General features: G+C 40.5%; 39 protein-coding genes and 1 tRNA gene. 22 read left to right on the plus strand and 18 right to left on the minus strand.

All coding sequences use genetic code 11. The annotated features are described in order from the left end of the window. Positions 1 to 73 precede the first annotated feature (73 nt). Positions 74 to 589, minus strand: coding sequence for a hypothetical protein (locus JW841_14970; protein ID MBN1962236.1), 516 nt, complete (start codon positions 587 to 589; stop codon positions 74 to 76). A 203-nt stretch (positions 590 to 792) separates the two neighbouring features. On the opposite strand from JW841_14970, the gene JW841_14975 reads away from it, so the two are divergent. Both JW841_14975 and JW841_14980 read left to right on the plus strand, forming a co-directional pair. After that, positions 793 to 1,374, plus strand: a complete 582-nt coding sequence (locus JW841_14975) for a hypothetical protein (GenBank protein MBN1962237.1) — start codon at positions 793 to 795, stop codon at positions 1,372 to 1,374. Positions 1,375 to 1,477: 103 nt separating this feature from the next. Further along, positions 1,478 to 2,227, plus strand: a complete 750-nt coding sequence (locus JW841_14980; protein ID MBN1962238.1) for a DUF3800 domain-containing protein — start codon at positions 1,478 to 1,480, stop codon at positions 2,225 to 2,227. Positions 2,228 to 2,595: 368 nt separating this feature from the next. Here JW841_14980 and JW841_14985 read toward each other — a convergent pair. Beyond that, positions 2,596 to 2,671: transfer RNA gene (locus tag JW841_14985), tRNA-Lys, on the minus strand. A 219-nt stretch (positions 2,672 to 2,890) separates the two neighbouring features. Between JW841_14985 and JW841_14990 the strand changes: the two genes are divergently transcribed. The 6 genes from JW841_14990 (at position 2,891) to JW841_15015 (ending at position 9,022) form a co-directional block, all read left to right on the plus strand. After that, a complete protein-coding gene (locus JW841_14990) occupies positions 2,891 to 3,919 on the plus strand; it encodes a hypothetical protein (GenBank protein ID MBN1962239.1) in 1,029 nt (342 codons plus the stop codon). A gap of 68 nt (positions 3,920 to 3,987) precedes the next feature. Further along, positions 3,988 to 5,007, plus strand: coding sequence for a MoxR family ATPase (locus JW841_14995; GenBank protein ID MBN1962240.1), 1,020 nt, complete (start codon positions 3,988 to 3,990; stop codon positions 5,005 to 5,007). 101 nt (positions 5,008 to 5,108) lie between these two features. After that, positions 5,109 to 6,074, plus strand: a complete 966-nt coding sequence (locus JW841_15000) for a DUF58 domain-containing protein (GenBank protein ID MBN1962241.1) — start codon at positions 5,109 to 5,111, stop codon at positions 6,072 to 6,074. After that, the gene (locus JW841_15005) at positions 6,071 to 8,047 is read left to right on the plus strand and encodes a hypothetical protein (GenBank protein ID MBN1962242.1); all 1,977 of its coding nucleotides are present in this window, start codon (positions 6,071 to 6,073) and stop codon (positions 8,045 to 8,047) included. The genes JW841_15000 and JW841_15005 overlap by 4 nt, the downstream gene beginning before the upstream one ends. Before the next feature lie 149 nt (positions 8,048 to 8,196). Then, complete coding sequence (locus JW841_15010; GenBank protein MBN1962243.1) at positions 8,197 to 8,508, plus strand: hypothetical protein; 312 nt, start codon at positions 8,197 to 8,199, stop codon at positions 8,506 to 8,508. Positions 8,509 to 8,551: 43 nt separating this feature from the next. Continuing rightward, on the plus strand, positions 8,552 to 9,022 hold the full coding sequence (locus JW841_15015) for a hypothetical protein (GenBank protein MBN1962244.1): 471 nt from the start codon (positions 8,552 to 8,554) through the stop codon (positions 9,020 to 9,022). 30 nt (positions 9,023 to 9,052) lie between these two features. On the opposite strand, the gene JW841_15020 is transcribed toward JW841_15015, so the two are convergent. Both JW841_15020 and JW841_15025 read right to left on the minus strand, forming a co-directional pair. Next, a complete protein-coding gene (locus JW841_15020; protein ID MBN1962245.1) occupies positions 9,053 to 10,783 on the minus strand; it encodes a hypothetical protein in 1,731 nt (576 codons plus the stop codon). A gap of 3 nt (positions 10,784 to 10,786) precedes the next feature. Further along, positions 10,787 to 12,001, minus strand: coding sequence for a hypothetical protein (locus tag JW841_15025; protein ID MBN1962246.1), 1,215 nt, complete (start codon positions 11,999 to 12,001; stop codon positions 10,787 to 10,789). Between the two features lie 412 nt (positions 12,002 to 12,413). Between JW841_15025 and JW841_15030 the strand changes: the two genes are divergently transcribed. Beyond that, a complete protein-coding gene (locus JW841_15030) occupies positions 12,414 to 12,851 on the plus strand; it encodes a hypothetical protein (GenBank protein ID MBN1962247.1) in 438 nt (145 codons plus the stop codon). A 46-nt stretch (positions 12,852 to 12,897) separates the two neighbouring features. Then, positions 12,898 to 15,582, plus strand: a complete 2,685-nt coding sequence (locus JW841_15035) for a hypothetical protein (GenBank protein MBN1962248.1) — start codon at positions 12,898 to 12,900, stop codon at positions 15,580 to 15,582. A gap of 125 nt (positions 15,583 to 15,707) precedes the next feature. Here the strand turns inward: JW841_15035 and JW841_15040 are convergent, their stop codons facing one another. The 6 genes from JW841_15040 to fadI all read right to left on the minus strand — a co-directional run bounded on the left by JW841_15040 (position 15,708) and on the right by fadI (position 21,601). Next, a complete protein-coding gene (locus tag JW841_15040) occupies positions 15,708 to 15,896 on the minus strand; it encodes a hypothetical protein (protein ID MBN1962249.1) in 189 nt (62 codons plus the stop codon). 32 nt (positions 15,897 to 15,928) lie between these two features. Continuing rightward, a complete protein-coding gene (locus JW841_15045; GenBank protein ID MBN1962250.1) occupies positions 15,929 to 16,309 on the minus strand; it encodes a nucleotidyltransferase substrate binding protein in 381 nt (126 codons plus the stop codon). Further along, positions 16,266 to 16,613 (minus strand): nucleotidyltransferase domain-containing protein, encoded by a 348-nt coding sequence (locus JW841_15050; GenBank protein MBN1962251.1) that lies wholly within the window; start codon positions 16,611 to 16,613, stop codon positions 16,266 to 16,268. Before JW841_15050 ends, JW841_15045 begins: the two co-directional genes overlap by 44 nt. A gap of 341 nt (positions 16,614 to 16,954) precedes the next feature. Then, entirely contained in the window at positions 16,955 to 17,986 is a 1,032-nt protein-coding gene (locus tag JW841_15055) for an Rpn family recombination-promoting nuclease/putative transposase (GenBank protein ID MBN1962252.1), read from the minus strand. Between the two features lie 128 nt (positions 17,987 to 18,114). Beyond that, positions 18,115 to 20,268: a fatty acid oxidation complex subunit alpha FadJ gene (gene fadJ, locus JW841_15060; protein MBN1962253.1), complete on the minus strand. Its 2,154-nt coding sequence runs from the start codon at positions 20,266 to 20,268 to the stop codon at positions 18,115 to 18,117. 22 nt (positions 20,269 to 20,290) lie between these two features. Continuing rightward, positions 20,291 to 21,601 carry an acetyl-CoA C-acyltransferase FadI gene (gene fadI / locus JW841_15065; GenBank protein MBN1962254.1) on the minus strand — a complete coding sequence of 437 codons (1,311 nt, stop codon included), beginning with the start codon at positions 21,599 to 21,601 and terminating at the stop codon, positions 20,291 to 20,293. Positions 21,602 to 21,684: 83 nt separating this feature from the next. Between fadI and JW841_15070 the strand changes: the two genes are divergently transcribed. The 4 genes from JW841_15070 to JW841_15085 all read left to right on the plus strand — a co-directional run bounded on the left by JW841_15070 (position 21,685) and on the right by JW841_15085 (position 28,202). After that, positions 21,685 to 23,529, plus strand: a complete 1,845-nt coding sequence (locus JW841_15070; protein MBN1962255.1) for a sulfatase — start codon at positions 21,685 to 21,687, stop codon at positions 23,527 to 23,529. Positions 23,530 to 23,534: 5 nt separating this feature from the next. Beyond that, entirely contained in the window at positions 23,535 to 25,226 is a 1,692-nt protein-coding gene (locus JW841_15075) for an alkaline phosphatase family protein (protein ID MBN1962256.1), read from the plus strand. A 95-nt stretch (positions 25,227 to 25,321) separates the two neighbouring features. Continuing rightward, complete coding sequence (locus JW841_15080; GenBank protein ID MBN1962257.1) at positions 25,322 to 26,284, plus strand: TerC family protein; 963 nt, start codon at positions 25,322 to 25,324, stop codon at positions 26,282 to 26,284. Positions 26,285 to 26,537: 253 nt separating this feature from the next. After that, positions 26,538 to 28,202 (plus strand): NAD+ synthase, encoded by a 1,665-nt coding sequence (locus JW841_15085; protein MBN1962258.1) that lies wholly within the window; start codon positions 26,538 to 26,540, stop codon positions 28,200 to 28,202. Positions 28,203 to 28,250: 48 nt separating this feature from the next. Here JW841_15085 and JW841_15090 read toward each other — a convergent pair whose 3' ends face one another. From JW841_15090 to JW841_15120, 7 genes are all read right to left on the minus strand, one after another. After that, positions 28,251 to 28,454 (minus strand): YdcH family protein, encoded by a 204-nt coding sequence (locus JW841_15090; GenBank protein MBN1962259.1) that lies wholly within the window; start codon positions 28,452 to 28,454, stop codon positions 28,251 to 28,253. Between the two features lie 92 nt (positions 28,455 to 28,546). Continuing rightward, a complete protein-coding gene (gene gcvP / locus JW841_15095) occupies positions 28,547 to 31,483 on the minus strand; it encodes an aminomethyl-transferring glycine dehydrogenase (protein ID MBN1962260.1) in 2,937 nt (978 codons plus the stop codon). Then, positions 31,476 to 31,859 (minus strand): glycine cleavage system protein GcvH, encoded by a 384-nt coding sequence (gene gcvH, locus JW841_15100; protein ID MBN1962261.1) that lies wholly within the window; start codon positions 31,857 to 31,859, stop codon positions 31,476 to 31,478. Before gcvH ends, gcvP begins: the two co-directional genes overlap by 8 nt. Continuing rightward, positions 31,846 to 32,964, minus strand: coding sequence for a glycine cleavage system aminomethyltransferase GcvT (gene gcvT, locus JW841_15105; protein MBN1962262.1), 1,119 nt, complete (start codon positions 32,962 to 32,964; stop codon positions 31,846 to 31,848). Before gcvT ends, gcvH begins: the two co-directional genes overlap by 14 nt. A 101-nt stretch (positions 32,965 to 33,065) precedes the next feature. Then, positions 33,066 to 33,926, minus strand: a complete 861-nt coding sequence (folD, locus tag JW841_15110; GenBank protein ID MBN1962263.1) for a bifunctional methylenetetrahydrofolate dehydrogenase/methenyltetrahydrofolate cyclohydrolase FolD — start codon at positions 33,924 to 33,926, stop codon at positions 33,066 to 33,068. A gap of 150 nt (positions 33,927 to 34,076) precedes the next feature. After that, positions 34,077 to 36,119: a HAMP domain-containing protein gene (locus JW841_15115; GenBank protein ID MBN1962264.1), complete on the minus strand. Its 2,043-nt coding sequence runs from the start codon at positions 36,117 to 36,119 to the stop codon at positions 34,077 to 34,079. A gap of 466 nt (positions 36,120 to 36,585) precedes the next feature. Then, positions 36,586 to 38,745, minus strand: a complete 2,160-nt coding sequence (locus JW841_15120; protein MBN1962265.1) for an endo-1,4-beta-xylanase — start codon at positions 38,743 to 38,745, stop codon at positions 36,586 to 36,588. A gap of 363 nt (positions 38,746 to 39,108) precedes the next feature. On the opposite strand from JW841_15120, the gene JW841_15125 reads away from it, so the two are divergent. Genes JW841_15125 through argH form a run of 8 tightly spaced genes read left to right on the plus strand, consistent with a single transcriptional unit; the run spans position 39,109 to position 47,247 of the window. Next, on the plus strand, positions 39,109 to 39,588 hold the full coding sequence (locus JW841_15125; GenBank protein MBN1962266.1) for an arginine repressor: 480 nt from the start codon (positions 39,109 to 39,111) through the stop codon (positions 39,586 to 39,588). Then, complete coding sequence (gene argG, locus JW841_15130; protein MBN1962267.1) at positions 39,589 to 40,806, plus strand: argininosuccinate synthase; 1,218 nt, start codon at positions 39,589 to 39,591, stop codon at positions 40,804 to 40,806. Between the two features lie 2 nt (positions 40,807 to 40,808). Then, entirely contained in the window at positions 40,809 to 41,858 is a 1,050-nt protein-coding gene (locus JW841_15135) for a hypothetical protein (protein ID MBN1962268.1), read from the plus strand. Positions 41,859 to 41,879: 21 nt separating this feature from the next. After that, positions 41,880 to 42,953, plus strand: a complete 1,074-nt coding sequence (argC, locus tag JW841_15140; protein ID MBN1962269.1) for an N-acetyl-gamma-glutamyl-phosphate reductase — start codon at positions 41,880 to 41,882, stop codon at positions 42,951 to 42,953. A gap of 5 nt (positions 42,954 to 42,958) precedes the next feature. Continuing rightward, the gene (locus JW841_15145) at positions 42,959 to 44,086 is read left to right on the plus strand and encodes an aspartate aminotransferase family protein (GenBank protein MBN1962270.1); all 1,128 of its coding nucleotides are present in this window, start codon (positions 42,959 to 42,961) and stop codon (positions 44,084 to 44,086) included. Then, a complete protein-coding gene (locus JW841_15150; protein ID MBN1962271.1) occupies positions 44,087 to 45,100 on the plus strand; it encodes an N-acetylornithine carbamoyltransferase in 1,014 nt (337 codons plus the stop codon). It begins immediately after the preceding gene. Beyond that, positions 45,094 to 46,035, plus strand: a complete 942-nt coding sequence (gene argB / locus JW841_15155) for an acetylglutamate kinase (protein MBN1962272.1) — start codon at positions 45,094 to 45,096, stop codon at positions 46,033 to 46,035. The genes JW841_15150 and argB overlap by 7 nt, the downstream gene beginning before the upstream one ends. A gap of 24 nt (positions 46,036 to 46,059) precedes the next feature. Then, the gene (argH, locus tag JW841_15160) at positions 46,060 to 47,247 is read left to right on the plus strand and encodes an argininosuccinate lyase (protein ID MBN1962273.1); all 1,188 of its coding nucleotides are present in this window, start codon (positions 46,060 to 46,062) and stop codon (positions 47,245 to 47,247) included. Positions 47,248 to 47,325: 78 nt separating this feature from the next. Here argH and JW841_15165 read toward each other — a convergent pair whose 3' ends face one another. Then, on the minus strand, positions 47,326 to 47,994 hold the full coding sequence (locus tag JW841_15165) for a hypothetical protein (protein ID MBN1962274.1): 669 nt from the start codon (positions 47,992 to 47,994) through the stop codon (positions 47,326 to 47,328). Between the last annotated feature and the right edge of the window lie 233 nt (positions 47,995 to 48,227).

The following is a 48,227-nucleotide window of genomic DNA, read 5'->3' on the forward strand; positions in this document are numbered from 1 at the left end:
AGAGAGTTTTACGTAACTCCTCGTCATTCCTACGAAAGTAGGAATCCAATTCCGATAAAAGTGAAAAATGAGACTAAGAGTCAGCTATAGCCTGAGCATACTCTTGACCAAATGCTTCATTATCACCTTGGTCAAACCTAGTTTTCTTACGTAAAAATTCTTGCAGACTAGTCTTTTCTTTTGCTTCAATTTTACGCCATAACGAATTTGACAGTTCAGTATACTCAATGGCCTTTTCTTCTGCCTGATGCAAATACTTATCAAATACTTCTCGCGAATTTTTTAAATACGTTTGTTTTTCTGATTTATTAACATCACTATTTTTTGCTAAGCTATTAGATTTAATCTTTCGTATTCTAACACCAGAAGCATTTGATTTTTGTAGTGTTGGCACCCAAAATGATTGTATTGACTGCCTACCGTCTGCCGCATAACTTTGCCAACCTTTAGGAGACGCACTTTCTGTTTGTGTGACTTTGGTAGTTTTATCAGCTGACTTTACACCAGTGTTGACAGTTTGAAACGGCTGTAGTGGTATAGGTATTAGCGGCCACGCTGATTGCTCAACCGCCGGTGCTTTTGATGCCATTATTAATAAATCCCTCCCACCAGAAATGTCTCTCTATATACCCACTACTTAATATTATTGGTTGTCGTTTTTTTGAATTTTAACTTTTAATTCTGTAGCACCATTAAATAAACAAACCCTTAAATAACATTCTACTCTGGATTGGTTTGTGCCATTAGATATTTGCTTAATATTTATAGGCAGTTAATGTCGTCTGGCACCGTTTGAGCTTGGATATTATTTATCTCAGCATACTTTCATTATTACTAATTATTAATTTTTGCGACAAACACAAAAAAGCGAGCCTTAAACATGCATCTAAAGTGTTGGGGAAAAGCATTTCTTCAGTCAAAGAAAAGACCAAGATAGTCAAAGAACGTCGACATAAATATCTTGTAGATATTATGACTCAGAATGGCTGGCTAAATCCTGACTGCTGTAAAACGATTAGAGACTTAGTTACAACTGCACGCAATGAGTCATCTTCTTTTTCTAAAATGTTTTCAGGATTCGGAATATTTACCGTCAGCTGGGTATCCGCCATGTTTGGTGCCTTCGCCTCAGTTGCTTTACTTCTTGCCGAAACGGAAAAAGCACCTCCTAATTTAGGTGATGCTGTCTTTCAGCTATTTATTAACGGGTTTCAGGTCATCTTGTTGATTGTAGTTATCAGAATCATTGCAACTCAAATATATGAAACACGTTATCCCAAAAAACGCCGATTGATTCTTCTTGACTCATTGCTGCAGGATATCGTTTTACTCGCCGAAGTATCGGAGCATAGAAAAAACAAGAGAGGCAGGTGAAAATATATTATTTTTATATAAACAAGAAAATTGAACAATAAAAATATGCTATTTAATAGTAAAACAGAGATTACACATCACAAAAATTATAATGGATTAATTAATGAATAATATAAATGGCAATTCACGATTCATTGGGTTCATCGATGAATGTGGTGATCATTCAATGCAAACAATTGATCGAGATTTCCCAATTTTTGTTTTATGCCTTATTATTGTTGAACGCCAAGATTATGCTTGTTCAATCATACCAACTATTGCCAAACTAAAGCTCAAATATTGGATACATGAAGGAATAAATCTTCACAGCAGAGACATTAGAAAGGCAAATGGCCCGTTTGCTTTTCTAATGAATAAAGCCCAAAAAGAGCGTTTCATTGAAGACATTAACGCTGTTATGAAGGATGTAAAATGTAATATTTTTATCGTTTGCATTAACAAAAACAAACATATCACTAAGTATGAACATAATGCTGAAGATCCTTATGAATTAGCACTAAAAATGTGCATGGAACGAGTATTTTATTTCTTAAATCAAGAAAAAACTTTTGAGCTTCCCATAATAGCTGAAGCACGAGGTAAAAATGAAGATGGAAATCTTGAAAAGGCCTTTTATAAACTGCTTACATGCGGCACTGACTACATATCAGCGCAACAATTCAAATCACTTAAATGCCCTCTAGTATTTAAAGATAAACGAACTAATATAGTTGGGTTACAATTAGCAGATTTAATAGCTTATCCATGCTCAAGACATATTCTTAGACCAGAGCAACCAAATCGTGCGTTCGATATCATTGAGCCTAAAATTTATAACAATGGTAAAGTACGTGGATGGAAAATATTCCCTTAAAACAAAAATGGTCGGCTCCAGTAATTACCAGAACCGACCACCGACCGAGAATTCCCAGTCCATAATTATAATGATATATCGATAATCAAAAGTCAATGTATGTTCTTTTAATAAGGTTGATAACGACCAACACCAAGAGCGCAATTACTGTTCGCCATGGTGAAGGTTTATTCATTCCGCTATGGGTCATGGTTCAACATCAATGGTTGATAAGGTCTATGGCAAGTTCACTACAGAGGAGCTAGGTGCACTAATGCAACGTGCCATTAGTGGCACACATATGGCACAGACATATGCGGATCAGATGGATTCTTCGGACTTATTGGACGATAGCGATTCAGAAAATGTATTGAAAAATCAAGATCTACTGGTGGGTCGTCAGGGAATCGAACCCTGGGCCAGCGGATTAAAAGTCCGATGCTCTACCGACTGAGCTAACGACCCACCTACTTGTGAGGCGCGCAAATTAGCGATGACAGCAGCATTCGTCAATAACTTAATGATAATATTTAAGAAAAAATTACAAATAATCGTAAAACTTCTCTAGCACCGACCTTCAAAATACCGTTATAAATTTACAGATAGAAAGGCTTATCTGGTTCCTGCTAATGTACCGTATACAAAGATCGCATATTATTTTGGCAGATTTAAAAAGGAATTTATATGAATTCAGCCATAACGCATCGCGGTATTTGCTTGCTATCAATTATGTTTGCAATAGGTATTGGTATAAATGGCTGTAAATCAAAGGGCAAAGCCAAGCCTAAGGCAGCTCCAACTACACCTTTATCCAAACCTCCCGATTGGGTAACTCACCTCAAAATTAATGCTAATGAACTCTGTGGTATCGGCGTTGCTGGCGCTGGTTTTGATGAGTACTCACCTCACCCCAAACGCTTATCTCGCGAACGGGCTATCCGCAATCTTGCTGGGGTGCTTGGCACCAATGTCCTTGAAGCTATCGTTGATAAAACTACTGATTATTCGCAACATATTGAAATCGCTAGGGGTTTGCACATAGATGATTCTACTGTAGACCTTATTGATCAATTATCAAACACTGAATACTGGCTTGACCGTGACGCGGTGGGCCCGTTTGCCCAGCAAAACTTCACCTATGCGTATACTTGCGTTGATACAAACAAAATCGCGCTTAAGTTAAATCTTGACCCCAACAAGTTAAAAAAACGAAATAAAGCTAGACCTCCGGTTAGCCCTGAGAAAACACCTAAATGGATAACAAAAACCGGTAAGCAACCTGGCGGTCGCCTCTGTGCCGTAGGTTTTTCGATGCCTACTTTTTTTGCTGATAATACCTTTGAAGCCGTTGTAGAAGACATTCGTTCTCAATTAGCTGAAGTGGTTGAAACCCTAGTCTCACAATATACTGAAGAGATAACTAGCAACCGCAGTCAAACCATTAAAATGATGACCGTTGCCACCACCCAAGCCATTTCAAAAGGGGTGGTGGTAACAGACTTTTGGTATGATCGTGATGCTATTGGTCCACAAAAACAACAACGCAGCACTTATGGTTGGGGTTGTGTGTATCCGGTTGACATTATGAAACAAAGTATTGCTGCTATTGAAGAAAAAATGCCTGAAAAAACAGTTGCTAAAGTTCGTGAACGTGCGGCTCATGCCTTTGAAGACCTCGACGCTGAAATTGCCAAACGCGAAGGCCAAAAATGAAAAAACTTTTAGTAGTTATTAACGATACTATTGCACTCTGTTGCAACTTGATAGAATACCATTAAACTATGACGTCAATGACTCAACCAAATACTAATGGCGCCTCAGATAGAGAACGTGCCGAACAATTACATCAAGCATATCGCAATATTCAAAACGAAATCGCTCGTCGTGTCATAGGGCAACACAATGTTATTGAGCATTTGTTAATCACCCTTTTTGCTCGTGGGCATGGGTTGTTTGTTGGTGTACCAGGCTTAGCTAAAACTTTACTAATTCAAACTCTTGCCGATGTACTTGACCTAGAGTTTAATCGCATACAATTTACCCCAGATCTCATGCCGTCTGACATAACTGGCACTGATATCATTGACCAAGACGCCAACGGACAACGCGCTTTTCGTTTTGTAAAAGGCCCGGTTTTTTGCAACTTATTACTTGCTGATGAAATAAATCGAACTCCACCAAAAACTCAAGCAGCGCTACTGCAATCAATGCAAGAACTGCGGGTAACGGCTGGTGGTCACACTTATCCATTACCGCCACCATTTCACGTTTTTGCTACGCAAAACCCTATCGAACAAGAAGGCACTTATCCGTTGCCTGAAGCACAGCTTGACCGTTTCATGATGATGCTAAAGGTTGATTATCCAAATTTACACGAAGAAGCTGAGATTGTTCATCGTACAACCTCATCTGAGTTTACTACTGTTCGCAAAGTGCTTAGCCCAGCAGCAATAAACGACTTTCAAAATTTAGTACTGCGTGTACCAGCATCTGAACCTATTGTTATGCTTGCCGTTAGTATTACCCGCATGTCTCGCCCAACAGACGCTAGTGCTCCTGCTGAAGTTCACGAGTTTGTTTCATACGGAGCCGGGCCACGCGCCGCACAGCACCTCATGCTTGCGGCTAAAGCCAGGGCTATTCTTGACGGTCGTCCAGCAGTTGACAGTGCTGATATTAAAACATTAGCACACCCAGTATTACGCCATCGTATTCTCACTAATTTTCATGCTGAAGCACAAAAAGTCACTGCTGATGATATAATTAATCGCATCATCGAAAAAATTGAAACAAAACGATAAATATTCATAGCGCGGTATCTTTTTAAAAAATACGACGATAAAAAACCTCTAACAGGATTATAATAGGGTTTAGAGTCGTCGAGATAAAAAGGGGCATGATAGTGAGTGAAGGTAACCACGTTGACACAAATACAACGAATTTAATTGGCGCTGCCTTACTCGCCGAAATTGAAAATCTACAACTACGTGCCCAACTTGCGGCTCAAGGTGCGCTTGCTGGCATGCATCGTTCAATTCGTCGTGGTACTTCTATTGAATTTAGCGAACACAAACTTTATTCTCCTGGCGATGATATCCGGCATATTGATTGGCGCGCTTACGCAAAAACCGATCGCTACCACATCAAACAGTTTGAAGACGAGACCAATCTTACACTCGAAATATTACTCGACCATTCTGGTTCTATGCGTTTTGCCAGCGATTCATATTCGCAAAAAATTGACTATAGTCGCACCATCGCTGGTGCCTTAAGCTATTTAGCCCTACGTCAAGGTGATGCAGCAGGATTGTTTGCTTTTGCTGATAAAGTATCCGTTGAATTGTTACCACGAGCAGCTAGTACGCATTTACTTGAAATACTCAGCCACTTAGTGCGCTTAAAGGCAGAGGGGCCAACTCAAGTTGGAGCTTGCCTTAATCGCTTTGCGCAATCTCGACGTCGCCGCCGGGTAATTTTTATAATTTCTGATCTTTTTGACGCTGACCCTAGTCTATTTACTGCTCTACGTCACTTAGCCGCCAGAAGACACGACATAACGCTTTTGCATATTATGGACCCAGCAGAAATTAACTTTCATTTTGAAAATCCATCAATATTTGCATCATTAGAAGATGAACGTCGCTTGTTTGTACATCCACGTACCCTGCGTAACGCCTACCTTAATGAAATGAAAAAATTTCTAAATAAAACTGAGCAACTATGTAATGAAGCGCGAATTGATTATCACCATATTATAACTTCAACACCACCGGAACAAACTTTAACGCAGATTTTGCATAAACGCGAAGCTAGAGTTAGCTTGCGTCGTAATGTGTCGACTCCGGTAATAGTGCGTGAACAAACGTGAAGATAGCACTACGTTGGCAAACACTGTGGCCATTAGCAATAACTATTATTATAGTTTTACTGCTATTGGTTTTGGCAGTATCAGACCATCTGTGGTTGACTCAAAAAATAGCTGAAACAAATCAAATTCGCACAAATCTCGAACGCGTAATTGCTCGTCTTGATGACCGTCATCAACGCACCATACGCCGCGCTAATGCCGCAGTATTAGAAAACCAACAAAATACTCGCGAAGCTATGTTGGCTTGGGCATCTGAACATTACCTCAAAGAAATGGAAAGTTACGGCAATAAAGCGAGTCAAGCCATAATCTCGGCACACATTACCGATACCGATTCACGCCTGCGTTCACACCGCAACCGTCTTATCTCTCAAATCAAACTTATTCTTAATCAAGCACGTAAAGTTGCTGATGCGCTTGATTCTCTATTAATTGCGGTCAACGAAAACGATGATGATACTATATTAGCTGCAACGCAAAAATTAGAACGTGCTGACCGTTCGATGGATATTCTATTGCACACTACCGCAGCTTTAACCCGGCAATTAACTGCTTGGCAAATAGCTTATACTCTAAATACCACACGAACTATACCTTGGTTAGTCATAATCATAATTGCATTATGGATCCCAATCTCATTTTATTTAGCCATACGTCCTCTCAATCGTATCTCACAACTCACCCAAAATAAAATCGCAAGTCAACCTTTATCTATAGAAGAAGACAACTTACAAAAACGACTTATTGATATAGACAATCAACAAGAAGCGCAAAGCCGTCAATTAGCCGAACGTATGCATGAAGCGGAACGCAATACTATAGTTACTCGTCGTCTTACCCAAGAATTAGCATTGTTAAAACTTTATAATGAAAATCTGGTTAACAGCCTGCGCGCTGCAATCATAGTTACTGATATAGAATTAAATTTACGTAGCTATAATCGTGCCGCCAAATTATTGCTTAATATTAGTGATGATGCAGTTGACTCAAACCTGCTTGAACAAACCATCTTTCATGCACTAACCAAACAATCACGTGATGCTAAAAACGAATTACTACGTGCCATAAGTGAACGTTGTACACTCCATTACGATGCTCTACCTTATGCTTTAGCAACCGGCGAAATACTGCTTGATTTAGTTATTGCCCCTTACATGAATGAAAGTGGTGCTGCACGTGGTTTGCTCTTCGTTGCCGACGATGTCACCGATACCATTAATACTAAAAACCAATTGCTCGCTGCCGAGCGCTTGGCTGCGGTAGGTCGCTTATCTGCTCAAGTTGCCCATGAAATCCGCAATCCTTTAAGTGCTATTGCTTTAAATGCTGAACTATTGGGTGAAGACTTTGCTGCTGAGCTAGGTGAACCAAAACGCACTGAAGCTTACAAACTAATAACTGCTATAACTAACGAAATTGAACGTCTAACCGAAGTAACCGAAGGTTATTTGCATCTTAGTCGGCTTCCGCGTCCGAATTTACGCGCTACAGACATCAATCAATTAGTAAGCGACTTAGCAAGCATGTTACGTGAAGAAATGAAAGCTTACAAAATTGAGATACAGCTTGAACTTGATACACCACCACCTTTAGCTTATGCTGACTCAGGGCAACTACGGCAAGCACTACTCAATGTAATTCGCAATAGCCGCGAAGCAATGCCTAACGGTGGCGTTATTTACATTAACACTTTCGCTAAAACTTCTACCAACCAGGTCATAATTGACATTTGCGATACTGGCACAGGTTTTTTACCTGATGTTATCCGACGAGTTTTTGAACCATTTTACTCAACCAAACAAGCTGGTACCGGTTTAGGCTTATCGCTTACCCAACAAATAGTTTTAGAACATGGCGGTAAAATCAATATTGCCAATACTGCATCTGGTGGGGCTAAAGTTTCTTTGCTGTTAAAAGCAAGCACAGCTAAAACCACAAACGATACAGATGACTCTAAACTTAACCTTACCTAACAGCATAAATGGATTGTAAAAAAATAAATCAATGTCTTAGGCGACAAAGCTTTTTTGCATATATGCAAGCGATATCCAAGTAATTAGTTGTACAATTACATGTACAATGATATAAAAATAGGTACACATAAATAACTTGGAGGAAAATTATGCGTGCTGCAACCTTGCATGTAAAGATCGATAAACAGTTCGCCCAAAACCTTAAAGACTTGGCAGATAAGCGTGGTCAATCAGTGGGTGAATTAGTCAGACAGGCCCTAGGTGCTACCTATCAGTTAGATTTATTAGAAATTACTAATCGACAGCGTCAAGGTTTAGAAGCCTATCGTGGCGGTTTTATTAGCCTGAGCAAACTTGCCGAAATTATGGGAATGCATATTCTAGAGTTACGCACTTGGTTAAACGAGCACGCGATTTCGCAAAATAATTGTTTTGAAGAAAAAGACCCGCACTATGCCTAAAAAAACCAAGTCGCCAAAATCACACCAATATTTTTTCGATACTATGGTAATATCAAATTTTTTATTAACTAACTCTGAGATAGTATTAATCGATCGCTACCAAGGCCATGCTTTTATTACGCAGCAGGTTTATGATGAGTTAGTGGCTGGAATTGCTCGCGGTTATAACAAACTAACAGCAATTGATAGCTTGTTAAACAAAAATATCTTTATGCTGATTACACTTAGTGAAACAAGCCGAGCACTATATCGAGAATTGCTAACAGTATTAGGCCCGGGTGAGGCTTCCTGTATCGCATCTGCCATTTTAAAAAACGGCGTGGTAATAAGCGACGACCGCGCTGCCCGAAACATATGCAATGCCAAAGGCGTACATTATACTGGCACCATCGGTATTTTAAAAGCGACTATTGTCGATAAACAACTGTCATTAGAAAAAGCCGAGGATATTTTATATCGCATGAAATTGGCAGGCTATTACTCTCCCATTTTACAACTTAAAGATATCTTGTGAATTAGGATATCCCTTAAGTATATTCTTGCGCTATCTCGCCAGCTTTCCCACCCGGGTGCCTAAAACAATAACCACATATACTGTATTAGGACCAAGTTTTATATGCTTGCCTTGCGCCATCGCAATACCAATAGCATTTGCCGCAGAAATAATTTGCTTATCATCTGCATAACTAAGAGGTTTGCTGCGAGCGCCCCACAATACTGCTACATCGCGCAATCCATACGCTAGGGGGGCTAAAATTGCATCAATCTCTGTTTTGGGAACTTGACCTTGTCTCCTAGCTAATTCTTGGGCGTACTGTTGGGCAACTTCCGTTAACACCACGTCTACGTTTAGTTTGCCTACTTTTGCTTGCTCACGTTTTTGTTCTATTGCTGCTAGTAACTTTAAACTTAATGCCTCAAGGTCTATTACACCTTTTTGCTTAACCAATAGTTCTACGACAAAAATCTCTAGTGGTTTTTTATCTGCAGGTTCAGAAAATGCAACCGCAATACCTGCATGAGTGATCTCAGAATTTAATATATTTGAACGCTGTATCGGATTTAATAATAAGCTTTCTTTAACAGCGGCTATAGTATTAGCTTGAGTTGAATTTTGAAATACCAAATTTGAAATTATGCCAACGCTCCGAAGCTTGGTAATAACATCAACTTTATTATTGGTTTGCCCGTTTGTTTGCTTAATAAATTTTTGTTCAAGTACTTTTTGCGCGATGGCTGATATGTTGTTATCATTTTTTAGTTTTGGCAAGCCAACTAAAGTGCGTTCTTGTTGCAACGACTTCCATAACTCTATTTCAACTTCGTTTATAGACAACTTATTTTTTAAAGGTTCTGGCAGTAAAAATGAAGTTGGTAAATTTTTGCCACATGCTATTGGCATTGTGGCTATGGTTTTTTCTGTGTCTTTTTGTTCAAGCAGAAATTGAACAATTATATCGCCAGGTTTGTCACTGCAAATAACCTCAGCATCAAATGGTGTATCGACTGGAGCACTTACTCTTGTTAGTTTGCCTTGAACATCTGAAATTAAAACGACTATTTGCTGTTCACCTATAGCCGTCTTATTTGCTGCATTCGTTTTAGTATCAACCAACTTGGTTACCAACACCTGGCGCTCTTTTACATTTGGTGTAAAAGCAATTTGACCTTGAAGTATTGCTTTTGTTTTTAAAGCCAAATCACGCGGGAAGGGCTTTAATAACAAACGACGATTGAGCATGACTAAGACTACTGCAGTTTGTTTTGTGCCAATTGGAATGGTAGCTAAACCAAAATGAGCAAAATCCATTTCACTTGCAATATCATTAATACTATCACTAACACGACGAGCAATTTGTTGCGGCTCTATTAACTCCATAGTATTGGTAAAAACCTGCAAAGAGGTTTCAGGTATACCAAAGTAGCGATTTAAATTATCAGTTATTATAGGTGGTGGCTTACCTTGATTGTTATCCCAACCAGTAAGGGTCATAGCAACTTGGCATAGCTGCTCATCAAGTTTAGCATGTACTTTATTTTGCAAAACTGCCTGTACCACCGCATTTTGTGAGCAAGCAGCATTAATATTAGTCGGTCCGCTATAGTTTGTTGCTAATGGTATGGTCGGGATAAATTTGTCAGCGTTTACGACCCCGGGTGCAGCTATATAGTTATTAGCGTGGTTAGCACTAACACTCGCACCGCAAGCCGCTAATAAAAATAAAAAAGCTAAAGAAAAAATAATAATTAATGCTTTAGCTTTTAGTGGCAACATAAGCTAACGCATGGTGCTTGCAAGAAGCTGTTGTTGCTGCTGCTGTAAAATTTGCGTTACTGCCTGGGTTTTTGTAGCAGCTAGCTCTCTTACAGTTTGATTCGGTGATTTTGCTAATACACCAAGTAGTTGCGAAAGCTCTTCTATACGATGTGCTTGAAATAAAGCATCAATATAAGCATTTGCCAATCTCGCATCGTTAATCATTTTAGCTTCATGAGGTTGTAGCAGTTTTACTATCCTTTCAATATCTCCCTCTTGGCTATAAATTGCTGTCAAACTAAGCAAGCTTAGTACATCTGTAGCGTTGCGTGCATTTGCCTTCTTGGCCCACTGTTTAGCTTTTTCACGTGTTTTAGGGTCATTAGGGTCACGTGAATAATACATTTGCATTGCAAAATATGGAGCAACACTCTTTTGAAACTCTGGTTTTTTTGCCATTGTTTCTATTTCGGTTGTAGCTCGTGATTCACCTTCAACGGCAATAATGCTTTCAAATAATGATCCCCAAGCTTCTACACTTTCAGGATCGGTAGAAATTGCCTTCTCAATTAGACTGCGCTCAGCTGCACTATCACCACGCATTTTACTTAATTGCGCTAAAAGCAATATTGGCATCGGACTTTTGGGCATTAATTGTTGCGCACGTTTAAGCGATTCTTCGCTTTTATCGAGTTTTTGCAATTGCGCTTGTACCATTCCTAAAGCTTGCCAATCTTCACCTGCAGCACTGGGAAGACTGGCTAACTTTTCAATAACTTTTTCTGCTTGTTCAAAACGCCCATAGTTCATAAGTATATTAGCAAACGAACGCCCTAGATTGATATCTTGTGGATTTTGATTCCATCGTTTTTGTTGTTCAGGAATCAAATCATCGAGACCAATAGATACTGGACGTCCATTTTCATCTTGCACTTGTACCGCTGGGCCATTAAAGCCAAGTAAGTCCCACATCTGCTCTGGTGTAATAATTATTGGGCCTTTTTGTAGATTATCTATTAATTCAGTTTTTGGCTTAGTAATTGGTAAAACTACTAATGCGCCTGGTGGTACACCCTGCGAAAAAGCTGCCGCAGGTGCAATTACTGCAGCGCCGCCTGAAAAAACTTGCCTGTTTTGGCCAGAATTAATATTTGATGATGTTGCTGATCCGCTTTGAGCCATTGGTTTTGCTGATTTATTTGTATTTGTATTTGTAAATTTTGGATTAATAGCCACAGTATTACTCCTTAAGTTTTTAAAATAGCGCTATTAAACGCATATACCTGGTTAAGTTGAAGAAAGATAGCAGTAGCTAATTCTCAAAAGCAACTGGAAATAATCATTATATATTTTTGGGCGTGTTCCTGATTTAATTCATCATTTATAGAAATTATTCTAACTCGCTGTTATAACGAATTTTATAATAATTGGTTAAATTTTACGTTAATTCCCCAAAATTACTTAAAAAAGTAAGCAACTAAAACATCATCTATGACGATATTCACTTATGCTCATGATTTATTCTCGTGGTATAATTTTAATAATGGTTTTTATTGCTTGTAGAGTTAATTTATCACTATATGAAAAAGTATCATTTTTATTCATCTGTGCTACTTAAATTAAGTAGATAGAATATAAGGTGCAACTCATGACAATTAAAAGCTTTCATGATGCCAAAAACATTACCAACGATGTTCCTGAGTTATTAATAGATCATTTAAAAAGAGGCCCTAATGGTTTATTTCTCTCCGATGCCTCGCTTTTAGAGTTAAAAGGCCAATTGCAAGTGATTAAAACAGACGAAATATTATTTGCAATTGCCAATGAGCTGCTTGTTTTTTCTGGTGTTTTACTTAAACAGCAAAATTCTGTTTATGCAGCAAATCAGGTGTTTGATTTATTTGTAGCTGTTGCAACAACTCTTGGCAAAATGGCTCAGAGTAATATAGCCGCAAAAGAAAAAGTTGATCGTTTGCATGCCATGGCCACCGCTCAACGTAACATTTTTGATAAAAAACCAGCAACGTTTGATGCCCTGCAGACGATAACTGCAAGTGGATTCGGTATAAGGAATCAAAACAAGTGAAGTAATAAGCTCATTGAGCAGCTTATATATATAAGGAGATACTAAGATGGCTGGCGAGATTATCGAAAAACCAAGAACGGCAACAGATTTAATAAATAATCTAAAAATTTATATCGATGATAAAAATTTTGATAAAGGCGAGCGAAAAACCTTTTTGCGTGATTATAGAAGATTAGCCGATAATCAACGTGACGCAGCGAAAAATGCAGCTAATAGTTTGATCGGTCAATATACTGATCCGGTTAAACTTGCGTATATTAATGCCACCATTACTACATTATCAAGTGAAAAAGCAGATAACAGAAAAGCAAGTAGGGATTTACTAGTTGAAGAAATTCAATATCAGATTAGTCTTATCTCAACCGCTGATAAACAAACTGTAGATAACTCAAATAATCAAAAAGTAAAAGGGGCAGAAGCAGCTAGTTCACTAGATGTCAACTCAGCAAAACATCTTGTTGCATTAATAAATGAACTCAAAACTCATATGAATATTGCAGGGGCTGATGTCTATGGTTTCGCCCCCGTAGAACACTTCGGATTATATAGCCGAGCTCAATTCGGCAGTATAGTTGAACATATGGTCGCGCTAATGCCCGAGCATACTGATATAATGAATGCCGAGCTAGGTATATTAAAAGAACAGGCAAATGCAGCCAAAAAACCATTCGAAGATAAAGCAAATGAACTAAAAAATCTCATAGGTGAAGAGGAGAAAAAGGTTGGCACCGAAGCAGAAATAAAAGAGCTGCAAGATCAGCTTAAAGAAGTAACTGCAAAAATTAGTCTAATAGATAATGATTTGCATGCGCTTAAAGAACTCAACCGATGGCTTAAAAACGATAAACTGGTTCACAATCTAAAATATGAAATCTCTAAGAATAGATTTGATATTAAATTCAATTTGCACGCTTCTTATCTATTATCTTTAGTGGATAATTTTATAAAAGGTGAATTTAAACCAGTTGGTCGCTCTAATGGGCTTTTTGGTATCAATAAAGACGAAGATGGAAAACTTTCGCTAGGTCAAGCGCCTTCTGTGCATCTAAATACTGCTAATGGTACTCAACAAACTACCCTCATTCCCCCAGATTGGTTGCTTGAGCTTCCTGTATATTTTAAATTTGGCAGCAGTTTCAGAGTTGATGATCAGGGTAAGACTGTTGACACTGCTGAGTTAATGATAAAACCCGCAGCTTGGAAATGTCAAAACGATAAAAAAATTGGATTTCAAGTTTCTGACTGGACCGTAAAAATCGACGTTTTGGGTTGGATGTTACAAGCTGGCTCGTGGAATAATTTCCGTGACCCATTTTATCGCTATGACTGGGGTGATGATTTCCTTATGAATCAAATGTGGGAGAACGAGCAATTTGGTGGCAAGGTAACTACACCAAGTGTATCGCTGCCAATTTCTAATGAATATATAGATAAGCTTACTGCGGTAAAAGATAAAGCAAATAAATCTTTTAATACGTCGCTCAGTGATGCCATTAAAGCTGGTGCTACTCCAGAACAACTGATAAATGCTGGCCTTACTGTAAAACAACTAAAGGATAATGGTTTTACTATAAATCAACTTCTTAGCGCTGGCGTTACTAAAAAACAACTGATGAATGCTGGCTTTGATGTAAAACAAATAAAACAAGTTATAGCTAATGGTGTCACACCAGAACCTCCTTTACAATTAACAGGAGACGCAGCAACTCAACTCAAGTATTTATTAATAGCTGTCAAAGATGATAACAAAACAGCAGTTGATGCTGAACACAAGCTAGCGCGTATGAGTTGGTTGAAAGGCTTTACAGCTAAAATTTCTGTTGATATCGGCAATCGTGGTCCAACAGACCAGCCTTTTATTAAAATTGAAAAACCTTTTGGTGCATTGCAGCTATTTATATCTCACGGTAAAAACATGTTTACACTTATGGGCTATTACCAAAAAGGTGCAAAAGATTTAGAGTCTTTAAAAGCTGAATCGTGGGAAAATCCAATAATGAATCAACCGCTTGTGGGTGGAGTACTCGCACTTGAACATGGTCCGAAATGGGATAATCGTTATGCCTATATCCAATTAGAGCATAATAGATCAGCCCAACCACACGAAGGCTATGCGTATGATTATCGCAATTATGCAGCATCAGCTGGGCTTTCTTTTAAAGGCCTTGATTTTTTAAATCCAATATTAAGGACTACAGATAAGGATGGTAAAAATCATTATTCTCTAGACTTCTCTGGCAAAAATAGCTTGGTTAGCTATGCTCGATTTGAACATATAAACTACAATTTACCAGGTACTCATAAACCTGGATATTTGGCAAAGCAAACTACAGTATCTGGTAAGTTAGCTTATGATATGCCGTTAAACGAACAAATACACTTAACACCAATGTTTGGTGCACAAGTGTTGACTGACTCATTTGCTAAAGCAAATTTAGATTCTAAAAACATATGGGAATGGGTCTGTGGTGGCGCATTGATGGCAAGTTTCTATGGAGCGTTTGAAAACTCTCTGCAAGTACAAGCTGCTATCGGCTGGAATGCTTACGATATAAATACCAAAACCTCACATCTAGCTACTTATCAAAATCAAAGTCACCTAACCTGGAGCCCAATATATAACACTTTATTTGAATATGGCGGACCATTTATCGCAATAAATATGCGAGTATACTTTGAAGGTCTATTTAGTCTATTAAAGCAGCCTTGGGATAGACAACCAAGAAAATAATAAATCCAAATTATTAATCTCACTTCTCGCAAGCAGCATGGCTGGCGTGAAAACGCCCGCCGTGCTGCTGCGCAAGTTTTTCAAGTCGTTCTAATATATCTTTTTTTCCGCAAGTATCTATATAGTTAAGCAGCTTCATTAATCATTGCTAGAGCACAGCGCTCAATAATGGCCGCTTTGTTTAATTTATCGCTGTATCTGCGCTTGCTATTTAATAAGGCATAAATAGAAGCGTCAGCCTTGCCCTTTTTACTATTTTTATAGGTATAAAAACCACGGCCATTTTTGCGACCTTGGCGATTACCATGCAACAAAGCTGCTAAGGCATTGGGTGGTTTAAAATTGCTTACTCTTTAAATTGTTTGGTGATAGTTTTTGCCAATTCATTCATTTTATTGAAATAAAGCGGAAGCAGCTCATAGATATCAAGGGCAGATTTTGCATCATAGGTATGTACCATACGATTTCTGGCCTTAAGCATATCCAACCAAATTTGCTCGTCATCAATCCATTGCTGGCGAAAAGCTTCTTTTAAAGCGCTCATTGGCGAAAGAACCGTTAATATTCCATAATACTCGCTCAGTTCTTTAATGGTCTTCCAAGCCAACTCGAAACTAAATTCAAAATATTGTATGCATCCGGCTTTAATCAATTCTTGTTGCGCCGGTTGCTGTAGTGCCTTTTCAAATTCGTCCAAGGCCTGATTGAACGATTTTAGCAGAATCATAACCTTCATATAGCACCTTGTTGTTTTTCAATACTTCTGCGCGCAGTTTCAACGAAGCGCAAGCAAGGTCCACCAAATCGAAACCATATAACGTATCGATATTATCCAACGATTCTAGTATATCATGATATAATCTCGAATCCAGCGCTGTCGGCCCAATGATTGCCAAGTCAAAATCACTGCGCTCTTTCGCGCTATTATTGGCCCGCGAGCCAAAAAGCAATACCTTGAAACCAGCGAGCTTTGGCCCGAATCCAGCCAAGACTTTACGGATTTCGTCTAGTATCTCTTGCTCGCGATTCACTTAAAGCTCCAACTTGCAGAACTACCGATTTATAGTATGTCATCGAAAATTACCCTAGCCAAATCGAATTAAATTTCGGATTAAATTTTTTGCGTTAAAAACTCGACGTCTTAAAGACTCAGCAGTGATTTTAAGTTTTTATAACCTATTGATTTTTAATAGTGAATTCTGGATGGACTGTTTTTGTATTAACTCCTCCAAAAGTATTGGCAAACGTAAGTATCCATGTTTCGCCAATATATATTGAGAAACTTCCCATGTTCTTAACGCATACCTAAAATGATAAAACTGGTGCGAGTTTCTTTCCAATACCACGTGGATTAAAGAGAAAAAAATACCAATCAAATAATATTAACCTCAAATAGCTCTTCAATATTGCTAATAGATACAGCTTTATAAGCCCAGTGATTCAAGCATTCGATATCGCTGCAAGCAAGAATACGTTGACGCTGCAAATCATCTAATTGAATACCTCTTGCTTCTAAAACAGTTAATATAGTTTGTGATTTTCCTTGAACCATGCCTTCGGTTCTGCCTTCGGTTCTACCTTCGGCTCTGCCTTCGGCTCTGCCTTCGGTTCTACCTTCGGCTCTGCCTTCGGCTCTACCTTCGGCTCTGCCTTGAGTAATGGCCTCTTTACGAATAGAACTCATGATATGTGCATGACAGCGTGCCCACATTTTGCGTTCACGGGCCCAAAATTGCGCATTAGGATCTGCTGAAATTTCTTCTAAGTTATCTCTAGCGTTTTTCATAACTAGGTCCTCCTGTGCCAGACGGTCAAATTCTTCGTCTGAATCAGCTAATAAAAAACGTGACCATCGATAAAGCTGAGGATTATCACTCTCTTTTAGGTAATTAATTTTTTGTAACTCTAATGTATGAATTTCAATATCAGAACAAAATACTTCATGGGTTGTATCTTCTGTAAGATGAAAAATATTATGAAATTTTTCAGCATTAAATAAATTGCGACCCAACCAAATAATTGAAATAACCGGTATTAAATCAAAATAATTATCGCCGCGATTTAGCTCACAAGTGTATTCTTTGGCCCAATAATATAAAAATCTTGAACGAATACCAATAGGCAGCTCGGTTTGCATTTCAACATCAAATATTGCTTTATTAGCCAAGCAAACTCTAACATCGAGAACAACACCTTTGTCAGAGCTATATTCTTTGGGTAAATCAGGGTTTAAAATAGTCAATTCAGTAATCGACTCAGGTAGCTTAACAATGCTTTCGATCATAGATTTTAACAATGATAAATCGCGCTGCATCAGCAACTTAAAGACAATATCGAGCTTTGGATCAAGAAACCTCACGTCTTTAATAGTATCAGTAGTGTTTTGCGATTGGCTAGTGTTCATGAACTCCCCCTGTTTTTAGTGCAATGTGGTGTGGTGTTATAAGTACATAACAAGTTGGGTATTTGGCTAAATTACTTGTAATTTTTTTATTTTTTTAAAAAAAATGTGCCCTGCAGGCATAAAAACGCTTACCCGTGCTGCTGCGCTAGTTTTTCAAGTCGTTCTAATATATTTTTAGTTCCACAAGTATCAATATAGTTAAATGGCCCACCTAAAAATGGCGGAAAGCCAAGGCCAAATACCGCGCCGATATTGCCATCGCGTTTATTGCGAATAATGCCTTCATCAAGGCATAAAGCTGCTTCATTAATCATTGCTAGAGTACAGCGCTCAATAATGGCCGCTTTACTTAAATTTTCGCTGTATCTGCGCTTGCTATTACATAATGCATAAATCGAGGTATCAGCCTTGCCCTTTTTGCCGTTTTTATAAATATAAAAGCCACGCCCATTTTTACGACCTTGGCGATTATCATGCAATAAAGCCTCTAAGGCAGTAGGTGGCTTAAGACGCTCGCCAAATGCCTGGTGCATAATTTTGCCCGCCTTAGCGCCAACATCAATACCAATTTCGTCAATCAAGGTAAGTGGCCCCACCGGAAAACCAAAATCCATCATGGCGTTATCAATCGCATCGATTGCGGCACCCTCAGCCACTAAGCGCACCGCTTCGTTGATATAAGGCGCCAAAATTCGCGAAGTATAAAAACCAGCACCATCTTTAACCACGATAACCGTTTTACCTTGCTTTTTACCAAGCTCAACACAAGTGGCAATAACCCACGCTGCGGTCATTGGGGTTATAACAACCTCAAGCAGCGGCATTTTTTCAACTGGCGAAAAATAATGCATACCGATAACGGTTTCAGGGTGACGCGAGGCTTTTGCTATTTCACTTATCGGCAGCGAAGATGTATTTGAAGCAAAAATGATTTCAGGGCCACCGCCTTTTTCTGCTTCACGCAGCATTTGCTGCTTTTGTTCTAAGTCTTCAAAGACAGCTTCAATTACCACTTCGGCTGCTTTATAACCACTTGCCATAGTGGTGGTAGTTAGATGGAACATAAGGGTATTTGCTTGCGCTCTACTATATCTACCACGTTTTCGTCTGGCACTAATGACCCGCTCAACATATTTTGCTGCACGGCTTAGGCCAGCGTTATCTTTTTCTTTTATGCGCACCGGTAAATTTGCTTCAGTAATGCTTACTGCCGCAATGCCTGCCCCCATTAAGCCTCCGCCTTGCACTAATAAGTGGGTGACCGGGCGCGCATCAACCCCACTGTCTTTCTTTAACTCACGTGTTGCAAAAAATAATGACATCAAAGCTTTTGCTTGCGGTGATACTGCAAGCATACCAAACTGCTCAGCTTCAAATTCCAGGCCTGCCTTTTGACCTTGACTCAGTCCGTGTTGTATTGCTTCTATAGCCTTAAGTGGCGCGGGATAATTACCGCGAGTCTTTTTAAATAATTGCTTTTGAGCTTGGTTAAATAGTAACTGTTGTCCCAAAGCATTAGTTTCAAGCGCTGCACGTTGCCAATTTTGCGGGTTGCTCAGTTTAAACATCGCTTTTTTAAACCGCCGCCAACCTTTGGCTTTGGGTTTTAACTTATCATGCGCTTTGGGTTTGCTAGTTTTTAATGACTGTTGCTTGAGTAAAGCTAAAGCGCGTTTTTTTGCTGCTGAAATTAAAATGCTTGCAGGGACTAACTCATCAACTAAGCCTAAGTGTAGTGCTTTTTTAGCAAACACTTTCTTACCGGTTAGAATGAGATCAAGAGCTGCAGCAATACCAATAAGCCGTGGTAATCGCTGCGTGCCCCCGCCACCGGGTATTAACCCCAGTTGCACCTCGGGGAGACTAAGCACTGTATGTGGCGAATCGCTGGCAATTCGACTTTGGCAAGCTAAGGCCAATTCAAGCCCACCACCTAAAGCCATGCCATCAATTGCTGCCACTACTGGTTTATGCAGTTTTTTGTGTAATGTTTCAAAACGGCCAAAAAGTTTTTGAGTTGCTTGTGATAATGCTTCAGCCTCGGGCGCAGTTTTTACATCACGCATTACTTCAATATCAGCGCCAGCCATAAAGCCCGCGCTCTTCATCGAACCAAACACTAAGGCTTTAATGTTTTGATCACTAGCAACGCGATCAAGCGCCAGCTCAAGTTCTTCTGCTACCGATATAGTAAGAATATTTAATTTTTCGCAGAGCACATCCATGCGCAGCAAAGCAACCCCGTCACTATCAACATCAAAATGAAAATGGGTTAGTTGCATTTGAAATTTGCCTCCATCTAACCTAACGCTCAATAATTAAAGCTGCGCCCATACTACCTGCGGTGCATTGCGTAATTAGTGCTTTGCCACTACCGCGACGTGCAAGTTCATTCGCCATGGTGATAACCTGACGAACCCCGGTTGCCGCAAAAGGATGCCCTATAGCAATCGATCCACCATAAATATTTAACTTTGCCATATTTACCTCTCCTATTGGTTCATCACGATTTAAAAACTGGCGGGCAAACTCAACTGAACTCATGGCTTTAATGTTTGAAAGTACTTGCGCGGCAAAAGCCTCATGCATGTCAATAAGATCTATATCATCAAGCTTGAGCCTGGCACATTTTAAAGCTTGCGCAGCCGCAATTGGTGGCGCTGCTAATAATTGCCAATGCGGATCAACGCCTGCAAATGCCCAAGCATGCACCCGGGCTAAAGGGTCATAGCCAAGTTCATGGGCACGTTGTTCACTCATAACAATTAGGGCCGAAGCGCCATCAGTTAAAGCCGAACTATTGCCAGGTGTGATAGTGCCATAACGTTTATCAAAAGCAGGCTTTAACGAAGCCATTTTTGCCATGTTGGTATCGCCGCGCACCAAATTATCACGATCAGCCACGTGGCTATATTTTGGTGGTACTGGAAAACTCATTACTTCATTAGCATAAATACCTAACTCCCAGGCATGGGCGGCGTTTTCGTGTGATTTTAAAGCAAAAGCATCTTGCTCTTCACGGCTGATCTCATTTTCTTTTGCCATTTTTTCGGCTGACTCACCCATAGTTAAACCGGTGGTCGCTTCTTTAATCGCTGGTGGCACCGGCAAAAAATCGCGCGGGCGTAATTTTATTAACGACTTAGCTTTGCCTGCCGGTGTTTTTGCGCTTGCCATTTGCATTAATGAGCGTGAAAAGTTATCGCTAAAAGTTATGGGTGGTTTTGATAATGAATCAGCGCCACCGCAGATCACTACATCAGCCATACCCAACATAATTGCTTGGGCAGCACTAACTAATGCTTGCGTGCTAGTAGCGCAGGCGCGTGATACTGAAAACGCCTCAATTTCTGACGGTAGCCCAATACCAAAAACGATTTCGCGGGCAATATTAAATACGCTGGGGTGTTGAATCACCTGACCGAAAATAACACTATCAATAACTTTATTATTAAGATCGTTACGACTAATCAGCTCGGCAACTAATATTTTAGCGAGATCAACTGTGCATAAGTCACGATACAGCGTACCCGCTTTAACAAAGGGCGTTCTAAGTCCTGCAACAATAACCGCGCGACGATTATTTGAAATATTTGATACACAAGCACAGGTCATAAGCTAAACTCCTAATATTTTTGTGCGATAATTCGCGCTAAAAGATTGGACCTCATAAGTAGTCATTGATAAAACGCATGATCATGCGTTTTGGCAAGGACTTTGGCGGCCTTGCGGCCGGAATGACTTTTGGTGGCCTTTTTATTGGCTTATTCGAAGCAATATATCGTGATGTCCCTAGCATTTACGCAATGTTACTGTATGGCACAGGTTGGGGGGGCGCCGGTATATTTTTAGCTTTACTATGGGCTTTTTTAAGAAGACGCAAACATAAGCCCCCTCGTGAGCCCTTTTTTCGCGGGTTCGTAATTTCAACTTCGATCTCGTTAGCCATACTAGTGCGCTTTATTGTGTGGCGTGATGTATTTTTTGAAGCTCAAGATAAAACTTGGCTAGCACTATTTATTGGCTTGGCTTTTGCGCTAGCGGTAGCTCTATTTTTGTTGCTTTTAATGCGCAACATCGAGCGACGTATTGCCACTGAAAGTTTAGGTGGGATCTGGCTTTGGTTTGTACCATTTTGTATTTGCGGCATTTTTTTAATTCGTACTCAAATAGGTGATGAGCGTATTTTAGAAATACCTCCTCAACCTGTTGCTGCAAATACCAAAACAGCTAAACCAAATCGCATTGTCATTTTAGTGGTGGCTGATGCACTGCGAGCCGATGCCCTTGGTTGTTATGGCGCTAAACCTCATCGTGATAAACCTATCTCACCTCGTATTGACCAATTTGCTAAGCATTCCCGAATTTATACCAATGCCAGCGCTCAAGCTTCATGGACACGCCCAGCAATGGCTTCGATTATATCTTCACGCCACGTAAGTGGGCACGTGACCATGAGCAAAACCGCTATCTTGCCAATTTCGCTGCCCACAATTGCTACTGAATTGGCAAACGCTAAAGTACATACAACCGCTGTAGTTACCAATTATAACCTCGAACCAGCATATGGATTTTCTCGCGGTTTTGCCGAATATTTTTATTTAGCACCAGCTCGCTATTTAGGTGCTCCTCGTGAAGCCTATCGTCTAGCGGCATATCAAACTTATCGCCTGCTGCGCGAAAAAATGAGTTTCTTTAAGAGTAAACCACAATATTTTTATCGTTCAGGCGCTGCAGTAACTACGCGTGCCCTTGAAATAATTGATGCCATAAAGAGCCAGCAAGATTTATTTATATATTTGCACTACATGGAAACTCATGACCCATATTTTGCAATTACTGGCAAAACCTACGCTCATGTATCACTACCTAAACCACCGCTAGCAATAGCTGATGAAATGCGCATTGCTTATCGCGACGAAGTACAGCGTTTTGATAATTATTTTGGCATGTTAATCGATGGTCTTGTGGCTCGTGATCTCATCGATCGCACTACAATTATAGTTATTGCTGATCATGGCGAAGAATTTGCCGACCATGGCGGGTTTTATCATGGCACTACCCTATATGAAGAATTGATCCATGTGCCATTAATTATTTCAGGACCTGCAATAGCTCCTGGCCAGGACGACCGCTTAGTGCGCCAAATTGATATAGCCCCAACTATTGCGGGTCGCTTTGGGGTAAAAGCCCCAAAAAGTTGGGAGGGTCTAGATATTTATGCTGGTACTCGCAAACCAACCGTATCTTTGGCAGAAGAAAATCATCAGGGTAATATCCTAAAAGCCATTCGCGCTGGCGTCGAAAAGCTTATCGTTGCTAATCCCGATAATCCCCGTGGCTTAAAACCAGTTGAACTCTATAATCTGATTGAAGATCCTCGCGAAAAATATCCGATTATTAATGAAGAAAGCATGAAAAGCTTACAAAAAATGCTTAAACAAGCAATAACTAATGCAAGCAATGGAGCGCCGTTAATTAACCACCACGCTCAAGATGCTGCCGACCAAGCTGAGCTACGCGCTCTTGGCTATATTCAGTAACGCTCGTGCAACCATTAATTATAGTCGGTATTGATGGCGCTGATTGGGCGGTTATTGAAAAATCAATAGCTTATGGACAATTGCCCAATATTTCAGCTTTAATAAAACGTGGTCTACGCACCGAATTAAATTCAACCATGCCACCAGCAACCCTACCCGCATGGATGTCCTTTCTTTGCGGCGCCAATCCTGCAGAACATGGGTTAGTAGATATGTTCGTCCATCCGCCGCAAAGCTATGCCATAAGGCCAGCTACTACCGAATTACAAAAATTGCCGACCTTTTTATCAAGATTGGCCCAAAAAGGTTTAGCAGTAGCAAGTCTTGGGGTGCCTGGCACTTATCCGCCAGATAAATCGTTGGGATTATGTATTGCTGGTTTTGATGCTCCGGGAGTTAGTCATGCAAGCAAAAATAGCATTCATCCAACCTCTGCTTATCGCCAAATACAATCACTTGGTGGATGGCGCTATGCTATTGTAAATGAGCAACAACACCCTGGTAGTAAACTTGCCCAAAAACTTATAAACGACCTCACCATTAAAGAACGCGTGATCTTATGGGCTTATGCTAAACAGCATTGGGACGTTTTCTTTGTACACATACAGGCAGCCGACACTGCCGGACACCATCTTTGGCATACCTATGATGTCACCTCGCCTCGTTTCCGCAATAGTTCAGCCATTAATGCGCTAACTAGTGTGTATAGCCGCATCGACCAATTAATCGGACGATTATTAGCCAAAGCTCCAACAAATGCACGAGTAATGCTTATAAGTGATCATGGCATGGGTGGAGCTTCTGATATTGCAGTTCACCTAAATCGTGTTCTTTCTGAACTTGATTTGCTACGCTTTAAAAACAACTCAAAATCTCACATTAATCGATATCTTGGCGTAATATTTAGAAATATTAGCAGCAGATTGCCTGCATATATATTTAGTGTATTATTAAGAATATTACCTAACACATTGATAATGCGGGCATTATCTCTTAGTCGAGCGCTAAATATCGACTATGCTAATAGCGCTGCCTTTTCAGATGAACTTGATTATGCCCCATCAGTGTGGCTAAACCGACGCGGTGTTTTTCCGTATGGGCAAGTAGATGATACAAAGGCTGATGCAATACTAAAACGCATTCGCCACGCTTTGCTAGCTTTGCGCCACCCCGATTCGAACGCTCCTCTAGTTAATGCGGTTTATTTACGTGATGAAATATTTTCTCATCCGGCTGCGGCTATTACTCCAGATTTAATAATTGAACCTGCATGGCCGTCAGGGTTTCGCGCCTCATTCTTACCAAGTTTTAGGCTTGGCCCTAAAATAAGACGTTTAGCTACAAAAGAACTTACTGCGGGTCGTGGTTATGGCATGCCTGGTGTGCATCGCCAACAAGGAATATTTTTGGCAGTAGGTCCTTTACTACCTGCTATAGAAGCTCCTATACTCAGTATTGCCGAAGCTGGGGCGTTAGTTTATGCGCTTGCCGGTATTACTCCGCCACCTGATCTGAAAGTAAAATTGCAAGGTTTTTGGCAAGAATTAGCACTAGCGCTAACCAAAAACGACAAACTCTCAAACACACCATCAGCACAATTATGCCCCAACAATAGCGCTGCTATACCTGCTGCATTAGACGCAACTCAACAAGCAGCTCTGACTGAGCGTTTACGTAATTGGGGTTATATTGATTGATTTAAACAAAAAATTATCTCTTAACTTGACCTATGTTGCACTACTTGCGCATAAAAGTTACACACTAAAGGGACACACCCTAGTTAGATGAAAAAATGTTAACTTCAATAGCTCCAACATGGCTTTGGTTTTTTTTTGGCCTTTTAATAACTTTTTTTTTAGCCTTAGACCTTGGCCTATCTAGTCATGGTGGTGAAAAAGAAGTTTCAACCAAACATGCTCTTATTTGGACTTGTATATGGATTATTCTCGCTACCATTTTTGGTATTGGTGTCACTCATTTATTTGGGCGCGATAAGGGGCTAGAATATTTTACCGGCTTTGTAATCGAAAAGGCCTTAAGTATTGATAATATCTTTGTTTTTATTGTTATTTTCAATTATTTCAAGGTGCCACGTCGTTTTCAACATCGTGTATTATTTTGGGGCGTTATATGTGCCTTTTTATTGCGTGCCTTGTTTATCTTTTTAGGTGCTGCGCTAATTTCACATTTTCACTGGATACTTTATATTTTTGGTGCGTTTCTTGTGTATACCGGTATTAAGCTAGTTATTGTTAAAGATGACGATAAGGTCGATCCCGAAAAAAGCTTGCTAGTACGTGGTTTTCGTCATTTTATCCCGGTAACTGATAGTTATGAAGGTGCACACTTTATAGTTAAGCGAGGCCTGCGTATTTATGCAACACCATTGCTATTAGTACTAGCGCTTATTGAAGGCTCTGATGTGGTGTTTGCTTTTGATTCTATTCCTGCCATTTTCGGTGTAACCACTGACCCTTTTATCGTTTACACCTCGAACATCTTTGCCATTTTAGGCTTGCGCAATTTGTATTTTGTATTGGCCAATTTTATCGATCGTTTTGCTTATCTTAAATATGGTTTAGGCTTAGTACTTACTTTTGTTGGCGCTAAAATGTTAGCTGAATGGTTTTATGAAGTGCCGGTTTTAGCCTCATTGATTGTTATTGCTACCCTTTTATCTGGTACTATGCTGGCCTCAATTATGGCTACTTCTCGCAAAAAACGCGCGGCCAACACCTTAGAAAAAATCAACTAACAGGGGGTGTCCCTAAATGTCTCCCGTCGATCTTCACGAAATCCGCTACTTACGTCCACGTGCTCTCAGAAATCCTGCCTGCGACTTGCCACAAGCAAGCCTCAGCATGATTTTGCTGCGCGCGCGGCCATCGTTTACGCGTCTTTCGTGAATTTCTCGGTCCAACATTTAGGGACACCCCCCAGATATAAAATAATAACTCATTAACATTTTAAGTTGCCTCTAGTACTCAGATCATGACAATACGAAGCTTATGCGATTAGTTATAGCTCAAATAAATCCGACAATTGGTGATCTCGATGGTAATGTTGCCCAAATTCTTGATGCCTATAAAAAGGCGCAAATCAATAAAGCTGATCTAGTTGTTACCTCTGAATTAGCAATTACCGGCTATCCCCCTAGAGATCTGCTTGATCGGCCTCGCTTTTTGCGTGATGCCATTGCTGCTCTTTCTTTTGTTGTAAACAACGTAAAAGATATTCCATTAATTATTGGCGCTATCGTCAGCAATACCAATGACCCATTAGTGTTAAACGACCGTATCGCCAATGGTGCTGTAGTCATTGCCAATGGTAAAATCATTGCGTGCCATCGCAAAATGTTACTGCCCTCTTATGATGTATTTGATGAAACACGCTATTTCGTCGCTGGTGAAATATCGACAATTGTAGAAATAGGCGGTAAAAAAATTGGGTTAAGTGTTTGTGAGGATGCCTGGAATGACAAAGAATATTGGCAAAAACCTCGCTATGCACGCGACCCCTTAACTGAACAGATCGCTGCTGGGGCTAATTTGCTGATTAACATCAGCGCTAGTCCCTATGACCGGCAAAAACCAGCAAAACGTTTAACAATGTTGCAATCAATTGCCCGGCGACACAAAGTGCCATTCGTTTACGTTAATCAAGTTGGCGGCAATGATAGTTTAATTTTTGATGGTCGTTCATTTGCTATCGATGCTTTTGGCGAAGTAGCACTTATGGCACCTGCTTTTCGTAGCGCTTTAGTAACTGCTGAAATTCAAAATGATAAAATGATTGGCGATATCAGCCCTGCTCCCTCTTGTTGGGAAGCTGACGTTTGCGCCGCACTAGAACTCGGAGTCAAAGACTATACGCAAAAATGCGGTTTTAACTCAGCAGTTTTAGGGCTTTCTGGTGGTATTGATTCAGCACTTACGGCCGCAATTGCCACTAAGGCTTTAGGTCCTGATCGGGTAATTGGCATTTCAATGCCTTCACGTTATTCTTCGCAGGGTTCGATTGCTGATGCTCGTGATTTGGCCCAGCGTTTAGGGATACGTTTTGATGTTGTTAGTATTGAGTCAATATTTAAATCTTATCTTGAAGCGCTAGCCGAACCTTTTAAGGGTTATGCCGCAGACGTTACCGAAGAAAACTTACAAGCTCGTATCCGCGGCGCCATCTTAATGGCCTATTCAAACAAATTAGGCGCTTTATTACTGACTACCGGCAATAAAAGTGAATTGGCTGTTGGCTATTGTACGCTTTATGGCGATATGTGTGGTGGGCTAGCCTTAATAAGTGATCTCTACAAAACGCAAGTATACGCAGTAGCAAAATATATTAATACTAGTGCTACACCTGCTCTTATTCCTGAAAACAGCATCATCAAACCACCGTCTGCAGAACTACGCCCTGATCAAACTGACCAAGACTCACTGCCCCCATATGAACAGCTTGATGAAATTCTTGCCGGGTACATCGAAGGAGCCTTATGTCGTACAGCCCTAATATCACGCGGGCTTGATTCTGATTTGGTGCACCGTGTTACAAGATTAGTTGATACTTCAGAGTATAAACGCCGACAAATGCCACCGGGACTTCGAATAAGCAGAAAAGCATTTGGTGAAGGTAGGCGTATCCCTATTGCGCAAAAATATAGCTATTCACGATAGATAATAACTAACTTGGGCAAAAGCGCTAAATTTAAGGGGTGTCCCTAATTAAGAACTCTTTAAATTGCGCACACCTTGTATTAGGTCTTTCTTTTGCAGCCTAAGTTTTTTTAATTGCTGCACCTCAAACTCTTCTGCCGGCGATAGATAAACTCGCTGTTCTAGCTCATCAACTTTCTGATTAAGTGCACGATGTTCAGCTAAAAGTTTTTCTAAATCATATGAGCCATTGTTTATTGCTTGCTGCTGCATGTGCCTCACCTCCATTTTTAAACCCTACTAGCTTATTTCTCATTCGTCTATACTGACTGACTTTAAAATTAAATCAGGTATTAAACTTTTTGTTAACATTCAATAGTTGGGCATGTACACACGAAGTTACGATCACCATAGGCATTATCAATACGCCCTACAGATGGCCAGTATTTATGTATGCGTGTGTATGCTGATGGATAAGCTGCTTGCTCGCGACTATATGGTCTATCCCAATTATCAGCACTAACAACAGCAGCAGTATGAGGTGCTAATTTTAGAACATTATTTTGCCGATCACTTTGGCCATTAGCAATAGCTTCGATTTCTTGACGAATAGCTATCATTGCCTCGCAAAAACGGTCTAATTCACTTAATGGTTCGCTTTCAGTTGGCTCAATCATCATGGTGCCAGGCACCGGCCAGGATACTGTGGGTGCATGAAATCCATAATCCATTAACCGTTTGGCAATATCATCAACTTCAATGCCAGCAGTAGTTTTAAAGGGACGCAGATCAATAATTAATTCATGCGCAACTAAGTTATTTTTACCGCGATAGACAACTTGATAATGTCCCTCAAGGCGCTTGGCTATATAGTTAGCATTAAGAATAGCCACCTGGGTTGCAAGTTTTAAACCTTCGCTACCCATAAGTTTTATATATACCCACGAAATAGGCAATATACTGGCGCTACCAAAAGGGGCGGCCGCGACAGTGCCAATAGATTTTTCGCTACCAGTAGCTATTACTGGATGGGTGGGCAAAAATGGTGCAAGTGCAGCAGTAACCGCTATAGGACCCATTCCTGGACCACCACCACCATGAGGTATTGCAAAAGTTTTGTGCAAGTTAACATGACAAACATCAGCACCCATTTCACTTGGTTTTGTTAAACCCACTAATGCGTTTAAATTGGCGCCATCCATATAAACTAAGCCACCGTATTTATGTATGGTGTTGCATATTTCAATGATTTGTTCTTCAAATACACCATGAGTTGATGGATAAGTTAACATCAACGCAGCTAATTCATCTACATACTCTTGAGCTTTTTTACACAGATCATCGTAGTTAATATTACCATGAGCATCACAAGCAACAACTACTACTTCAAGTCCTGCCATAGCCGCACTAGCGGGATTAGTACCATGCGATGATTGCGGAATAAGACAAATACGACGTTGCTGATCCCCTCGGGAGTCATGATAACCACGAATCACCAGCAACCCAGTGTACTCACCTTGCGAGCCAGCATTAGGCTGCAGTGATACTGCTGGCAGGCCGGTGATCACGGCTAACATATGTTCGAGTTCTGAAAGAATTTTTGTATACCCAGTAACAGTTTCACGAGGTGCAAATGGATGCAAATTAGCAAATTGTGGCCAACTTAATGGCAACATTGAAACTGCTGAATTCAATTTCATGGTGCATGAGCCCAGAGGAATCATCGCGGTGTTAAGCGCCAGATCTTTGGCAGCTAAGCGATGAATGTAACGCATTATCTCGGTTTCACTATGATACGCACCAAAAATTGCATGTTTTAAACAAGGGGTATTTCGTTTTAATATAGCAGGCAGGCCTAACTCATCGGGTCTATCTTTTTCTGCAAAATTGCCACCATTTTTTTCTGAAGAAAAAATTGCGAGCAAGCTATCGATATCAGTTTTTGTGGTTAACTCATCACATGAAATGCATATTGCATTTTTGTGTAATTCACGCAGCAATATACCCTGTTCTTGGGCATGTTTTATAATGTTAGAGGTTTGTTGCTCTTTTGTTATTATATGTAATGTATCAAAAAAATTACTATGCGCTATTTGCCAACCAAGCTTTTGCAAACCGTTGGCAAGCTTGACCGTAAAACCATGCACACGCTTTGCAATATCACGCAAACCACGAGGTCCGTGATATACCGCATACATACTAGCCATAATTGCTAACAGCGCTTGTGATGTACAAATATTACTAGTGGCTTTTTCTCGACGAATATGTTGTTCACGTGTTTGTAGTGCAAGGCGCAATGCTGTTTTACCTTGTGCATCCTTTGATACACCAACAATTCGACCTGGCATCAATCTCTGTAATTTGGCGGTGGTGGACATAAAAGCAGCGTGCGGCCCACCATAACCCATAGGTACACCAAAGCGTTGTGCCGAGCCCACAACAATATCAGCACCAAATTCACCGGGAGGAGTAATAAGGCATAAAGCTAAAGGATCGGTTACTACAACAGCTAACGCTTCAACAGTATGTAGTTTTTCGATAATATCTCGAGGATTTTGCAACTGCCCGTCACTACCTGGATAACTCAGCAAGGCGCCACATAAATTTAGCACAGCAAAATCAGTATCCGCTAATTTTCCTTGATGAATATTGATCCCTAAGGCTCGCGCTCGCGTTGCTACAACCGCCATCACTTGTGGATGGCAATTTTGATCAACATAAAATGCGTTTTGTTTACCTCGACAGGCGTTATAACACATCATCATCGCTTCAGCTGCCGCAGTAGCTTCGTCTAATAGTGAAGCATTTGCAACCGGCAAAGCGCATAATTCTGCCACCATGGTCTGAAAATTAAGCAACGCCTCTAAATGACCCTGCGCTATCTCAGCCTGATATGGTGTATATTGAGTATACCATGTTGGGTTTTCAAAAATATGGCGCAATATAACTGCTGGCGTAGCACAACCATAATAACCCATACCTAAAAAAGACTTATAAACTTTATTTTGTTGTGCGATTTGACCCAACTCTTGCAGCAATTCATATTCAGTAGGTATCGCCGCCCCAAGATCAAGTGATCGTTTTGTATTTATGCCTGTTGGCAAACCAGAATCAACCAATGCCTCTAAGGTATCAAAACCTAAAACTGAAAGCATCTTGGTTATTTCATCAGTAACAGGGCCAAGATGTCGAGAAGCAAAATTAACTGGAACAATATTTTTGTTGCTATCAGTACTACCACAGCATGAATTTTGCGGATTTTTCAACACGTTAGCTTCTTTCTTGATACTGCCTTTATCCATCAAGTAATTTTTTATAATCTGCTGCTGAAAGCAAATTGCCATCTTCATTATGGTCATCGGTTCGCTTGACCTTAATCAACCAGCCTTTTCCATATGGATCTTCATTTACTAATGCAGCGTTGTCAGCTAATTGTTCGTTAATCTCAATAACTTCACCTGAAACCGGCGCATATAAATCATTAACGGCCTTTACTGATTCAACACTACCAAATGATTCACCCTGCTTAACACGTGAGCCAACCTCAGGTAACTCGACAAACACCACGTCACCCAATTGTTCTTGTGCATGCGCTGTTATACCAACAACAAAATGGTCTTGTTCACTGCATAGCCATTCATGTTCTTTGGTGTATTTAAACTCTTCAGGAATAGTCATGTTTTGCTCTTTGGTAAAATGGTGTTTCAACAATTACTGCGCTAACTTCGCGGTCTCGAATTATAATATCAATATTAGTTCCAATGGCTGCGACACTAGTTGGCACATAACCAATACCTATCGGTACATTCAATGTAGGAGAGTGGGTTCCACTAGTAACTACCCCAACTTTTTCGCCGTTAAAATTAATATCATAGCCGTGCCGAGGAATACCGCGGCCTACCATTTTAAAACCAATTAATTTTCGTTTTGGTTTTTCTTGAGTCTCAACGATTAAAGCCTCACGTCCAATGAAATCACCCTTGTTAAGCTTTACCGCCCACTCTAAACCAGCTTCGATTGGGTTACATTCAGTATCGATATCATTACCATACAATGAGTATTTCATCTCTAAACGTAAAGTATCACGTGCCCCCAAACCGCACAGCATTAGACCATAATCTGCCCCAACTTTTAAAATAGCAGAGAATAGCTCAACAGCATCTTTCGGAGCACAATATAATTCAAATCCATCTTCACCCGTATACCCAGTACGCGCCACTCTAACTGAATCAATATTGGCAACTGTAGCATCACAAAATGTAAAATTACTTAATGATTTTACATCTAATTTACTTAGTTTTGTTAAAAGTGCTGCAGCCTTTGGGCCTTGCAGGGCAAGCTGGGCATATTCATTAGAACAGTCAAAAATTTTGCAACGAAACTTTGCTGTCGCTTGACGCAAATGCGCAAAATCAACATCTTTGCGTGAAGCATTTGCACAAATAAAATAGCGATCAGCAGCCTCACGATAAATTATAATATCATCAACAATACCACCTGTTGGTAAACACATTAAGGTATATAACGCCTTACCATCTTGCATACGACCAATTGAATTAGTTACAACAAAATCAAGCGCTTTAAACGCATCTGGACCTTCAACTAACAATTCACCCATGTGGGAAACATCAAAAATCCCAACAGCATTACGAACAGCCTGGTGTTCAGCAATTATGCCAGTAAATTGCACTGGCATTTGCCAACCAGCAAAGTTTACAAAACGTCCACCATATTCACGTAGTAAGTCATATAAAGGTGTATGTAAGTCTGAACTATTATCCATTATGCTCATCTTACCTTTGCTGTTGCTATTTAATTTGACCTTTTAATAGCATAGCTAAGCAACTACCAACCACTATCAATATCACTAACAAATACAAATAGTTATAAGAGTTTCTGTTTGGCAATAGCGACAGTATTTGCCAATAGCATGGCTATGGTCATTGGACCTACTCCACCTGGCACTGGAGTAATGGCGCTCGCTCGAGTGGCAGCTTGATCAAACTCAACATCACCTTTGAGTTTGCCTTCGACTCTAGTAGTACCCACATCGATAACAACTGCGCCTTCTTTTATCCATTCACCACGCACTAGTTCTGGTCTGCCAACTGCAGCGACAACAATATCGGCGCGATGCACTTCATCGGCAAGATCTTTTGTACGTGAATGGCAAATAGTAACGGTAGCATGGCGCTCTAAAAGCAAATGTGCCATCGGTTTTCCGACCATTTCACTACGCCCGATTACTACTGCTTTTGCACCTTTAAGTTCTATACCTGTAGTATCAATAAGCCGCATCACTCCTGCAGGTGTACATGAACGAGGACCTGGCATACCGGCAACAAGACGACCTAAATTCATTGGATGCAGGCCATCAGCATCTTTATTAGGATCTATACGATTTAAAACTGAGGCTTCATCGAGACCCGGTGGCAAAGGCATTTGTACGATCATTCCATCAACACTGTCATCAGCATTAAGCTTATCTACAGATGCAATTATTTCAGATAAGCTAGCTGTAGCTGGCATTCTAATCACTTGCCCTGCCATACCAATTTCAGCCGCAGCTTTTTCTTTATTTCCTACATAAATATATGAAGCTGGATCATCACCCACTAATACAACAGCTAAACCAGGTGCACGACCAAGCTGTGGTTTTAATATTTCGATTTCTCTCTTTAATTCATTACGTATAGTACGAGCTAAAGATTTTCCATCAATGATCTTGGCCAATTTGCACCTCATGCTTGCTATTTGAATATATGGATTGTTGTAGGAGCACGACAATGTCTTGTCGTCAAGTACTCTTTTTATTTCAAGGTGATTATTAGAGAGTGATTATTAGGGAGTGAAGAAATACCTTAAAAGTACTACTAATATTACTAGGGGGTGTCCCTAAAGATGAAAACGATTCATCTCATCTTTAAGTTGGTCGGATTGCCTGCGTAATGATTCAATAGCATTCTCTAAACCTGAGACAGAGCGTGATTGGTTCTGGGCTGCCTGCGAAGTAGCTTCAATGGCACTCAGTACTTGGGAGGATGCCGTAGTTTGCTCAGCTTGGGCTTTACCAACTTCCTCAATCATTCCTTGAATAGTGCTAATTATATCAATTACCTGTTTTGAACCTTTTGCCTGTTCTCGTCCTGAATGTTCAACTTGAGTAGTTAATGATTTAAGACGACTGGTGCTATTCATAACTTCTTCAGAGCTACGTGCTTGAGAACGAGAAGCTGCAGTAAGCTGTTGTACGGTATCTGAAATCCGCTGGATAGCGCTAGTAACTTGATTAGTAGCACGAGCTTGCTCTTCAGTGGCGCGTGCAATCGAGCGAGCCATCGTTTTAGCTTGTTGCGATGAATGATGAATATTTGCTAAAGCCTCACCTGCTTCTTTTCCTAACTGCACGCCTTCTTGAACGCTACTTAAACCTTTAACCATTGCCACTTGTGCTTGCTGTGACTCTTCCTGAATCGTCTTAATTAGAGTAGCTATTTCAGTAGTTGAAACGCTAGTACGCTGTGCAAGCATTTTAATTTCATTTGCTACAACACCAAAACCTTTACCATGTTCACCTGCTTGAGCAGCAATAATTGAAGCATTAAGCGCCAGCAGATTAGTTTTATCAGTAACTTCATTAATTATTTTTAAAATAGTACCAATGCGTGAAACACTTTCACCAAGATTTTCAATAACTTTAGCGGCAATGTTGGTTGATGAACGAATTTCTTCAATACCATTTAACGTTTTATCAAGGGCATTTACTCCTAAGCCTGCATCAGTTGATACTTTCTCAGAAAGCCTTGCCGTCTCACTCGCTATTTTTTCAACTTCATGAATAGCTGCATCAGTTTCTGCCATTGATGATGAAGTTGTTAGTAAGGCATCATTTAGTTTTTCAATTCCGTTGACGATATCATTAAATGCCCCTGTCATACTCTGCATAGCGTTGGCTGTATCATTAACAGACTCAACCATAGACTGTACGTCTTTGGCTACATCATCATTTACTCGTGCTATTTGAATTATCGATACTGATCCCTGACTAGCGCTTGATTGAAGCAATAAGACATCTTCAGCCAAACCTTTTAGGGAGACTCTCATATCTGAAACTGCTTGTACGGTACCATCCATTTGCTTGCGAATTAAACCGGCACCTTCGGTAACTGTTTGCCCGGTTTGAGTGGTATGCTCAATTACTTTAACCATACCATTAACCATCACATTAAGTGAGTTTAAAGTGCTACGCAGCCAGTTAACCAGTTTACTAAAACTTTCTGCTAATCGACCAACCTCATCATTAGAATCTGCAGCAACACGCATACTCAGATCACGATGATTCACAATTTCACTTGTTACACTAGTAAGACGACCAACCGGACGGGCAATAATTGTACCAATGAAAACAACGGCAATAATACCAAGTAAAGTAAGTAAAATTGCAACAATGGTTATAGTAAATTTATTTGCCTGTCTTTCTTGAATTACGCGTTCTAAAGAAAAACCTAAAGCTAAAACTCCACGAGTACCGTCAGGCGCAATAATACGTGCAGTAACATTTAATAGACCATTAGCATCATCAAAATAGTAGGTGTTGCTTTCACCAGGATTTTGAATATTCGCAGCAACCTTTTCAGAATTCCATGCTGCTAAGCGTGAACCATCATCGCGAAAAACCGCACCATAAATAGCACCTTTAGCAGAATCTAAACCGGATAAAAGTCTTTCAACAGCACCAGCATCATCAAACTCTAAACCACTACGCACAGCACTAGCTAAAACCAAGGCAATATCGGTGGCGCGATCACGAGCCCAATCACGTGCAGCTTTATCTGCGCGCGCCGGAAAAAACAAATATAAGAAAATGGCGTTAGCTACCATTAAAGTAGCAAAAGCCAAAGCAAGTTTTGAACGTAAGGAGATATACCCTTTATGCACCTGGATTCTCCAGCTTTTTTAAAGAACCCACCTTAAATAATAAAAACTATATTCCAATTTCCCTTTGCTGCTTATGTTTTTTTTGATTAGTAATTATTACCTAAGATCCATAGGTAAAAGCAAATAACTGTTTGATAATAATATAGCCAGGGCGTGCCCCTGAAATTATTCATCACTTTTAGAAATTATTCAACTTTACTGATATTAATGGGTTTTTTATTATAATTTGTTAAATTTTTATGTAATTCCCCCTTACGTTATCCCCTCGAAAGATAGAGAATCCAGATGTTACAACTCATCGAATTTACTACTTAATTGTAAGCTTTACTAGCAATGACGTTGTAATTTTAGGTTAATTTTGGGTTACATCCTAGAAAATAAAAAATTATTATAATAGATCGATAGCAGCTTATTGCTGCTATCGATCTATGCCTTCATTAACTTTTATTTATGCTTTAGGATGCTTTTAGAGGCTGCAACTTCCTGAACAGGTGTATTCGTCATCAGAGCATTCTGATTGCCAAAACTCAACTGATGCATCTTTATCATTACCGCTATTATATATATCAAGACAGTACCAACCGTTACTCCATCCTGCATCTGACGGATAAACCCATCCCTTATCATTCATACGATAGCGCAATGCTTCAAAAAAACATTCAAAATCAATAAGGTCACCGTAACTATCTTTATATGGCGCTTTTGCACAACCATGGCGCCATAAACCACCATAGAAATAAACATCATCATCTTTGCTGGCATCTAAATTAGTACAGCGATAACTATCTACATTACCCTGTATTTTAATGCGAGTAACACCTATGGGGAGTTTTCCTGTAGAATAATGACCGTTAGAATCTAGTGTAACTAATTTAGCGCCAGCACAAGCATCGACTTTTTGATTAGACACAGTATTTGAGTCAATACGCCCATCACCGTTTATAGCCGTCACTTTATAATCAAAACTCATCCCTGGCATTATAGCACTACCATCACGAACAACATCTATATAACTAGTAGTATTAGCATCAACTTCAGCAATTAATTTAAATGTATCTTCTTCACTATACTTTCCAAAAATAGAATATTTTGTAGCATTTCCGGATTTTGTCCAACTAAGACGCATATGAGGCCAGCATGTAGTTTTGCCCAGCATTTGCACGGGAGTACTGACATCTCCCATGGTTACTGAAAGTGTAAAAGCTTTTGGTGGATTTGAAATTGCCGGAATAGTAGTACCCACAATCACTGGTGTAACCATGCCTGCAGTTACCGTACGCCCGCGGACCGTACCATCTTCATTAGTTGCAGCTATTTGATATTCACAAGCAGCACCAGAAGGACAAGTATCTGTTGTTTCAATCGTATTACCATTGTTTGTATTTTCAACAATTATTTCGGTAATATCTGGTACTTCATCATCTTTTTTAGCTATACGAGTGACTATATACTCTTTGGGCTTTTCTTGGCGTTTCCAAGAAATTTTCACATTACCGTCACCACCATAAGCTGCTGTAGCACCTTCAACTAGTCTAACTGCTTTATTGAGTTGGTCTAATGATAGTTGATAGGCTTTTTTGGGTTGTAAACTTCCAGAAATAAACATACCGCCATCTTGTTCTTGACGCCACTCAGGCATAGGCCCCCAAACAGTTATGCCGGTACATTCTGGAACTCGCGTACAAAAATCAATAGCTTTACGAAATCTTTCGGCTTGGTCGTCTTCACCATTAAATTTTTCAACATCTAACTCAGTTAAATGAATCTCGATACCTAATTTTGCAAAACGCTGCATATTCTCTAAAACACTAGCATTGATTTGGCTATAACCAGTATAATAGTTATTAAAATGTGCTTGAAAACCAACACAATCTATTAGTTTGCCTTTACCTGCTTTAACTGAATCTTCGTTAATTTTCTTTATCATTTTATAAGCAGCTTCGCTTTTATCGTTAATACTTCCTTTTTCAGTATAATACTGCTCAATATTAAAATCATTGTAGCAAAGTAATGGTGGTTCTATACCGCCTTTCTTAAATTCATTTGCAACCTTACGTGCTTCTTCAAAATATTGTGCTACACCACCCCAATTGGTGTAATCGTTGCCATATCCACCACGAAATGTACCACTCTCATCGTTAAAAGCTTCGTTTACAACATCCCAAGCATAAAAATTATCGTTTTTAAATCGTTCCATTGCATATCTGATATTTCCCATCTTTGATCGCCCGCCACCGGGATCACCTTGACTGGTGTGCCAAACTAAATTGTGCCCACGAAAATTTTTCATCCCATGTGATTTAGCATAATCCAGAATGGCACGGTCGAGCCCACCACCAATATTACATGGTTTCATCGCATCTTCAGCGGTAGCGGCATTATATTCACCTCTGTCTAATACTTTTCTAGCACCAGAACTATTATAGTCATCGCCGATTGCCGAACCGAATATGCGACCGCTTAAAGCTGCAGCCTCACCAAGTTTTAGTGCTGTTGTTGCAGCATCAACATGTTTTGTCTCATAATCATTTTGGGTTTCAATATTAACATCGCTACCGCATCCAATCATTGTATAACATATAGATACAAAAAGTACTGCTCGCGATGAGACATCAATTTTTGACATTAGTTTCCTCCTTCACGATGATTACAGCTAATTTGTAAGATTGTTGTATTTATTAAATAAGACTGCACTGTCTAACAAAATTGTTACACAAGCAAGCTAAGTTACATCTTTAGAAAGGTTTTTTTATTTATTAAATATTATTTTAGATCATTTTAAATTATATCATTAATTTAATGTAAAAAACATATTTGTGTAAACTATTATTATTATTTTTCACCACTATTCATTATTAAATATCACTGTAATTAATCTGTTTTTTTAATAAAACACCCTAATTTTTTATTTTTTTTCTTGCAATTTAATGCGCATTAATACATTTTACGCGCATTAAAATGCACTTAGATACTTAGGTGACTTATTGTTATGCCGAACAAAATTGAAAATTGGTCAGAACGGCACGCTACTATTCGTAATATTCTCGCCACTTGCGAAATCCACAGTCAAACTGAATTAGTGTCACACCTTAAACACGATGGATACTATATTACTCAGTCAAGTGTCTCACGCGACCTCGCAGAAATTCGCGCTTTCAAGGTAGATGGCCGTTATGTCACAGCTAAAACTTTATATAGTGCTGATTCTGTATCTGATTCTTTAACGCCAAAACACCTATCATTTAAGGATGATATCCTTAATGTAGCACCTGCTGGTCCTTACATGCTGGTAATAAAAACACCAGTAGGTCGAGCTGCTTCTGTTGGTATTGCATTAGATCAAACGCATTGGCCAGAAATCATCGGTACTATTGCCGGTGATGATACTGTATTTGTTGCAACTAGTGGTCGGCGAAATCAAAGTCATTTACAGGTACGTCTTACAGGGATTGCTGCGGAGAAAATTTAAATGTCTCAACCAATAATATTAGCCTATAGTGGCGGTTTGGATACGTCTTTTCTCGTTCCTTATTTAAATGAACGATACAGTTCACCCATTATCACGGTTTCTGTTGATACCGGTGGCCTAACTGAAGATGACCGTGTGCGCATGAAAGAACGCGCTCTTAGCATCGGAGCGACTGAACATCACCTCATTGATGCTCGTTCAGAATATTTTAGCGAAGTTTTAAAATATTTAATTATGGGCAATGTCTTGCGCGGACACCTTTACCCTCTTTCAGTTGGCGCCGAGCGATCTTTGCAAGCGCGTATGGTTGCTCATTTGGCTTTGCAAAAAAATGCCCGTGCTATTGCCCATGGTTCAACGGCAGCAGGTAATGACCAAGTTAGATTTGAAGTAGCATTGCGCACCCTTGCCCCTGGTCTTGAAATCTTAGCACCAGTGCGTGATGAGGGCTTTTCACGGGAATTTGAAGTTAATTATTTACATGAACGAGGGCATATCTTTCCTGCACAACGGGCAAGCTATTCAGTTAATAGTGGTTTATGGGGATGTACTATTGGAGGCCGCGAGACCAATGACACTGTTGAACCACTACCAGAAGATGCATGGGTTCTCTCAAAAGGTGCCTTAAACAACCCTTTGCCTGCTGAGACACATTATATTAGTTATACTTCTGGCGTACCCACTGCCATTGATGACCGAAATTATGAACCGGTAGTTTTAATTGAACACCTAAATATTCTAGGCGCTCGTTTTGCTATTGGCCGTGGCATTCATCTTGGTGATACTATTTTTGGCCTTAAAGGCCGGGTCGCCTTTGAAGCACCCGCTGCAGCGATAATAATTACTTGCCATCGCGAACTTGAAAAACTTGTGCTCACTGCAAAGCAACAGCGGGTAAAAGATATGGTGTCACAAATTTATGGTGACCTTGTACATGAAGCACAATATTTAGAACCTGTATGCCGCGATATTGAGGCTCTTTTTATTTCAAGCCAAGAACGCGTTTGTGGCAAAGTACGTTTTGCGCTTAGACCTGGGTCAATTTTTGTTGAAGGTGTTAGCTCACCATACTCTCTAAAACATGCTTCACGTGGTGTTTATGGCGAGGCAGCCGGCGAATGGTCTGCGGCTGATGCACTTGGCTTCTCACGCTTATTAGGTTTACCATCAATACTACATGCTCAAGTAGGCGGTGTTCCAACAACAAAAGGTACTTAAACGTGAGAAGTGTATTACTCGATAAGAGAAGCTCGGTTACTCTTAATTGTCATCTATCACGAGAGGTACGCCTAGCAACTGATATTTCTGCTAGTGAAGGTAGTGTTGTAGCAGTTCGTGTGCTCACGAGTAAAAGCACTTATAACCAACTTGAACTTGTGTCTGGTCGCTTTTCTACAATTAAGCCCGGCGATGTCTGTGCTGTTTGCTTAGGCCATCGTAAAGCATTATTTGGTTATGCAGGTCATTTACCTGACACAGTATCAGTAGGTGATCACTTACATATTCTTAATTTGGGTGGCGTATTAGGAGTATGTGATAGTATCAACCCCGACTTTGGTGAACCGTTTGTTTGCGAAGTTTTAGGGCAAATTTTACATTTCCCTTATCTTGGTGAACGTATTGGTATACCGGCAAATATAAATCAGGGTGCTCTCCCTTTAAATGAGAACATTACTCTTAATAACATTCCTGTAGTCGCAGTAGTTGGTAGTTCAATGGGGGCAGGTAAAACCGCAGCTGCTTGTGCACTAGTGCAATCTTTTACTCATAAGGGTCTAAATGTTGCTGCCGGCAAAGCCACAGGCGTTTCTTTGCGTCGAGATATTCTCTCAATGAACGATGCTGGCGCACAGCAAACTTTAATATTCACTGATTTTGGTATAGTTACGACTACAACAAACAATGCCCCCTTGGTCACACGTTCACTACTTTCACATTTAGCGACACAAAATCCTGATGTAATCGTAATTGAGTTAGGTGATGGTCTTTTGGGGCTCTATGGAGTTGATTCTATTTTGGCTGACCCCGAACTTAGACAAAGTTTTAGTGCTGTAGTTTTGGCTGCCAGTGACCCAGTAGCTGCTTGGGGTGGTGTACATTTACTTGATGAACAATATGGTCTTAAAACAGCAGTTGTTACCGGACCGGCCACTGATAATACCGCTGGTATAAACATTGTAGAAACACAAACCAAGGTTACTAGTTTTAACGCACGCACCAATGCTGATGATTTAAGCAACCAAATTCTCATCGGTATTGGGTTATCATGAAAAAAATTGAGGATTAAAATTATGAATGAAACAAAACGCATTCCTATCGCTATTCTTGGTGGCACAGGTTACGTTGCTGGCGAGCTTGCTCGTTTATTGCAAAATCACCCGCGCTTTATACTTGCAACGATAGCTTCAACAAGTCAGGTTGGTGAGCCCGTAGTTAAAGCTTTTCCACATCTTGCCGGTACCAATGCTGATGGCCTTGCTTTTACGGCTCCTGAAGATATTGCACGGTTATTTACTGCTAATGCTGAAGTTGGTGTCTTTGCCGCCACACCTCATGGGGCAACTGCAGCATTACTCGATATTGTATTAAGTGCTGCCGAACGTACTAAAACCAAATTACATGCAGTAGATTTATCAGCCGATTTTCGCTTTGCTGATGTTGCTACTTACGAACAAATTTATGGCCAGACCCACCCCACTCCGCAACGAATAAAAGAATTCACTTGTGCTGTACCTGAACATTTTCAAGGTAAACCAACTGGGCACGCAACCCAACCAGGTTGTTATACCACCTCGGTGGTGCTTGCTGCATATCCATTTTTAGCTGCTGATCTCATCGAACATGAAATTTTCGTCTCTGCAATCACCGGTAGCTCTGGTGGTGGTCGTAAACTTGCTGAAAATGCTCATCACCCAGCGAGGCGCAGTAATCTCTACTCATATAATGCCTTGGCGCATCGCCATGAACATGAAATGCGCATTTTCCTTTCATCTGCCAGTGGCGGTCGCACTCCCGAAGTTGAGTTTGTACCGCATGCTGGCCCCTATGTTCGTGGTATACACTCGACTTTGCGCTTACGTTTGCGCGATGCCTTGCCTGCCAATGTTTTGGTTGATCGCATCAATCGTTTTTATTCGCATAGTCCATTTGTACATGCTACTTTGGCACCACCCATGTTAACTGAAGTGGTTGGCACCAATCGTTGTCGCATTGGTGTATCAGTTCGTGGTCGTACGGCTATCGTTACCTCAGCAATTGATAACTTAGTAAAAGGTGCCGCTGGTGGTGGCGTACAATGGATGAATCGACTTTTTGATTTGCCTGATGAAACAGGTTTACAACTCCCTGGAATAGGATGGTACTAATCCCAATGAAAAGCGCATTGCTATCCGCATTTAAACAAATTGATGTTGAGCCATCTCGAGGTGAAGGCATGTGGCTTTTCACCGAAGATGGTGACCGCTATTTAGATTTTTATGGTGGCCATGCTGTCGCCCTATTAGGCAATTGTCACCCTCGTTTAACTAAAGTTTTAAGTAATCAAGCTCACACCTTATTTTTTCAAACTAATCTTGTGCCCTTAGCAATTCGTGAACGAGCCGCACAACGTTTGGCGAGTTTTGCTCCCCAAGGTTTAGCAAATGTCTTTTTTGTTAATTCAGGTGCTGAAGCCAACGAAAATGCTTTACGCGTGTCTTTTCGTGCCACGGGGCGCAAAAAAGTTGCTGCTGTAGCGGGCGCTTTTCATGGTCGTACCGCAGCCGCTGCGACTATTACCGCTGGGCATGAAAAATGGTACGGCTTTCCGCAAAAACCCTTTGAGGTAGATTTTATTCCTTTTGATGATATCAATGAGTTAAACAATATACTTAATAGCGATACTGCGGCCCTTATTTTCGAACCAGTTCAAGGCGTGGCTGGCGCACGTGCAATGAGTCAAGAGTTTATTAATGCCGCTCGCAAAATAACCAGTGAGAGAGGCATTGTTCTAATTTTTGATGAAGTGCAATGCGGCCTTGGGCGCACTGGCTGGCCCTTTGCTGCCCAGGCTTATGGCGTTACCCCAGACATTATTACAACTGCCAAAGGTATCGCCGGCGGATTCCCGGCTGGGGCTATGTTATGCAATGATGAACTTGCTAAAACTGTTACCCCAGGTGCATTAGGTACTACCTTTGGTGGTGGCCCATTAGCTTGTGCATTAATTGAGGCGGTTATTGATACCATTGAAGAATTAAATTTATTACCCAATGTTCGTCGTCTCTCTGAACGCATTAAAAACGAAGCGGTAGTTGGCCCAATTACCAAAGTTCAGGGAATGGGTTTTCTCTTAGGTTTGCATACAAACATACCCGCAGCAGAGGTTCTTACTGCACTTAGGTCAAAGAAAATTTTGGCTGGTGGTGCCGCCGACCCAAATATTGTTCGTCTTCTACCTCCATTAATTCTTGAAGATGCTCACGTTGATGCATTAATTGCTGCGCTTACGGATATCTAAATGAAAAGCTACCTTGATTTATCCGCATTACCTCATGACTCCATCGAACGGCTTTTAGCACGAGCGCGAGTGCTAAAAGAAAAACCGCTTAATGATGCCTTGCGAGGTCGAGTTATTGCTTTGGTTTTTATGAACCCATCGCTACGTACCTTAGCCTCGATGCAAGCTGGCATTGCCCAACTTGGTGGTAATTCATTTGTTATTCAACCCGGCAGCGGTTCTTGGAAATTAGAGACCCGTTTAGGGGTAGTGATGGATGGTGATGCTGTAGAGCATGTCCGAGAAGCTATACCTGTCTTATCACGCTATGCTGATGCGTTAGCAGTTCGTTGTTTTGCCTCAGGCCAAAATATCGATGAAGACCTTGCTGATTCTACCATACAAGCTATGGCAGATTTATGCCCCAAACCTTTTATCAATTTAGAATCTGGGCTCTCACATCCTTGCCAAGCTTTAGCTGATTGGCGCACCCTTGATGACTTAAATATTCCACGTTCAGGCGGACGTTTTGTATTGTCTTGGGCATACCATCCCAAACCCTTGGCTTATGCAGTACCAGCATCAGCACTTAATATGGCGGTGCATCGTGGTATGCATGTAACTATCTTGCGACCTGTTGGTTATGCCCTGCCAGCAGCAATCATTCAAAGAGCTCATGAATTAGCAAAATTATCAGGGGCCACCATAAGTGAAACCTCTGATCGCAGCGAAGGCATGCGTGACGCTGATGTGATGTATGTTAAAAGTTGGTCAGCTCCCTCTTGCTATGGTGATCCAAGCGAAGAAACAAAACTTCGCGCGCCGTATCGTGATTGGTGTGTACATGAAAGTTGGTTTGCTACTGCTAAAAAAGATGCTAAAGTAATGCACTGCTTGCCAGTACGTCGTAATGTTAAAATAAGTGATGAAGTGCTTGATGGTCCGCGCAGTGTTGTAATCGATGAAGCTGAAAACCGCCTGCATGTTCAAAAAGCCGTGCTCATGGAAATGTTGGCAAAGGATTATCCATGGTAGTTCCATATGATCGTGATCTCAGTATTGGTGCCTTGCGCCAAGCTTTACCATATATTCGTATGTATCGCGGTCGCACTTTTGTGATCAAAGCTGGCGGCGCCATGTGTGCTGATAATGCAGCACAAAGAGAGTTGGCCCAACAAATTGGGGTATTATGTGAATTAGGTATACGCGTGGTATTTGTGCATGGCGGTGGCCCACAAACAACTACCCTTTCAGAAAAACTTGGCGAAAAAGCGATATTTGTTGATGGTCGTCGTGTTACCAGCCCGCAAGCGCTTGAAATTGCAATCATGACTTTAAATGGTTCGGTAAACACCGCGATTGTGTCTGCATGTCGCGCCGCCCATGTCCCCGCAATTGGGGTGTCAGGAATTGACGCTGGCCTGATTCGCGCAATACGCAGACCCCCGCAAGAACGCATAGTAGATGGCCAACCGACTACGGTTGATTATGGTCTTGTTGGTGATATCGTTTCAGTAGACGCCAGTGTAATTAATCGTTTATTAGACGCCCAGTTGGTACCCATCGTTAGCCCGCTATCTGCTGATAACGATGGGTTAGTGCTTAATATTAACGCTGACACAGTAGCCTCTACCTTAGCATGCGCACTCAATGCTGAAAAACTTATTTTCTTAACTGATACCGCTGGGTTACTAGAAGATAAAAATGACCCGGCATCTTTAATAAGCTATACTGATATCAACGGCATCGGTCGCTACGAAAGTCGCGGCGTTATTGCCGGCGGCATGTTACCTAAAGTAAAGGCTGCTAAAGAAGCATTGCAAGGCGGTGTGCAACGCGTTCATATGGTAGGTTATAAAGGCCGCTCTTCACTATTGGTAGAATTTTTCACTAACGAAGGGGCTGGCACGCTAATCGTAAAAGATACCGCTGAACTTCCTTCTACTGAAAATATTACAACCAACCCTTAAGGATTTAAAAAAGGCCAATGAATTATGAGTCGATTATGGGATCGTGGCGAACCTCTTGATAGTTTAGTATTACGATATACCGCAGGTGAAGATCATCTTTTAGATGAACGCCTGGTCGCTTATGATTGTGATGCTTCAAGTGCGCATGCTGCTATGTTGCATGCATCTGGTTTTCTCTCAAGTGCAGACCTCGCTGCTCTGCAAAAAGCTTTAGCTTCATTAAAAGACTCACATGCTAAAGGTGATTGGCAAGTAACTTTAGAAGACGAAGATTGTCATACGGCCATTGAAAATCGCTTAGTTGGCATCGTTGGTGAGCCTGGTCGAGCAATTCACTTAGGACGTTCACGCAACGACCAAGTACTGGCAGCGCTGCGTTTATATTTAAAAGATGCACTCAAGCAACTGGCAGATCTTGCTAATGAATTTGCCGATGAACTTCAAGGCATAGCTAAACGTGATGGTGAATTGGCATTGCCTGGCTATACTCATATGCAACGAGCAATGCCAACTACAGTAGCGCTATGGGCTCAAGGTTTTGCGGCTGAAATTCGCGATGATGCCATTGGCCTTAAGACCGCCCGTCGTCGTGCTGATAAAAATCCTTTGGGTTCGGCTGCGGGTTATGGTATACCAGTGCTCACGCTTAGCCGCGAGCATACCACTAAAGCATTAGATTTCAGTGAAACCCATACCCCGGTTACGGCAGTGCAATTATCACGTGGTAAAGCAGAAGCTACTGCGCTATTTGAGGTTGCCTTGTTGGCTCAAGATTTGGGACGACTGGCTAGCGATTTATGTCTTTATGCTACTAGTGAGTTTGGTTTTGTTAAGCTTGATAGCAGCATTACTACAGGCTCATCAATGCTACCACAAAAGCGCAATCCCGACTTATTTGAACTAGTACGTGGCCGCACTAGTGAAGCAAGCGCTGCTATAATTGAAGTACTTGGCATCACCGCTAAGATGCCCTCTGGTTATCATCGCGATATGCAACTAATTAAAAAGCCGCTATTTCGAGGGCTTGATGCCGTCTATGATAGCACCCGTCTGATGCAGCATGCACTTAAGCATGTGAGTTTTGATAGTGATCGTATGCAAGCCGCCCTTGAACCAGCAATTTATACTGCAGCCAAAGCCTATGAATTAGTACGTGACCAAAAAATTCCGTTTCGTGAGGCCTATCAACGAGTACGTGGTACTAAAAAATAGATAATTTATATCTGATATAATATATTTAACTTTTTCCGAACCGTATTTTTTTGGCATTATTAACAGCACTTGCTACTATTAAGTATTTTTAATTTCATGTTCCACTTGGCGACGGATTTCTTCAAAATTTCTGCCTTCAGCTTTTTTTTGCGCTGCTGCATATTCAGCATTCCTTGTGCTAGCAGTGAATCGGTCTTGGTTTTTATTTGCCAACTCATCAATAGCATTTTGGTTGGCTTTATTAGCACTAGCGACTTCTGCGGATGCTGCCGCAGTAGACTGATCTTTATTAGTTGCAGAAGATAATATGCTGCTAGAGACGCTATTCTCATTAGATGCATAAGAATTCTTATCTGTATATGCTCTGTTTACTGCAAGAATTACATCTGATTTTGGATCAACAAAAGCTAAGAAATTATACCATTTGCTGTTCTTACCCTCAGAGATTACCGAATTCTCTGCCTGCGCAATTAAATCTTTTTCACTAACCGTTATTGTTGATTTGCCTTGTGGGTCAATATTCTCTGAGTGTTCTACTTGCTCATTGCCTATAATTAGCTCAGCCAGCATCTTAGCTATTAACTCACTCCTGTTGTTTTGCGCAGTTGGGTTGCCGATTAATTGCGGTCTAGCAGAGCATGGTTGTAATTGAATAACTATCAGACCATCACCAGTACGAATAATATTATCATTTTCACTGATTGTCTTAACCATCAACTTTGATACACCACTTAATATATTAGCCATTGCTTCGTTAAAGTCGATATTATTCCTTACTGTTGGAGGGTAACTTAACACTGGTCCACTAGCCACCATATATATTTTTCTGGCTTCTGAATTTTTTAAACCAGAAGGATCAGAGTTTTGTCTACCAACCCTTAAATCACTATCACCAACGGGTGCAAGATCAAAAATTGCTTTTCTTGAGAGAATGATAGAGACGATTTCGAATAAGCTCTCACTTAAAATTCCCTATTCCC

The organism is Deltaproteobacteria bacterium (assembly GCA_016931625.1).
Classification (GTDB): Bacteria; Myxococcota; XYA12-FULL-58-9; order XYA12-FULL-58-9; family JAFGEK01; genus JAFGEK01.

Coding starts and splice junctions, on each gene's coding strand:
- JW841_15080 (MBN1962257.1), top strand. CDS start 25,322: ATGTTAACTTCAATAGCTCCAACATGGCTTTGGTTTTTTTTTGGCCTT.
- JW841_15085 (MBN1962258.1), top strand. CDS start 26,538: ATGCGATTAGTTATAGCTCAAATAAATCCGACAATTGGTGATCTCGAT.
- JW841_14995 (MBN1962240.1), top strand. CDS start 3,988: ATGACGTCAATGACTCAACCAAATACTAATGGCGCCTCAGATAGAGAA.
- JW841_15120 (MBN1962265.1), bottom strand. CDS start 38,745: ATGTCAAAAATTGATGTCTCATCGCGAGCAGTACTTTTTGTATCTATA.
- argG (MBN1962267.1), top strand. CDS start 39,589: ATGTCTCAACCAATAATATTAGCCTATAGTGGCGGTTTGGATACGTCT.
- argB (MBN1962272.1), top strand. CDS start 45,094: ATGGTAGTTCCATATGATCGTGATCTCAGTATTGGTGCCTTGCGCCAA.
- gcvP (MBN1962260.1), bottom strand. CDS start 31,483: ATGGATAAAGGCAGTATCAAGAAAGAAGCTAACGTGTTGAAAAATCCG.
- JW841_14990 (MBN1962239.1), top strand. CDS start 2,891: ATGAATTCAGCCATAACGCATCGCGGTATTTGCTTGCTATCAATTATG.
- argC (MBN1962269.1), top strand. CDS start 41,880: ATGAATGAAACAAAACGCATTCCTATCGCTATTCTTGGTGGCACAGGT.
- gcvT (MBN1962262.1), bottom strand. CDS start 32,964: ATGGATAATAGTTCAGACTTACATACACCTTTATATGACTTACTACGT.
- fadJ (MBN1962253.1), bottom strand. CDS start 20,268: ATGCAACTAACCCATTTTCATTTTGATGTTGATAGTGACGGGGTTGCT.
- fadI (MBN1962254.1), bottom strand. CDS start 21,601: ATGACCTGTGCTTGTGTATCAAATATTTCAAATAATCGTCGCGCGGTT.
- JW841_15090 (MBN1962259.1), bottom strand. CDS start 28,454: ATGCAGCAGCAAGCAATAAACAATGGCTCATATGATTTAGAAAAACTT.
- argH (MBN1962273.1), top strand. CDS start 46,060: ATGAGTCGATTATGGGATCGTGGCGAACCTCTTGATAGTTTAGTATTA.
- JW841_15020 (MBN1962245.1), bottom strand. CDS start 10,783: ATGTTGCCACTAAAAGCTAAAGCATTAATTATTATTTTTTCTTTAGCT.
- JW841_15055 (MBN1962252.1), bottom strand. CDS start 17,986: ATGAACACTAGCCAATCGCAAAACACTACTGATACTATTAAAGACGTG.
- JW841_15010 (MBN1962243.1), top strand. CDS start 8,197: ATGCGTGCTGCAACCTTGCATGTAAAGATCGATAAACAGTTCGCCCAA.
- JW841_15035 (MBN1962248.1), top strand. CDS start 12,898: ATGGCTGGCGAGATTATCGAAAAACCAAGAACGGCAACAGATTTAATA.
- folD (MBN1962263.1), bottom strand. CDS start 33,926: ATGAGGTGCAAATTGGCCAAGATCATTGATGGAAAATCTTTAGCTCGT.
- JW841_15150 (MBN1962271.1), top strand. CDS start 44,087: ATGAAAAGCTACCTTGATTTATCCGCATTACCTCATGACTCCATCGAA.
- JW841_15125 (MBN1962266.1), top strand. CDS start 39,109: ATGCCGAACAAAATTGAAAATTGGTCAGAACGGCACGCTACTATTCGT.
- JW841_14970 (MBN1962236.1), bottom strand. CDS start 589: ATGGCATCAAAAGCACCGGCGGTTGAGCAATCAGCGTGGCCGCTAATA.
- JW841_15015 (MBN1962244.1), top strand. CDS start 8,552: ATGGTAATATCAAATTTTTTATTAACTAACTCTGAGATAGTATTAATC.
- JW841_15070 (MBN1962255.1), top strand. CDS start 21,685: ATGCGTTTTGGCAAGGACTTTGGCGGCCTTGCGGCCGGAATGACTTTT.
- JW841_14980 (MBN1962238.1), top strand. CDS start 1,478: ATGAATAATATAAATGGCAATTCACGATTCATTGGGTTCATCGATGAA.
- JW841_15145 (MBN1962270.1), top strand. CDS start 42,959: ATGAAAAGCGCATTGCTATCCGCATTTAAACAAATTGATGTTGAGCCA.
- JW841_15045 (MBN1962250.1), bottom strand. CDS start 16,309: ATGATTCTGCTAAAATCGTTCAATCAGGCCTTGGACGAATTTGAAAAG.
- gcvH (MBN1962261.1), bottom strand. CDS start 31,859: ATGACTATTCCTGAAGAGTTTAAATACACCAAAGAACATGAATGGCTA.
- JW841_15165 (MBN1962274.1), bottom strand. CDS start 47,994: ATGGCTAATATATTAAGTGGTGTATCAAAGTTGATGGTTAAGACAATC.
- JW841_15030 (MBN1962247.1), top strand. CDS start 12,414: ATGACAATTAAAAGCTTTCATGATGCCAAAAACATTACCAACGATGTT.